Annotated in this window: 52 protein-coding genes (1 of these 52 running past the window's edge); 25 read left to right on the top strand and 27 right to left on the bottom strand. The window is 71.6% G+C overall.

Features of this window, described 5'->3' with window-relative positions; all coding sequences use genetic code 11:
• Positions 1–273, bottom strand: the 5' portion of a protein-coding gene (locus FHS29_RS27955; RefSeq protein WP_184695623.1) for a peptidase inhibitor family I36 protein. 81 nt of this gene lie to the left of the window's left edge; the window shows 273 of its 354 coding nt (coding positions 1–273); its start codon is at positions 271–273; the stop codon falls past the left edge of the window.
• Between the two features lie 285 nt (positions 274–558).
• On the opposite strand from FHS29_RS27955, the gene gap reads away from it, so the two are divergent.
• The 5 genes from gap (at position 559) to FHS29_RS27930 (ending at position 4305) form a co-directional block, all read left to right on the top strand.
• Entirely contained in the window at positions 559–1563 is a 1005-nt protein-coding gene (gene gap, locus FHS29_RS27950; RefSeq protein WP_184695621.1) for a type I glyceraldehyde-3-phosphate dehydrogenase, read from the top strand.
• 28 nt (positions 1564–1591) lie between these two features.
• Complete coding sequence (locus tag FHS29_RS27945) at positions 1592–2812, top strand: phosphoglycerate kinase (RefSeq protein ID WP_184695619.1); 1221 nt, start codon at positions 1592–1594, stop codon at positions 2810–2812.
• Positions 2812–3600 carry a triose-phosphate isomerase gene (gene tpiA, locus FHS29_RS27940; RefSeq protein ID WP_184695617.1) on the top strand — a complete coding sequence of 263 codons (789 nt, stop codon included), beginning with the start codon at positions 2812–2814 and terminating at the stop codon, positions 3598–3600. Before FHS29_RS27945 ends, tpiA begins: the two co-directional genes overlap by 1 nt.
• Before the next feature lie 91 nt (positions 3601–3691).
• Positions 3692–3925 (top strand): preprotein translocase subunit SecG, encoded by a 234-nt coding sequence (gene secG, locus FHS29_RS27935; protein ID WP_184695615.1) that lies wholly within the window; start codon positions 3692–3694, stop codon positions 3923–3925.
• A gap of 35 nt (positions 3926–3960) precedes the next feature.
• Complete coding sequence (locus FHS29_RS27930) at positions 3961–4305, top strand: RNA polymerase-binding protein RbpA (RefSeq protein ID WP_033440747.1); 345 nt, start codon at positions 3961–3963, stop codon at positions 4303–4305.
• A gap of 205 nt (positions 4306–4510) precedes the next feature.
• Here FHS29_RS27930 and FHS29_RS37140 read toward each other — a convergent pair whose 3' ends face one another.
• Together FHS29_RS37140 and FHS29_RS27920 are read right to left on the bottom strand one after the other, a co-directional pair.
• Complete coding sequence (locus FHS29_RS37140; RefSeq protein WP_246440924.1) at positions 4511–4708, bottom strand: hypothetical protein; 198 nt, start codon at positions 4706–4708, stop codon at positions 4511–4513.
• Positions 4709–4916: 208 nt separating this feature from the next.
• On the bottom strand, positions 4917–5120 hold the full coding sequence (locus FHS29_RS27920; protein ID WP_184695614.1) for a hypothetical protein: 204 nt from the start codon (positions 5118–5120) through the stop codon (positions 4917–4919).
• A 496-nt stretch (positions 5121–5616) separates the two neighbouring features.
• Between FHS29_RS27920 and FHS29_RS27915 the strand changes: the two genes are divergently transcribed.
• Together FHS29_RS27915 and FHS29_RS27910 are read left to right on the top strand one after the other, a co-directional pair.
• A complete protein-coding gene (locus FHS29_RS27915) occupies positions 5617–6474 on the top strand; it encodes a hypothetical protein (RefSeq protein WP_184695613.1) in 858 nt (285 codons plus the stop codon).
• Positions 6471–8123: a serine/threonine-protein kinase gene (locus tag FHS29_RS27910; protein WP_312865134.1), complete on the top strand. Its 1653-nt coding sequence runs from the start codon at positions 6471–6473 to the stop codon at positions 8121–8123. Before FHS29_RS27915 ends, FHS29_RS27910 begins: the two co-directional genes overlap by 4 nt.
• Here the strand turns inward: FHS29_RS27910 and FHS29_RS27905 are convergent.
• From FHS29_RS27905 to tkt, 7 genes are all read right to left on the bottom strand, one after another.
• Positions 8089–9357, bottom strand: a complete 1269-nt coding sequence (locus tag FHS29_RS27905; protein ID WP_184695612.1) for a sensor histidine kinase — start codon at positions 9355–9357, stop codon at positions 8089–8091. The genes FHS29_RS27910 and FHS29_RS27905 overlap by 35 nt on opposite strands.
• Before the next feature lie 224 nt (positions 9358–9581).
• The gene (gene pgl / locus FHS29_RS27900; protein ID WP_184695611.1) at positions 9582–10361 is read right to left on the bottom strand and encodes a 6-phosphogluconolactonase; all 780 of its coding nucleotides are present in this window, start codon (positions 10359–10361) and stop codon (positions 9582–9584) included.
• Positions 10358–11713 (bottom strand): glucose-6-phosphate dehydrogenase assembly protein OpcA, encoded by a 1356-nt coding sequence (gene opcA / locus FHS29_RS27895; RefSeq protein ID WP_184695610.1) that lies wholly within the window; start codon positions 11711–11713, stop codon positions 10358–10360. The genes pgl and opcA overlap by 4 nt, the downstream gene beginning before the upstream one ends.
• Positions 11710–13251, bottom strand: a complete 1542-nt coding sequence (zwf, locus tag FHS29_RS27890; RefSeq protein WP_184695609.1) for a glucose-6-phosphate dehydrogenase — start codon at positions 13249–13251, stop codon at positions 11710–11712. The genes opcA and zwf overlap by 4 nt, the downstream gene beginning before the upstream one ends.
• 73 nt (positions 13252–13324) lie before the next feature.
• Positions 13325–14941, bottom strand: coding sequence for a glucose-6-phosphate isomerase (locus tag FHS29_RS27885; RefSeq protein ID WP_184695608.1), 1617 nt, complete (start codon positions 14939–14941; stop codon positions 13325–13327).
• A gap of 5 nt (positions 14942–14946) precedes the next feature.
• Entirely contained in the window at positions 14947–16059 is a 1113-nt protein-coding gene (gene tal, locus FHS29_RS27880) for a transaldolase (RefSeq protein ID WP_184695607.1), read from the bottom strand.
• 23 nt (positions 16060–16082) lie between these two features.
• A complete protein-coding gene (gene tkt, locus FHS29_RS27875) occupies positions 16083–18176 on the bottom strand; it encodes a transketolase (protein ID WP_184695606.1) in 2094 nt (697 codons plus the stop codon).
• 262 nt (positions 18177–18438) lie between these two features.
• Here tkt and FHS29_RS27870 point away from each other — a divergent pair, with 262 nt between their 5' ends.
• Complete coding sequence (locus tag FHS29_RS27870; protein WP_184695605.1) at positions 18439–19362, top strand: heme o synthase; 924 nt, start codon at positions 18439–18441, stop codon at positions 19360–19362.
• Between the two features lie 206 nt (positions 19363–19568).
• Here FHS29_RS27870 and FHS29_RS27865 read toward each other — a convergent pair whose 3' ends face one another.
• The 4 genes from FHS29_RS27865 to FHS29_RS27850 form a co-directional block, all read right to left on the bottom strand.
• Entirely contained in the window at positions 19569–20156 is a 588-nt protein-coding gene (locus FHS29_RS27865) for a sigma-70 family RNA polymerase sigma factor (RefSeq protein WP_184695604.1), read from the bottom strand.
• Positions 20157–20300: 144 nt separating this feature from the next.
• Entirely contained in the window at positions 20301–20954 is a 654-nt protein-coding gene (locus FHS29_RS27860) for an HD domain-containing protein (RefSeq protein WP_184695603.1), read from the bottom strand.
• Between the two features lie 48 nt (positions 20955–21002).
• Positions 21003–21665: a hypothetical protein gene (locus tag FHS29_RS27855; RefSeq protein WP_184695602.1), complete on the bottom strand. Its 663-nt coding sequence runs from the start codon at positions 21663–21665 to the stop codon at positions 21003–21005.
• A gap of 6 nt (positions 21666–21671) precedes the next feature.
• A complete protein-coding gene (locus tag FHS29_RS27850; RefSeq protein ID WP_184695601.1) occupies positions 21672–22679 on the bottom strand; it encodes a hypothetical protein in 1008 nt (335 codons plus the stop codon).
• A 225-nt stretch (positions 22680–22904) separates the two neighbouring features.
• Between FHS29_RS27850 and FHS29_RS27845 the strand changes: the two genes are divergently transcribed.
• Complete coding sequence (locus FHS29_RS27845) at positions 22905–23504, top strand: FKBP-type peptidyl-prolyl cis-trans isomerase (RefSeq protein ID WP_184695599.1); 600 nt, start codon at positions 22905–22907, stop codon at positions 23502–23504.
• Between the two features lie 90 nt (positions 23505–23594).
• Here FHS29_RS27845 and FHS29_RS27840 read toward each other — a convergent pair whose 3' ends face one another.
• Together FHS29_RS27840 and FHS29_RS27835 are read right to left on the bottom strand one after the other, a co-directional pair.
• Complete coding sequence (locus FHS29_RS27840; protein ID WP_184695597.1) at positions 23595–24566, bottom strand: quinone oxidoreductase family protein; 972 nt, start codon at positions 24564–24566, stop codon at positions 23595–23597.
• Between the two features lie 93 nt (positions 24567–24659).
• Positions 24660–26282 carry a DUF885 domain-containing protein gene (locus tag FHS29_RS27835; protein WP_312865133.1) on the bottom strand — a complete coding sequence of 541 codons (1623 nt, stop codon included), beginning with the start codon at positions 26280–26282 and terminating at the stop codon, positions 24660–24662.
• Positions 26283–26319: 37 nt separating this feature from the next.
• On the opposite strand from FHS29_RS27835, the gene FHS29_RS27830 reads away from it, so the two are divergent.
• Together FHS29_RS27830 and FHS29_RS27825 are read left to right on the top strand one after the other, a co-directional pair.
• Positions 26320–26607 carry a hypothetical protein gene (locus FHS29_RS27830; protein ID WP_184695593.1) on the top strand — a complete coding sequence of 96 codons (288 nt, stop codon included), beginning with the start codon at positions 26320–26322 and terminating at the stop codon, positions 26605–26607.
• 128 nt (positions 26608–26735) lie between these two features.
• Positions 26736–27596, top strand: coding sequence for a DcsG N-terminal domain-containing protein (locus tag FHS29_RS27825; protein WP_184695591.1), 861 nt, complete (start codon positions 26736–26738; stop codon positions 27594–27596).
• Between the two features lie 76 nt (positions 27597–27672).
• Here FHS29_RS27825 and FHS29_RS27820 read toward each other — a convergent pair whose 3' ends face one another.
• Positions 27673–29250 (bottom strand): monocarboxylic acid transporter, encoded by a 1578-nt coding sequence (locus FHS29_RS27820; RefSeq protein ID WP_184695589.1) that lies wholly within the window; start codon positions 29248–29250, stop codon positions 27673–27675.
• Positions 29247–29654, bottom strand: coding sequence for a DUF485 domain-containing protein (locus FHS29_RS27815; protein ID WP_184695587.1), 408 nt, complete (start codon positions 29652–29654; stop codon positions 29247–29249). Before FHS29_RS27815 ends, FHS29_RS27820 begins: the two co-directional genes overlap by 4 nt.
• A gap of 340 nt (positions 29655–29994) precedes the next feature.
• Here FHS29_RS27815 and FHS29_RS27810 point away from each other — a divergent pair, with 340 nt between their 5' ends.
• The 4 genes from FHS29_RS27810 to FHS29_RS27795 are packed head-to-tail and all read left to right on the top strand — an operon-like array spanning position 29995 to position 34192.
• Positions 29995–32715, top strand: coding sequence for a nitrate- and nitrite sensing domain-containing protein (locus FHS29_RS27810; RefSeq protein ID WP_184695585.1), 2721 nt, complete (start codon positions 29995–29997; stop codon positions 32713–32715).
• Positions 32712–33155 carry a roadblock/LC7 domain-containing protein gene (locus FHS29_RS27805; RefSeq protein ID WP_184695583.1) on the top strand — a complete coding sequence of 148 codons (444 nt, stop codon included), beginning with the start codon at positions 32712–32714 and terminating at the stop codon, positions 33153–33155. The genes FHS29_RS27810 and FHS29_RS27805 overlap by 4 nt, the downstream gene beginning before the upstream one ends.
• 7 nt (positions 33156–33162) lie before the next feature.
• Positions 33163–33681 carry a DUF742 domain-containing protein gene (locus tag FHS29_RS27800; protein ID WP_184695581.1) on the top strand — a complete coding sequence of 173 codons (519 nt, stop codon included), beginning with the start codon at positions 33163–33165 and terminating at the stop codon, positions 33679–33681.
• A 46-nt stretch (positions 33682–33727) separates the two neighbouring features.
• Positions 33728–34192: a GbsR/MarR family transcriptional regulator gene (locus FHS29_RS27795; RefSeq protein ID WP_184695579.1), complete on the top strand. Its 465-nt coding sequence runs from the start codon at positions 33728–33730 to the stop codon at positions 34190–34192.
• On the opposite strand, the gene FHS29_RS27790 is transcribed toward FHS29_RS27795, so the two are convergent.
• From FHS29_RS27790 to FHS29_RS27780, 3 genes are read right to left on the bottom strand one after another with little or no spacing between them, the layout of a single operon-like run.
• Positions 34129–35070: a COX15/CtaA family protein gene (locus tag FHS29_RS27790; protein ID WP_184695577.1), complete on the bottom strand. Its 942-nt coding sequence runs from the start codon at positions 35068–35070 to the stop codon at positions 34129–34131. The genes FHS29_RS27795 and FHS29_RS27790 overlap by 64 nt on opposite strands.
• 45 nt (positions 35071–35115) lie before the next feature.
• The gene (locus FHS29_RS27785) at positions 35116–35835 is read right to left on the bottom strand and encodes an ABC transporter permease (protein WP_184696136.1); all 720 of its coding nucleotides are present in this window, start codon (positions 35833–35835) and stop codon (positions 35116–35118) included.
• Positions 35836–35891: 56 nt separating this feature from the next.
• Positions 35892–36824 (bottom strand): ABC transporter ATP-binding protein, encoded by a 933-nt coding sequence (locus tag FHS29_RS27780; protein ID WP_312865132.1) that lies wholly within the window; start codon positions 36822–36824, stop codon positions 35892–35894.
• 137 nt (positions 36825–36961) lie between these two features.
• On the opposite strand from FHS29_RS27780, the gene FHS29_RS27775 reads away from it, so the two are divergent.
• Positions 36962–37582, top strand: coding sequence for a DUF998 domain-containing protein (locus FHS29_RS27775; protein ID WP_184695575.1), 621 nt, complete (start codon positions 36962–36964; stop codon positions 37580–37582).
• The gene (locus tag FHS29_RS27770; RefSeq protein ID WP_184695573.1) at positions 37579–39600 is read left to right on the top strand and encodes a glycosyltransferase; all 2022 of its coding nucleotides are present in this window, start codon (positions 37579–37581) and stop codon (positions 39598–39600) included. The genes FHS29_RS27775 and FHS29_RS27770 overlap by 4 nt, the downstream gene beginning before the upstream one ends.
• 91 nt (positions 39601–39691) lie before the next feature.
• Here FHS29_RS27770 and FHS29_RS27765 read toward each other — a convergent pair whose 3' ends face one another.
• Positions 39692–43354, bottom strand: a complete 3663-nt coding sequence (locus tag FHS29_RS27765) for a patatin-like protein (RefSeq protein ID WP_184695571.1) — start codon at positions 43352–43354, stop codon at positions 39692–39694.
• Between the two features lie 372 nt (positions 43355–43726).
• On the bottom strand, positions 43727–45310 hold the full coding sequence (mptB, locus tag FHS29_RS27760; protein ID WP_312865131.1) for a polyprenol phosphomannose-dependent alpha 1,6 mannosyltransferase MptB: 1584 nt from the start codon (positions 45308–45310) through the stop codon (positions 43727–43729).
• A gap of 93 nt (positions 45311–45403) precedes the next feature.
• Between mptB and FHS29_RS27755 the strand changes: the two genes are divergently transcribed.
• From FHS29_RS27755 to FHS29_RS27720, 8 genes are all read left to right on the top strand, one after another.
• Entirely contained in the window at positions 45404–46132 is a 729-nt protein-coding gene (locus FHS29_RS27755) for a helix-turn-helix transcriptional regulator (RefSeq protein WP_312865130.1), read from the top strand.
• Entirely contained in the window at positions 46129–47574 is a 1446-nt protein-coding gene (gene sufB / locus FHS29_RS27750) for a Fe-S cluster assembly protein SufB (RefSeq protein ID WP_184695568.1), read from the top strand. Before FHS29_RS27755 ends, sufB begins: the two co-directional genes overlap by 4 nt.
• A 1-nt stretch (position 47575) precedes the next feature.
• On the top strand, positions 47576–48766 hold the full coding sequence (gene sufD / locus FHS29_RS27745; RefSeq protein WP_184695566.1) for a Fe-S cluster assembly protein SufD: 1191 nt from the start codon (positions 47576–47578) through the stop codon (positions 48764–48766).
• A 91-nt stretch (positions 48767–48857) separates the two neighbouring features.
• A complete protein-coding gene (locus tag FHS29_RS27740) occupies positions 48858–49178 on the top strand; it encodes a non-heme iron oxygenase ferredoxin subunit (RefSeq protein WP_184695564.1) in 321 nt (106 codons plus the stop codon).
• 33 nt (positions 49179–49211) lie between these two features.
• Positions 49212–49985, top strand: a complete 774-nt coding sequence (sufC, locus tag FHS29_RS27735; protein ID WP_184695562.1) for a Fe-S cluster assembly ATPase SufC — start codon at positions 49212–49214, stop codon at positions 49983–49985.
• Positions 49986–50039: 54 nt separating this feature from the next.
• Entirely contained in the window at positions 50040–51317 is a 1278-nt protein-coding gene (locus tag FHS29_RS27730) for a cysteine desulfurase (RefSeq protein ID WP_184695560.1), read from the top strand.
• On the top strand, positions 51318–51761 hold the full coding sequence (sufU, locus tag FHS29_RS27725) for a Fe-S cluster assembly sulfur transfer protein SufU (RefSeq protein WP_184695558.1): 444 nt from the start codon (positions 51318–51320) through the stop codon (positions 51759–51761).
• Positions 51762–51871: 110 nt separating this feature from the next.
• On the top strand, positions 51872–52225 hold the full coding sequence (locus FHS29_RS27720; protein ID WP_184696129.1) for a metal-sulfur cluster assembly factor: 354 nt from the start codon (positions 51872–51874) through the stop codon (positions 52223–52225).
• A 244-nt stretch (positions 52226–52469) separates the two neighbouring features.
• On the opposite strand, the gene FHS29_RS27715 is transcribed toward FHS29_RS27720, so the two are convergent.
• From FHS29_RS27715 to FHS29_RS27700, 4 genes are all read right to left on the bottom strand, one after another.
• Positions 52470–53588 (bottom strand): carboxylate-amine ligase, encoded by a 1119-nt coding sequence (locus tag FHS29_RS27715; protein WP_184695556.1) that lies wholly within the window; start codon positions 53586–53588, stop codon positions 52470–52472.
• Positions 53589–53679: 91 nt separating this feature from the next.
• Positions 53680–55383 carry a GGDEF domain-containing protein gene (locus tag FHS29_RS27710; RefSeq protein WP_184695553.1) on the bottom strand — a complete coding sequence of 568 codons (1704 nt, stop codon included), beginning with the start codon at positions 55381–55383 and terminating at the stop codon, positions 53680–53682.
• A 40-nt stretch (positions 55384–55423) separates the two neighbouring features.
• Positions 55424–56506, bottom strand: coding sequence for a lycopene cyclase family protein (locus FHS29_RS27705; RefSeq protein WP_184695551.1), 1083 nt, complete (start codon positions 56504–56506; stop codon positions 55424–55426).
• Positions 56506–57477, bottom strand: coding sequence for an MASE1 domain-containing protein (locus tag FHS29_RS27700; RefSeq protein WP_312865129.1), 972 nt, complete (start codon positions 57475–57477; stop codon positions 56506–56508). Before FHS29_RS27700 ends, FHS29_RS27705 begins: the two co-directional genes overlap by 1 nt.
• Positions 57478–57671: the final 194 nt, after the last annotated feature.

The raw sequence follows: 57671 nt of genomic DNA, 5'->3' as shown, positions 1-57671 counted from the left end.
GTTCACGTAGTCGTGCTCGAGGTACAGGCAGAACGCGCTCGCGTTGCGGTTCCACAGGCTGTCCGCGCGGTTGTCCATGCTCTGGCCGGCCAGGTTCGGCGAGCCGATCTTGAACCAGGCCATCGCGCCCTGGCCGTTGGGCAGGTCGAACAGGCAGATGTTGCCCGCCGGGCAGCGGTCGTAGCCGGTGGCGGCCTGGGCCGTGCCGGTGCCGAAGCCGACGGCTGCCACGACTACCGCCGCGGCCACGAGCGCATTCTTGACGGTGGACATCGGAGTCCCCCCACTTCTCGATGACGGGTTGTCAGGTCGAAATGACGCTATGCGGTCGGCTGGGTACTGTCGTCGTACCGGCAGCCGACTCCGGGGTGGACTTCCGCGTTACCCGCAGTGGCGGTTACTGAACGGTAACGCTGGATTTTCTTGTTCGATAAAGAGATCCTGGTGATCCACGTGACCAGGGGCGCAGCGCGGAGGCTAGGCTGGTTCGCGGCTGCTGTGACAGTCAATCCGCACGCCCACTGGCGCATCGCCAGTCGAGTATCGAGGAGACTCACCGTGACGGTTCGCGTAGGTGTCAATGGTTTCGGCCGCATCGGTCGCAACTTCTGGCGCGCCGTTCAGGCCAGCGGGCACGACATCGAGATCGTCGCCTTCAACGACCTCGGTGACGTCAAGACGATGGCCCACCTGCTGAAGTACGACAGCATCCTCGGCCGTCTCCCGCACGACGTGAAGGTCAACGACGAGGGCATCGAGGTCGACGGCAAGACCATCAAGGCGCTGGCCGAGCGCGACCCGGGCAAGCTGCCCTGGAAGGACCTCGGCGTGGACGTCGTGGTCGAGTCGACCGGCTTCTTCACCGACGCCGCCGCCGCCCGCAAGCACGTCGACGAGGGCGGCGCCAAGAAGGTCATCATCTCCGCGCCGGCCAAGGGTGAGGACCTCACCGTCGTGCTGGGCGCGAACCACGAGCAGTACGACGGCTCGCAGACCGTCATCTCCAACGCCTCGTGCACCACGAACTGCCTGGCTCCGCTGGCCAAGGTGCTGCACGACGCGTTCACCATCGAGCGCGGCCTGATGACGACGATCCACGCCTACACCCAGGACCAGAACCTCCAGGACGCGCCGCACAAGGACCTGCGCCGCGCCCGTGCCGCCGCGCTGAACATCGTGCCCACCAGCACCGGTGCCGCGAAGGCGATCGGCCTGGTCCTGCCCGAGCTGAAGGGCAAGCTCGACGGCTACGCCCTGCGCGTGCCCGTGCCCACCGGCTCGGCCACCGACCTGACCGTGACCGTCGGCCGCGAGACCACCGTGGAAGAGGTCAACGCCGCCTACCGGGCCGCCGCCGAGGGCGCGCTCAAGGGCTACCTCCGCTACAACGAGGACCCGATCGTGTCCTCGGACATCGTCACCGACCCGGCGTCCTGCATCTACGACGCGCCGCTGACCAAGGTCATCGGCAATCAGGTCAAGGTCATCGGCTGGTACGACAACGAGTGGGGCTACTCCAACCGCCTCGCCGACCTGGTCAACCTGGTCGCCGGCAAGCTCTGACCCCAGGCCACCGAGCGGAAGACCGGTTGTGAAGACTCTCAGCGACCTCCTCGCCGAGGGTGTGTCGGGTCGGCGCGTCCTGGTGCGCGCCGACCTGAACGTCCCCCTCGACAACGGCAAGATCACCGACGACGGCCGTGTGCGCGCGTCGGTGCCCACCCTCAAGGCGCTGGTCGACGCGGGCGCCCGCGTCCTCGTCGCCGCGCACCTGGGCCGCCCCAAGGGCGGACCCGACCCGCAGCTCTCCCTCGCCCCGGTCGCCGTGCGGCTGGGCGAGCTGCTCGGCCGGAAGGTCGGGATCGGCACCGAGGCGGACGGCGACGGCACCGTCGTGCTGCTCGAGAACATCCGCTTCGACCCCCGTGAGACCAGCAAGGACGACGCCGAGCGGGAAGCCCTGGCGGACGAGCTGGCGGCGAAGGCGGACGCGTTCGTCTCCGACGGCTTCGGCGTCGTGCACCGCAAGCAGGCGTCGGTCTACGACGTGGCGAAGAAGCTCCCGGCCTACGCGGGCGGTCTGGTGCTGGCCGAGGTGGAGGTGCTGCGCAAGCTCGCCTCCGGCGGCGCCGGGGACCAGATCGCCGCCGACCTCCGTCCCTACGTGGTCGTGCTGGGCGGCGCGAAGGTGTCCGACAAGCTCGGCGTCATCGCCAACCTGCTCACCAAGGTCGACCGCCTGCTCATCGGCGGCGGCATGGCCTACACCTTCCTCAAGGCCCAGGGCCACGAGGTCGGCAGGTCGCTGCTCCAGGAGGACCAGCTGGAGAAGGTGGCCGGGTTCCTCAAGGACGCCGAGACCCGCGGCGTCGAACTGGTGCTGCCGGTCGACGTGCTGGCCGCGGCCGACTTCGCCGCCGACGCCGAACACGACGTGGTCGACGCGACCGCCATCCCGGCGGACCGCCAGGGCCTGGACATCGGCCCGAAGTCGCGCGACCTGTTCGCCGCCAAGCTCGCCGACGCGCGGACCGTCTTCTGGAACGGCCCCATGGGCGTGTTCGAGTTCGAGGCGTTCGCGGGCGGCACCCGCGCGGTCGCCGAGGCGCTGATCGGGAGCGACGCGTTCACCGTCGTCGGCGGGGGGGACTCCGCCGCCGCCGTGCGCGCGCTCGGCCTGCCCGAGGACGGCTTCTCGCACATCTCCACCGGCGGCGGGGCCTCCCTGGAGTTCCTGGAGGGCAAGGACCTGCCCGGCGTCTCCGTGCTGGAACAGGCCGGGTCGCACACCTCCACCGAAGGCGGTGCCTGATGGCCGCGCGCCAGCCCCTCATCGCCGGCAACTGGAAGATGAACCTCAACCACCTCGAGGCCATCGCCCTGGTGCAGAAGATCGCGTTCTCCCTGCCGGAGAAGTACTTCGCCAAGGTCGAGGTGGCGGTGCTGCCGCCGTTCATCGACATCCGGTCCATCCAGACCCTGGTCGACGGCGACAAGCTGCTGCTCAAGTACGGCGCGCAGGACCTGTCCCCGCACGACTCGGGCGCGTACACCGGTGACGTGTCCGGCCCGATGCTGGCCAAGCTCGGCTGCTCCTACGTGACCGTGGGCCACTCCGAGCGGCGCGAGTACCACCACGAGGACGACGCGCTGGTCAACAAGAAGGTCAAGGCCGCGCTCAAGCACGGCATCACCCCGATCTTCTGCCTCGGCGAGCGGTTGGAGGTGCGCGAGGCGGGCGACCACGTCGAGCACTGCACGAACCAGCTCGTGGCGGGCCTCAAGGGCGTCACCGCCGAGCAGGCCAAGGGCGTCGTCGTCGCCTACGAACCGGTGTGGGCCATCGGCACCGGCAAGGTGGCCTCGTCGTCCGACGCGCAGGAGGTGTGCGCGGCGCTGCGGGCGAAGCTGGCCGAGCTGTACGACGAGGACGTGGCTTCGGCCGTTCGGGTGCTCTACGGCGGGTCGGTGAAGTCCGGCAACATCGGCGAGCTGGTCGGGCAGAAGGACGTCGACGGCGCCCTGGTGGGCGGTGCGAGCCTGGACGCCGACGAGTTCGCCAAGCTCTGTGCCCTGGCGGCCGGCGGACCTCTACCCTGAGGGTGCCGAACATCCCCGACCACTGCGGTGGTCCACGGTCGGCAGTCGACCGGGTACTCTGTGGCGTCACCTGCCTGACAGCGAGGAAGAAATGATCCTGTTCCTGCAGATCCTGTTGATCGTCTCCAGCGTGCTGCTGATCCTGCTCGTGTTGCTGCACCGAGGCCGTGGCGGTGGTCTGTCCTCGTTGTTCGGCGGCGGAATGCAGTCGAGCCTGTCCGGGTCGAGCGTGGTGGAGAAGAACCTGGACCGCCTGACGCTGTTCGTCGGCGCGATCTGGGTCATCGCCATCGTCGGCATCGGGCTGTTGCTCAAGGTCAACTGACAGAGGGAATCCACGTGGTGGGGGTGTGAGGGTCGATGGCTGGTGGTAACGCGATTCGCGGTACCCGCGTCGGCGCAGGCCCGATGGGTGAGTCGGAGCGCGGCGAGTCCGCGCCCCGTCGTCGGGTGTCGTACTGGTGCGCCAACGCGCACGAGTCGCGTCCGTCGTTCGCGGTCGAAGCGGAGATCCCGGAGAACTGGGACTGCCCCCGGTGCGGTCTGCCGGCGGGCAGGGACGAGCAGGCTCCCCCTGCTCCTCCGCGCAACGAGCCGTACAAGACGCACTTGGCGTACGTGAAGGAGCGCCGCTCCGACGCGGACGGCGAGGCGATCCTCGAAGAGGCGCTCATCAAACTGCGCAAGCAGCGCGAAGAGCCCTAGCTGCAAAGAACGCGCCCGACGGCCCCCTTGGCACCCGCCACGGGGGCCGTCGGCGTAACCGGACGCACCACCGGCAAGGCGCGCCCCCACCCAACCACCGCCCCACCCCCCGGAGGCCTGCCCAGCGGCGAGCGCCCGCTTTCACTCTCCTCGTGCTTCACTCTCCGCTTTCACCCCACGCAACCGCGCCCCCACCACCACAACCTCAGGCCACCCGCCGCCACGCACTGAACTGCCGACGCAGCAACATCGCCCCCACCAGCACGAAGAACACCAGCACCATCAACGTCGACGTAGTCCCACCCGTAGAACTGGTCAACGCGACCTCCACACTCCCCACCAGGATGATCCCGCAATCGGCCCGGACCACGTGCCGTCCGGGCTCGATCGTCGCGAATTCCACCCGAGTGCTGAACGTCCCCGATGAATCGGCCCGAGTCCGTCCCACATCCTCACCCAGCGAACTCAGCCGCACCTCGGACCCGGGCCGGCACCCCGTTCCGGTCGCCGTCAACGGATCCCCGGGCTGGATGTTGTCCTTGTCCAACATCAACGCCCCGTCCCCGCCGTCGAACGCCGGGGGAGTGCCAGGCGCCGCACTACCGGAACTCTCACCACCAGTGGTGGTGGTCGTCGAAGTCGGCGTGGTGGTCGTCGCGGTAGTAGTAGACCGTGAAGTCGTGGTGGTAACCGGCGGCGCCGTCGTAGTAACCACCGGCGGAGTCGTAGTGGTGGTGACAGGCGGCACCGTGGTCCTGGTCGTAGTGGGAGCCACCGTCACTGTGAAAGTCCCCCGCGCGATGCTCCCCCGACACACCGTCCGCAACACCACCGTGTGCCCACCGGCACCCGCCGAAGCGGGCACCGTGACCCCTACCGACCCGCTCCGACTCTGCGCGGGCGTAGCCAGGACGGTCCACGCGTTGTCCCACAGCACCTGCATCCGCTGGTAGCAGTCCGGATCCCAGGCGAACCCCGACCACCCCACCGTGAACCCGGACCCCGCCACCCCCGTGTTCGGCGTCAACGTGATGACCGGCGCCTGCTGCCCCAACGCCGGCACCTCCCGCCCGAGCCCTTCCCGCCCGAACCCCTCCCGCCCCGACACCGGAGCAGCCTCCGAGACCGAAGTGGACACAAGCGAGGTAACGCCATAGGCGATGGCACCGAGTAGAGCTAGTGTTCCTGCCGATCGCATGCCGACTCCCGGACTCGTCCGCGTCCCCTGAACTTCGAGGTGCCCCTGTGAGACGCATTATGAGCAGGGTCGGTTTACCGCCTCTTGCCGGTATCTCACTCGTAACCACACTCGTGACCTCACTCGCGCTCTCCCTGCCCCTCCAGTTCTTCGCGCCCACTCCCGCCATCGCCCAAGCCACCCCCGACACCGTCACCCTGAGCGCCACAGTGGATGGCACCCCCGTGGGCAACGACGACCTGGTCCTGGACCCGACCGGCTCGGCCCGCATCTCGGTGACCGTCCACAACAGAACCGACACCGTGCGCCACGTCAAGACCGTCCGCCTCTCCGGTACAGCCCTGGCGCTCACCTTCTTCTCCTACGACACAACGGTTCCCTTCGACGTCCCGGCCAAGGAGAGCGTCACCAAGGCCTTCGTCCTGGACCTGACCCAACTGGGCACGCAGGCAACCGGCCTGCTCCCCACCGACATCGAGGTCCTGGACGTCCAACGCGACGTCATCGCCACCATCAGCACCACGGGCGACGTCCGAGGCTCCGTCTGGTCCGTCTACGGCATCTTCGGCATCGCCGTCTTCGCCCTGACCGCCCTCGCCTGGATCGGCGCCCTCTGGGCCCTGGCCCGCCGCCGCCTCCCGGCCAACCGCTGGCAACGCGCCATGCAGTTCCTCCCCGCCGGCATCGGCACCGGCCTGGTGGCCGTCATCTCCCTCTCGGTCCTCCGCGTCATGGCACCCTCCCCGGCAGCCGAGATCCCGTTCATCCTCGGCGCCGCCGCCGCCGCTTTCGCACTCGGCTACCTAACCCCCCACCCCCACCAGGACCACCTCCACCGAGACCAGCACCCCCACCAAGACCAGCACCAAAACCGACACCCGCACCAAGACCAGCACCAGCACCAGCACCCACCCATCGACCCCGAAGCCACCCAACGCATCACCCGCCCCCTCCCCGGCGGTGCCGCGTGACCGAGGCAGCGTCCCCCGGCGTCATCGCCGCCCTGCCCCAGTACGACATCGGCCCCCGGATCGGCCACGGCGGCATGGGCGTCGTCTACGCCGGCGTGCACCGCCCACTGGGCCGCCCGGTGGCGGTCAAACGCCTCCCGCACGTCCTGGCCGAGGACGCCGCGATGAGCGCCAGGTTCGAGCGCGAGGCACGCCTGCTGGCCCGCCTGGACCACCCGCACATCGTCCCGGTCTACGACTACGTCCAGGACCACGGCGAACACCTGCTGGTGATGGAGAAACTGGACGGCGGCACGGTCTGGTCCAGGTTCTCCGAACGCGGCTGCACCCCGTCCGAGTCCTGCGCCATCGCCCTGGCCACCCTCTCCGGCCTGCACGCCGCGCACGGCGCGGGCGTCCTGCACCTGGACGTGAAGCCCAAGAACCTCCTGTTCACCGCCCAAGGCGCGCTGAAGGTGGCCGACTTCGGCATCTCCCAGGTCGTCAGCGAAGGCGCGACCCTGGTGACCCACGGCGGCCAGGTCCTGGGCACCCCCGCCTACCTCTCACCCGAGCAGGCGCTGGGCAACCCCCTGAGCCCCGCCGCCGACGTCTACGGCACCGCCACGGTCCTCTACGAACTCCTCAGCGGACGCCTGCCGTTCGACAGCGGCGGCGGCGCGCTGGCCATGATCCAGCGCCACGTCCACCAGCAACCCCGTCCCCTCACCGAAGCCGAAGTCCCCGCCCCGCTCGCCCGGGTCGTCATGCGAGGCGTGGCACGCGATCCGCACGCCCGCTACCGCAACGCGGAGACCTTCGCGATCGACCTGGCGGGTGCGGCGGCCGAGGTCTTCGGCCCCGACTGGCTGATGCGCGTCGGCCTGCCCGTCCACCTGGCACCGCAGGTGGCCTCCGCCAGCACCCGGCCGTCCACCCGGCCCTCGGTACCCCGCGAAACCCTGGACATCCCGGTCCGGGCCACCACGGTGGACGCCCTGTCGCCGCCGGCCGTCCTCGGCGGGCAACCCCTGGTCCCCGCCCGCGACCTGATCGAAAGACGCGGGCCCGCCCGCCGGCTCGTGCCTGCCGCCGCCCTCCTCGCGGCCGTCATGCTGGCCCTGCCCTTCACCGTGCCCGACCGCGACCTGCCCGTCCTGGAACGCGACCTCGGCAGACCCGTCGCCGTCGACGGCGTCACCGAGCCGGCCACCCTCCGGATCACCGCCGCCGGCATCACCCTCGCCGAGGCCACCGCCACCCCGCCGAACGCGTTCGAACTGCCCGGCGCGGCCCGCTGGATCATCGGCGGCGCGGCCTTGGCCACCGTCGAGTCCGGCGGCAAGACCACCGAGTACTCGCTGCGACCCACCACCAACCCCATGATCAGCGTCATGGGCGCGGGCAGCGCGGTACTCCTGCTGTTCACCCTCGCCTACCTGGAGTCCCTGCTCCGCTCGCTGCGCCGACGCCAGTCCGGTCCGGCAGCGGTGGTGGCAGCCGCCCCTCTCGGCTTCGGCCTCGGCGCAGCGGTCTGGTTCCTGCCGTCCGTGCTGCTGCGGCACGAACCGGCTCTGCTGCCCGCGGTGGTCTGCGGCGCGCTGGGGCTCGCCGCGGCCGTGTGCACCGCGGTGGCTACCCGTCGAGCTGCCGTGCCAGCGGGAAGGTGACGGCGACCCGGAACCCGCCGTCCTCGGCGGGCCCGGCTTCGAACGTGCCGTCCAGCAGGGCTGCCCGCTCCCGCAGGCCCACCAGCCCGTGCCCGCCGCTGGGCAGGGACGAGCACTCGTGCCGGGCCGGGGCGTCGTTGCGGATCTCCACCCGCAACTCGTCGGGGTCCGCCTGGACGTGCACCGCGGTGGTCGCCCCGCCGGCGTGCTTGCGCACGTTGGTCAACGCCTCCTGCACCGTCCGGTAGACGGCGCCCGAGATCGGCGCGGGCAGGTCGCCCACCGGTCCCTGGACGGTCAGGGACGCCGGGATCCCCGCGCCGGCCACCAGCTGCGGCAGCTCCTCGATCCGGGGCTGCGGCGAGTCGTCACCGCTGGTCGTGCGCAGCACGCTGACCAGCTGCCGCAACTCGTCCAACGTCCGGGTGCTCAACGACCGGATGGTGCCGGCGACCTGCTGGGCGTCCGGGTCCGCGACGGCGACCCGCAGTGCTCCCGCCTGCATGGCGATCAGGCTCACCTGGTGCGACACCACGTCGTGCATCTCACGGGCGAGGCGGGCGCGTTCGTCGGCACGCACGGCGTGGGCGTGCAGCAGTCGCTCCCGTTCGCGGCTGACGGCGAGCTCGGCTATCCGGGCGGACAGCTCCTCCCGGGCGTGCACGAGCAGGCCGATGGCGATCGGCATCCCGGCCACGATGCAGCCGTAGATGGCGTCGTGGATGTGGGTCGTCCAGGGCAGTGCGACGAAGTCCTCCGGCGGCCACAGGAAGAACCGGCTCAGCCACACCAACCCGGCGGCGATGTAGGTCTGCGTGGACAGCAGCCTCTGCCTGGCCAGCGTGCCCAGGGCGATCATCGCGGCGAGCTGCGCCATGCCCGCCAGGAACCCCGGCACGGTGAGCAGCACGACCAGGAACGGGAACCGCCGCCGGAACGCCACCGCGACCACCGCGATGATCGACAGCACGTAGTTGTAGGACTTGGCGTCCGGCGCGAACCAGAACCACACGTCGAACGCAGCGATCGCCACCGCGCCCACGTCGAGGAACACCTGCCGGTGCTTGGCCAGCCGGGCCCGCAGTCCGCGGGCAGCCCGGCGCACCCGCTCGGCCGGGACGCCATTGACCCCGCCGCTCGGCAGCGTTTCGACAGCGTTGCCGGCCAGGACTCGCCCTCCCGTGTCAGCCATCCGCTGGTCGTCACCGTACTGCGCTGTCAGCACGCTTGGCATGACCCGCTCCTCCGCCCGCGAAGTGCTCGCCTCGCCCCGCCTCACCCAACGAGACGCCTTGATTACCCGGATGGGACGCGGCGGGCACCACAAAGTTGCGAGCGCGAACGTTCCGGCCGGGCGGAACACCCCGGACCCGCCGGAATGACGTGACGTGGATCACTAGTCCGGAAACGGAAAATCGGGCGGTACCGACACGCGGCGCCGCCCGATCCACCGGGATGTCAGGCCAGCGGGGGAGTGAACAGCTCCGGGACCTTGGCCGCCGCAGTCGAGTCGAGCAGCCACAGCGTCCGGCGCTTGCCGAGGGCACCCGCCGCCGGCAGTTGGACCTCGCCCGCGCCGGTCAGCGCCATGGAGACCGCCGCCGCCTTGGCCGCGCCGGTGGTCATCAGCCACACCTCGCGGGCCTGCCGGATGGCCGGCAGGGTGAGGCTCACCCTGGTCGGCGGGGGCTTGGGGCAGTTGCGGACCGCCACCACCGTGCGTTCCCGCTCGTAGACGGCGGGGGAGCCGGGGAAGACGGACGCCGTGTGGCCCTCCTCGCCCACGCCGAGCAGGAGCACGTCGAACGACGGCACCGGGCCGTGGTCCTCCGGCCGGGCCGCCGACGCCAGCACGTCCGCGTAGGCGTCGGCCGCCGCGTCCGGGTCGTCGCCGAACCGGCCGTCGGACGGCTCCACCGGGTGCACCCGGTCCGGGTCCACCGGGACGTGGTCGAGCAGCGCCGACCGGGCCTGGGTCTCGTTGCGCTCCTCGTGCCCGCGCGGCAGGAAGCGCTCGTCGCCCCAGTACAGGTCCACCCGGGACCAGTCCACCGCGTCCCGGGCCGGTGTCATCCGCAGGTGCTCCAGCACCGCGTTGCCGGTCCGCCCGCCGGTCAGCACCAGCGACGCCGAGCCGCGCGCGGTCTGGGCGTCCACCAGCCTGGTCACCAGCCGGGCGGCCGTGGCGGCGGCCAGCAGGTCGCCGTCGCGGTGCACCACCACCTCGGGACGGCTCATGCCTTCGCCCTCGCCCTGGACCTGGCCACCTCGCCGTTGCCGGCCGCCTTGCCCTCGCCGGCCTTGCCCGCCGCCGAGGTGTCCGCCCTGCCCGCCGCCGAGGATCCCTTGACCTTGGCCGCCGACGAGGAGTTCTTGCCCTTGGCCGGGGAACCGGCCTTGCCCGCCGCCGGGGGAGCGGCCTTCGCCGCCGCCGGCGTGCCCGCCTTGCCGCCCGTCGCCGAGGCAGCCTTGCCACCCGCCTCCGACGCGGGTGCCTTGCCACCCGCCTCGGAGGAACCGGCCTTGCCGCCCGCCTGGGACGGGCCCGCCTTGCCGCCCGGACCCGAGGCGTCCGCCTTGCCCGCCACCGACGGGGCGGCTGTCGCGGCAGCCGACGGGGCGGCCTTGGCCGCGGCCGGCTTGCGGACCGCGGAAGCCTTCGTCGGGGTGCGACCGCGCACGACCTTGCCCAACGACTTCAGCGCCAACTCGTACACCTCGTCCGGGTCGAGCCGGCGCAGCTCCTCGGCCAGGCAGTCCCGCAGGTCCCGGCGCTGCAAGGCCACCCGGCGCTCCGGCTGACCGGGTTGGGACAGCGTGCCCACCTTGCCGTCCGGCCGCACCAGCTCCACCACACCGGACCGGCGGACCAGCCGCACGTCCACGATGCCCACGCCGCGCGCCGCCTTGGACCGCTTCACCGGCACCTTCAACGCGCCCGCCAGCCACGCGGCCAGCAGGTCGGTGGACGGCGAGTCGGCCTCGCCGCCGACCTCCGCGTCGGTGACCCTCTCGTACGGCGGCAGGTCGAACGCCGACGCGAGCATCGCCCGCCACAGCGTCAACCTGGTCCACGCCAGGTCGGTGTCGCCCGGCGTGTAGCCGGACTTGCGCTGGTCCAGCGCCTTGATCGGGTTCTTCTCGGCCGCCGCGTCGGTGATCCGGCGCTGCGCGAGCTGCCCGATCGGGTCCTGCGCGGGCACCGCCGGGGCCTCGTGCGGCCACCACGCCACGACCGGGGTGTCCGGCAGCAGCAGCGGCACGACGCACGACGCGCCTTCGTTGGCCAGTTCGCCGTACAGCCGCAGCACGATCACCTCGGACGCGCCCGCGTCGCCGCCGACCCGGATCTGGGCGTCCAGCCGGGGCGCGGCCTTGCGCGCGCCCCGGGCCACCACGATCACCCGGCAGGGGTGTTCGCGGCTGGCGGCGTTGGCCGCGTCCACGGCGACCTCGGTCTTCGCGCCGTCGTCGGTGACGATGACCAGCGTGAGCACCCGGCCGAGGGTGACCGCGCCGCCCTCCTCGCGCAGCTGCACGAGCTTGGTGTTGACCTGTGACGTGGTGGTCGAGGGCAGGTCGATGATCACGGACGCCTCCAGTGCCTACCGGTGCGGGCCAGCATCTCGTCCGCCGACGCCGGGCCCCAGGTCCCCGCCTTGTACTTCTCCGGCTCGCCGGAGCCCTCCCAGTGCCGCAGCACCGGGTCGAGGATCTCCCAGGACAGCTCGACCTCGTCGTTCTTCGGGAACAGCGACGGCTCGCCGAGCAGCACGTCCAGCAGCAGCCGCTCGTAGGCCTCGGGGGACGACTCGGTGAACGCGTGGCCGTAGCCGAAGTCCATCGTGACGTCCCGGACCTCCATGGTGTTGCCGGGCACCTTGGAGCCGAACCGGATGGTCACGCCCTCGTCCGGCTGCACCCGCACCACCAGGGCGTTCTGCCCCAGCTCCTCGGTGGCGGTGTCGTCGAACGGCAGGTGCGGCGCGCGCTTGAACACCACGGCCACCTCGGTGACCCGGCGGCCCAGCCGCTTGCCGGTGCGCAGGTAGAACGGCACGCCCGCCCAGCGCCGGGTGTTGATCTCGCAGGTGATGGCGGCGTAGGTCTCGGTCTTGGAGTCCTTGGCGAAGCCGCCCTCCTCCAGCAGGCCGGGCACCTTCTGCCCGCCCTGCCAGCCGCCCGTGTACTGGCCGCGCGCGGTGGTCTCGCCGAGCGGGCCGACCGGCTTGGTCGCGGACAGCACCTTGACCTTCTCCGCGCGCAGGTCGGACGGCCGGAACGAGACCGGCTCCTCCATCGCGGTCAGCGCGAGCAGCTGGAGCAGGTGGTTCTGGATCACGTCCCGCGCCGCGCCGATGCCATCGTAGTAGCCCGCGCGCCCGCCCAGGCCGATGTCCTCGGCCATGGTGATCTGCACGTGGTCGACGTAGTTGGCGTTCCAGATGGGTTCGTAGAGCTGGTTGGCGAAGCGCAGCGCCAGGATGTTCTGCACCGTCTCCTTGCCGAGGTAGTGGTCGATGCGGAACACCGACTCCTCGGGGAAGACGTCGTTGACGATCTTGTTGAGCTGCCGGGCGCTGGCCAGGTCGTGCCCGAACGGCTTCTCGATGACGACCCGCCGCCACTGGCCGGGGTTGTCGGTGGGCGGCGTGGCCAGGCCGGCGCGCTTGAGCTGGTTGACCACCGTGGTGAACGCGCTGGGCGGCACCGACAGGTAGAACGCGTGGTTGCCGCCGGTGCCGCGTTCGCGGTCCAGGTCGGAGATGGTGGTGGCCAGCGTGTCGAACGCGGTGTCGTCGTCGAAGGTGCCCTGGACGAACCGGATGCCCTCGGCGAGCTGGTCCCAGACCTCCTGCCGGAACGGCGTGCGGGCGTGCTGCTTGACCGCCTCGTGCACGACCTGCATGAAGTCCTGGTCGGCCCAGTCGCGCCGGGCGAAGCCGACGAGCGCGAAGCCCGGCGGCAGCAGACCCCGGTTGGCCAGGTCGTAGATGGCGGGCATGAGCTTCTTGCGCGACAGGTCGCCGGTCACGCCGAAGATCACCAGGCCGCACGGCCCGGCGATGCGCGGCAGCCGCTTGTCGCGCGCGTCCCGCAACGGGTTGCGCTTGGTCGGTGCCGTCATCGCCCCTCCTCGCCGTGCCCGCCGGACGGCCGACGGCGCCGTGCCGCGTCGGACGGTGATCTCGTGGACCCGGTCACGAACCGTCCTCCTGGATGGCCTCGACGAGCTGCGCGAGCCCGGCGACGCGGTCGGTCAGGTGCAGCCGCAGCACCGGTCGCCCGCGCTCGGCCAGCACCTGGCCGTCGCCCAGCGCCTGCGCCAGTTGCAGCGTGCCCAGGTCGTACGGGCGGCCCGGCACGTCCAACGACGCCTCGGACGCCCCGGTGAGCTGGAGGTACACGCCGTTCTGGTGGCCGCCCTTGTGGTACTGGCCGGTGGAGTGCAGGAAGCGCGGGCCCCAGCCGAACGTGGTCTGGAGGTGCGAGCGCTGCGCCAGCTCCGGCCGGACCAGCGCGAACGACGCGTCGTCCAGCCGGTCCAGGTAGGCCTGCACGGACAGGTAGCCGTGCGAGGGCGCGGCCGCGACCAGCGCCTTGAGCGCGTCGGCGACCGTCTTCACGTTCCCGGACAGCCAGCCCTCGCTCGGGTACACCTCGATCGGACCGTCCACGAACGCCGGTGTCGCCGCGGACGCGGTCGGGGCGTCCAGGAGCGACCGGGCGGCCTTCTTCGCGGCCTCCACGTCGGGCTGGTCGAACGGGTTGATGTCCAGCACGCGGCCCACCAGCGCGGTCGCGTACTCCCACACCAGGAACTGCGCGCCGAGCCTGCCCTCCACGGCGAGCGACGACGAGCCGGTGGCCGGTCCGATCGCCACGGTCGTGGCGTCCGAGCGGGCGTCCACGAACCCGGGCGCACCGGGGCCCTCGACCACGACCGGCAGCAGGCCGGTGCCGTTCTTGCCGGTGGACTCGGCGATCAGCTGCTCGGCCCAGTCGCCGAGACCGGCGATGCCCGAGCCGGTGTCGGCGAGCACGATCTTCTCCGCGCCGTGCGCGTGCGCCACCGCGAAGATCGCCGCCAGCACCACGGCCGGGTTGTCCGGCGAGTCGACCGACACCAGGGGAGCGGCCGCGGCGGCGTCGTCCAGCAGGCCGGCGACGTCCGCGCCCGCCAGCCCGGACGGCACCAGGCCGAACGCGGTCAGCGCCGAGTACCGGCCGCCCACGTGCGGGTCGGCCAGGAACACCTTGCGGTAGCCCGCCTCGCGGGACGCGGCCTCCAGCGGCGAGCCGGGGTCGGTCACCACCACGATCCGGGACGCCGCGTCGATGCCCGCGGCGGCGAACGCGGCCTCGAAGATCCGGCGGTGGCTGTCGGTCTCCACGGTGCCGCCCGACTTGGACGACACCACCAGCACGGTCCGCCGGAGGTCGCCCGCCAGCGCGTCGGCCACCTGTCCGGGGTCGGTGGTGTCCAGCACCACCACCGGCACCCCCGCGGTGCCGGTGATCACCTCGGGCGCGAGCGACGAGCCGCCCATGCCCGCGAGCACCACCCGGTCCACGCCCTCGGCGAGCAGTTCCGCGCGCAGCGCCTCGATCTCGGCGACCAGCGGGCGGGACGTCTCGTGCAGCGCGGTCCAGGCGAGTCGGATGGACGCCTCGGACTCCGCGTCGGGACCCCACAGCGTGGCGTCGCCTGCGGTGAGCTTGCTCGCCACCCGGTCCGCGACCAGGTCGCCCACGACGGTGGCGACCTGGTCCTCGTTCGGCGAGCGGACGATCTCCACGGAGACCACCTCGGTCATGTGTTTCAGTCCTTAGCCTGGTTCAGTTGTCCGGTCACCGTGTCCAGCAGTTCCGCCCAGGACTTCTCGAACTTGTCGACGCCCTCGGTCTCCAGCACGATGAACACGTCGTCGAGGTCGATGCCGATTTCGGTCAGCCCGTCGAAGACCTGCTGCGCCTGGGCGGCCCGCCCGGTCACGGTGTCACCGGTGATCCTGCCGTGGTCGGCGACCGCGTGCAGCGTCTTCTCCGGCATCGTGTTGACCGTGTCGGCCACCACCAGCTCGTCGACGTACCGGGTGTCGGAGTAGGCCGGGTCCTTCACGCCGGTCGACGCCCACAGCGGGCGCTGGGCGCGGGCGCCCTCGGCGGCCAGCGCGTCCCAGCGCTCGCCCCGGAACGTCTCCTGGAACGCCGCGTACGCCAGCCGGGCGTTCGCGATCGCGGCCCGGCCGCGCAGCTCCTTGGCGCGCGGGGTGTCCAGCGCGTCCAGCCGCTTGTCGATCTCGGTGTCCACCCGGGACACGAAGAACGACGCCACGGAGTGGATGCCGCGCAGGTCGTGGCCGTTCGCCTTGGCCTGCTCCAGGCCGGCGAGGAACGCCTCCATCACGTGCCGGTAGCGCTCGACGGAGAAGATCAGCGTCACGTTCACGCTGATGCCCTCGGCCAGCACCTTGGTGACCGCGGGCAGGCCCTCGACCGTGGCCGGGATCTTCACCAGCAGGTTCGGCCGGTCCACCGCCTTGGCCAGGTCCAGCGCCTCGGCGATGGTGGCCTCGGTGTCGTTGGCCAGGCGCGGGTCGACCTCGATCGACACCCGGCCGTCCACGCCGCCGGTGGACTCGTAGAGCGAGCGGAACAGGTCGCACGCGTGGCGCACGTCGGACGTGGTGATCTCGCGGACCGCCGCGTCGGTGTCCGCGCCGCGCGCGACCAGTTGGCGGACCTGCTCGTCGTAGGACTCGCCCTTGGCCAGGGCGGCGGCGAAGATCGTCGGGTTCGTGGTCACGCCGACCACGTGGTGGTCGGCGATCAGGCCGGCGAGGTTGCCGGAGTTGAGCCGCTCGCGGGACAGGTCGTCCAGCCAGATCGACACCCCGGCTTCACTCAGCGCGGCCAGTGGGTTGGCACTCATGGTGGTCATCTCCCCTTGCGGTTCTAGCGGACCTTGGCCAGCGACCGGCGGGCCGCCGCGACGACGTCCTCGGTGGTGAAGCCGAACTCGCGGAACAGCGTCTGGTAGTCGGCCGAGGCGCCGAAGTGCTCGATGGACACGATCTCGCCGGCGTCGCCGACGAACCGGTACCACGGCTGGGCGATGCCCGCCTCCACCACGACCCGGGCCTTCACCGACGACGGCAGCACCGACTCGCGGTAGGCCTCGTCCTGCGCGTCGAACCACTCGACGCTGGGCATCGACACCACCCGGGTGGCCACGCCCTCGGCCTCGAACACCTTCCGGGCCTCGGCCGCGACCTGGAGCTCGGAGCCGGTGGCGATCAGGATCAGCTCGGGCTCGCCGTCGCCGGACAGCACGTAGCCGCCCTTCTTGACGCCCTCGGTGGCCTTCTCCCTGGTGCCCTCCAGCACCGGCAGGTTCTGCCGGCTGAGCGCGAGGCCGACCGGGCCCTCGGTCTGCTCGATGGTGGCGCGCCAGGCGGCGGCGGTCTCGTTCGCGTCGCCGGGGCGGACCACGGACAGGCCGGGGATGGCGCGCAGCGCGGCCAGGTGCTCGATCGGCTGGTGCGTCGGGCCGTCCTCGCCCAGGCCGATGGAGTCGTGCGTCCACACGTAGGTGACCGGCGACTTCATCAGCGCGGCCAGCCGCACGGCCGGGCGCATGTAGTCGGAGAACACCAGGAACGTGCCGCCGTACGGGCGGGTCGGGCCGTGCAGCGCGATGCCGTTGAGGATCGAGCCCATCGCGTGCTCGCGGACGCCGAAGTGCAGCGTGCGGCCGTACGGGTTGGCCTGCCACATCTTGGTGGAGATCGCCTCGGGGCCGAACGAGTCGGAGCCCTTCATCGTGGTCAGGTTGCTCTCCGCGAGGTCCGCCGAGCCGCCCCACAACTCCGGCAGCACGGACGCCAGCGCGGTCAGCGTCTCGCCGGACGCCTTGCGGGTCGGCACGCCCTTCGCGTCCGGCTCCCACGACGGCAGCACGTCCGTCCAGCCCTGCGGCAGCTCGCGCGCCACCAGCCGGTCGAACAGCGCCTTGCGCTCCCCGTTCGCCGACGCCCACGCGTCGAACGACTCCTGCCACTCGGCCTTGGCCGCCTCGCCGCGCTTGACGACCTCGCGCGCGTGCGCGAGCACCTCGTCGGCGACCTCGAAGGTCTGCTCCGGGTCGAACCCGAGGATCCTCTTGACCTCGGCGACCTCGTCGGCGCCCAGCGCCGCGCCGTGCGCCGCACCGGTGTTCTGCTTGTTCGGCGCGGGGAAGCCGATGATCGTGCGGAGCAGGATGAACGAGGGGCGCCGGGTCTCCGCCTTGGCCTTCTCCAGCGCGTCCAGGATGCCCGCGACGTTCTCGCCGCCCTCCACGACCTGAACGTGCCAGCCGTAGGCCTCGTAGCGCTTCGCGGTGTCCTCGGACAGCGCGATCGTGGTGTCGTCCTCGATGGAGATCTTGTTGTCGTCGTAGATCACCGTGAGGTTGCCGAGCTTCTGCGTGCCCGCGAGCGAGGACGCCTCGGACGTCACGCCCTCCTCGATGTCGCCGTCGGAGGCGATCACGAAGATGTGGTGGTCGAACGGGCTGTCACCCAGGGGGGTGTCCGGGTCGAACAGGCCGCGCTCGCGGCGCGCGCCCATCGCCATGCCCACGGCGGAGGCCAGCCCCTGGCCCAGCGGGCCGGTGGTGATCTCCACGCCGGGGGTGTGCCGGTGCTCGGGGTGGCCGGGGGTGCGGGAGCCCCAGGTGCGCAACGCCTTGAGGTCGTCCAGCTCGACGCCGAAGCCGGACAGGTAGAGCTGGATGTAGAGGGTGAGGCTGGAGTGCCCGGCGCTGAGCACGAACCGGTCGCGACCCACCCAGTCGGGGTCGGCGGGGTCGTGCCGCATGACGCGCTGGAACAGCGTGTAGGCGAGCGGTGCGAGGCTCATCGCGGTGCCGGGGTGGCCGTTGCCGACCTTCTGCACGGCATCGGCGGCCAGGACGCGGGCCGTGTCTACGGCGCGCCGGTCGAGCTCCGTCCAGTCGTCGGGCAGATGGGCCTCGGTCAGCCGGGTGATGTCATCGGTGACGGACACGGACTTCCAGCTCCAGTCTCACGTAGGCGGCGGTGTTCGACGGGGGTTTCTCAATCGATCCCGTCAGGCCCGATCCGCGGTTTTCCCTCGTCCGCCGGCCAGCCTAGTCGGCTGGTCCGACCCTCGTGCTGCCAACGCTCCGTGGATGTGCGCACAGGGGATGCGAACAGGTCTGCGGTCCCGTTCAGACGTACCCGAACGGGCTGCGTTTCCAACACGCGGTTACGATCTGCGCATCCCCCCGTCCCGACCGAGGAGTGCGATGAGTGCCGTCAGCGAGCTTCCGGCGCGGTCGCCCCGACAGGTCGTCGGCGCGTACGTCGCACTGACCAAGCCCCGTGTCATCGAACTGCTGCTGATCACCACGATCCCGGCGATGCTGCTGGCCGCCCGCGGCCTCCCGCCGCTGTGGCTGATCGCGTGCACCCTGGCGGGTGGAACGCTGGCGGCGGGCTCGGCGAACGCGCTGAACTGCTACGTCGACGCGGACATCGACTCGGTGATGAAGCGGACCGGTGCGCGGCCGTTGGCCCGCAACGCCATCCCGCCGCGCAACGCGCTGATCTTCGGCGTGGTCCTGGGTGTCGTCTCGTTCCTGTTCCTGTGGATGACGACGAACCTGATCTCGGCGGTGTTCGCGGTCGCCACCATCCTGTTCTACATCTTCGTCTACACCCTGGTCCTCAAGCGCCGCACGTCGCAGAACATCATCTGGGGCGGCATGGCCGGCTGCATGCCGGTCATCATCGGCTGGTCCTCGGTGACCGGGACAGTGGCGTGGCCGGCCCTGGTGATGTTCGGCGTGATCTTCTTCTGGACCCCGCCGCACACCTGGGCGCTGGCGATGAAGTTCAAGGAGGACTACGCGCGGGCGGGCGTGCCGATGCTGCCGGTGGTGGCGACGGCGCAGCAGGTGACGCGGCAGATCGTCATCTACTCCTGGGTCACCGTCGTGTGCACCCTCCTGCTGGCCCCGGTGACGTCGTGGATCTACGTGGCCGTGGCGGCTTTGTCGGGCGTGTGGTTCGCGGTGTTCGCACACCGGCTGCACGGTGTCGTGCGCCGTGGCGGTTCGACGAACACGATGAAGTTCTTCCACATGTCGAACCTGTACCTGATGCTGGTGTTCTGCGGCCTCGCGGTCGACGCGGTCGTCGGGCTGCCGGTCCTCGGCTGGCCCTTCTAGGCCCCGATCTCCCGGCCACCGGCACCGCGGTGACCGGGATCGTGTCCGGTGCGCTCCTGTTCCTGCCGGGTCGCTGCTCGTGCCGGGTCGCTATCCGCTGGGGCCGCTTCTGCTGGTTGCTTCTGTCGTCGGGTCACTGCTGCTGTCGGGCTGCTTCTCCGGGCGGGCTTCGGTCACGGCGCCGGGCTCGCCCCGGCGTCCGGCGGTCAGTGCGAGACCAACTGCTCGGCCAGCACCTTCCGCAGCCGCGTCAACGCCCGGTGCTGAGCCACCCGCACCGCCCCCGGAGTCGACTCGACCGCCTCGGCGGTCTCCTCCGCCGACAACCCCACCACCACGCGCAGCAGCAGGATCTCCCGCTGCTTGGGCGCCAGCACGTCCAACAGCCGAGACATCTCCTCGGAGAGCTCCCCGCGCAGCAACAGCAGCTCCGGTCCGGCCTCGGTCACCGGCCCGTCCGGCACGTCGGCCACCGGGTCGACCCGGTTCCGGGCGCCGTAGCGGTGGGCGTCGGCGACCTTGTGCGCCGCGATCCCGTACACGAAGGCCAGGAACGGCCGGCCCTGGTCCTGGTAGCGGGGCAGCGCCTTCAGCACCGCCAGGCAGACCTCCTGCGCCACGTCGTCCGCCGACACCACGGATCCGCCCAGCCGCGCCCGGCAGTACCGCAGCACCGCCGGGCGGACGGCCCGGAGCAGGAGTTCCACCGCGTCCCGGCTGCCGGCCACCGCCGCGGCCACCACCTCGGGCCCGACCGTCTCCCTTAACGGAACCGTCCTGTCGTCTGCGAACACCACCGCGCACCTCCAGCCCCCGCCGCGGCGCCCACCGCGACTTCAACCGGGTGACGTGCACTGTGCGTGATTATTACGCGAGCATTCGGATTAATTTGGTGTGACTTTCGGACCAACTTCGGCCGGATGAGGTTTGAGGTTCGCTCAGGACACCTCGGCCAGTAGTCGATCCACGGTCGGATCGTTCAACGATTCTACGATGCACTGCCACAGCTCCAGATTCGCGGTGGCCCACCGCGAGTACGTCGCGGCCGCTTCCGAGTCGTAGAAGTAGTAGCCGTCGTCCTGCTTGGCCTGCTGCTCGCCGACGATCTTGTGCGCCAGCTCGCGCAGCGTGATCCCGTTCTCCTCCAGGTACTTCGGCGCGAGCACGACCGGCGTCACCGGCAGGGCCTTGAACAGGGTGTCCGCGTCGGACAGCGCCTGCGCCTCCAGCGAGATGTGCCGGTGCCGGGTGCGCATCTCGGCTTCCTCCACCACGGCGTCGACCCGGGACGCCACGTCGTCCGGCACGCCCGCGCCGGCCAGGATGGACAGCCGCAGCTGCCGCCCGTCGACCGGCAGCGAGTTCCGGCGGACCATGTAGTTCACGTCGTGGACCAGGGCGGCGACCTCGACCAGGGCCACGTCCGCGCCGTTGCGCCGGGCGAAGCCGACCGCCTTGTCCCGCACGAAGCTGACGTGGTGCCAGCCGTGGAACTGGAGCTTCGCCGCCAGGGTGCGGCACAGCCGCCCCACCTCGTGCTCCACCGCGCGGACCGCCCGCGCGCTGACCGTCGGTGCCGAGACCGTGCTCATTGGACCCTCCCGTGCCGGGTGGGCCGATGGTAGGGCGTGCCCGAGAGATCAGGTGCCGGAACGCTGGAGCGTCCTCGCCAGCTCCTCCAGCCTGGACTCCACCGGCACGTGCCGGTGGCTGGTCCGGGTGTCCGGGTCGAACGACAGGCTCCACGGGTTCACCGCGCGGCTCTTGACCAGGAACGTCAGCGTGTCGTCCGTCGCCTTCGGAATGCGGTGGAACTCGTGCGCCAGCATCGTCCCGGAATCGCCCCGGTGCGCCTGGGTGCTGCGCAGCAGGGTGGTGTCCCGGATGGACCGGCCGTCCTCCGCGAGCCGCACGGTGAAGCGTTCGTGCAGGTAGGAGCCTGTCAACAGGATCGTGCAGAAGTGGTAGCGGTGGTTGTGGATCGAGTCGGCGTAACCCCGCCGCCAGTCCCGCTGCGGTTTGTACTCGTGCAGCCAGAAGGTGAACGGCTCGGCCGGCTCGTCCCGCAGGCACCACGCGAAGTGCGTGGTCGTCTCCCGCGATCTGGCGATCACCCGCATCTCCTCCTGCGGGGTGAGGGCGCCCAGGTAGGCGCGCAGTCCTTCCTGGAGCCCGGGCCGCCCCGCCCAGTCGTGGAACCGTCCGGCGACATGTCCCCAGTGGTCGACGACAGGGCGGTCGGCCACGGAGATGGCGGTGGCCAGCTCCGTGACCGCGGAGTGCCCGGCGTACTCGGTCGACACGGCTTATCAGCTCCCCAACTGAGCGGACGCGGAGAATTCCCGGCGGAACCGGTGGAATTTGTCCTCGAGCGTGCGGAAACCTTCTTGGGACAGCGCCGAACCGGTGATCCGCTCGAACAGCACCAGGAAGTCGCCGCGTGTGGTGCGCGGTGTGATGACGGCGTGCAGCCCTGCCTTGGAATTGCTGATGCGCAAGAACTCCGCGCGTTCCATCCCGTAGACGAACGAGCCCTCGGAGAACCGGAGCGTGCGCGGGTACAGCCGCACGACGCCCGCGCTGGTGTTGCTGTACAGCGTGAGCCAGGCGCTGTCGTCGAACAGCTCCAGCCGGTCCAGCGGCGGGTCGGACACGATCGTCAGGTCGATCCGCGAGCACCGGCTGCGCGCCAGGAACAGCCCGACCAGGCCGATCGAGATCTGCTCGCGCAACCGGTCCACGATGGTGTCGTAGTCGCCGTCCGCGCCCTCGTGCCGCAGCAGGTAGCGGGCCCGCCCGCTGATCGCGTCCTCGTCCCGGGGGTCCGCCAGCACGGCCCTGAGCTCGCACTCCGACTGCGACAGCAGCAGCCGGCAGGCCGCGTACCGGCCCGCGAAGCCGCGGAACCCGTACAGCCGGGTGCGCTCCAGGTCCTGCATCATCAGCTGGTTGAACGCCGGGTCGGGTCGGGCGGTGGGCTCGAACACGTGGCTGGGGAAGAACTCGCGGTCCAGCGCCCGGTACTCGGCGGTGAGGTCGCGCAGCGCCTTGCGGCTCTCCTCCACCACCGGCGTGATCAGCGCCCGCTGCGCCGCCGAACTGGTGATCAGGGTCTGCCCGAAACCGACCACGGCGGAGATCATGGTGCCGGTGGCGATCGCCGTGACGAAGTTGCGCGGCAGGCCCTGGCCCATGGTGCCCGAAATGGCCAGACCGGCTGCGGACGTCACGACGAGGATCAGCAGGAGCAACCCGGTCCTGGTCCAGAACAATTCCTGCAACAGGTTGCCGCGTTCGCCCCCGGGCTCCGCGGACACAGTGGTGTCACCTCCTCGGCGGGCACCCGAAAGGCCGAATGCCATCGGTATCCGATCAAGTGCGCGGAGTTACTGTACGCTCGGGTGCCGAACTGCGGAAGCGGTAATTAGTGGCACATTTGCGGATTAATTCCGAGATCGACAGCAGCGCACCGTGATCGGCGTTGCGCCTGCCGGTGGGCCTGGCGGTACGGCGTCCGGGGACGCCCCATAAGCTTCGCCACCATGCGTACTGTCGGCCGTACGGCCCTGGCCCTCGTGTCCCTGTTGTCCGCCGGACTGGCGCTGACCGCGTGCACCGCGAGCGACCGGCCGTCCACCATGACCAACACCCCGTCGCCGACGGCGTCCGTGGCGAGCGGGCAGCCCAGCGAGCAGCAGGCCACCGAGCAGCTGCCCGAGCCGAGCGGCCCGCCCTGCGAGGCGACCCAGTACCAGGTGACCGGCGAGCCGGGCGCGAAGCCGACCATCACCGTGCCCACCGGGTGCACGCCGCAGGACGGCCTGCTGGTCAAGGACCTCACCGAGGGCACCGGCGCGGACATCAAGGCGGGCTCGACCGCCGAGCTGCACTACGTGCTGGCGACGTTCCGCGACCGCAAGACCCGGGAGGCGTCCTGGGACCGGGGCAAGCCGCTGGAGGTGGCCAACATCGGGCAGGCCAGGGTCATCCAGGGCTGGAACGAGGGCCTCATCGGCCTGAAGGAAGGCGGGCGGCGGCTGCTCGTCGTGCCGTCCGACAAGGGCTACCCGGACGGCCAGGGCGCCATCCAGCCCGGCGAGACGCTGGTCTTCGTGATCGACGCCGTCAAGGTGCAGGGCTGAGCCTTCCCCGTTGACCGACAAGGGGCCCCGGCACGCACCGGGGCCCCTGCGCACGTCACGGCGAGCACGACGAGCAGGTCACGGGCAGCGTCACGGGATGAGCAGCAGCTTGCCCGTGGTCCGCCGCCCCTCCAGGTCCTCGTGCGCCTTGCGGGCGTCCGCCAACGGGTAGCGCCCGCCGACCCGCACGTTCAGCGACCCGTCCACGACCGCCCCGAACAACTCGCCCGCACGCCACTCCAACTCCTCGCGGGTGGCCGTGTACGCGCCCAGCGACGGCCGGGTCAGGTACACCGAACCCGCCTGGTTGAGCCGCTGCGGGTCCACCGGCGGCACCGCCCCGCTGGACGCGCCGAACAGCACCAGGTAGCCGCGCCGGCGCAGGCTCGCCAGACTGCCGTCGAACGTGGCCGCGCCCACCCCGTCGTACACCGCCGCGACACCCTCGCCGCCGGTCAGCTCCCGCACCCGCGGCGCGAAGTCGACCTGGTCGTACCGGATCACCTCGTCCGCGCCGGCCTCCCGCGCCAGCGACTCCTTCGCCTCGGTGGACACCGTGCCGATCACCCGCGCACCGCGTGCCTTGGCCAGCTGCACCAGCAGCAGCCCCACCCCGCCGGCCGCCGCGTGCACCAGCACCGCGTCGTCCTGCCGCACCGGGTAGGTGGACGCCACCAGGTAGTGCGCGGTCAGGCCCTGCAACAGCAGCGCCCCCGCCGTGTCGTCGTCCACGCCGTCCGGCACCGGCACCGCGTCCGAAGCCTTCACCAGCGCCTGCTCGGCGTAGCTGCCCAGCGACGCCGACCACGCCACCCGGTCGCCGACCGCGAACCCCGAGACGTCCGGACCCAGCGCGGCCACCCGTCCCGAGCCCTCCAGACCGATGCCGAACGGCAGCGGCAGCGGGTAGCGGCCCTCGCGGTGGTAGGTGTCGATGTAGTTCACGCCCGCCGCCGCCACGTCCACCAGCAGCTCACCCGCGCCCGGCGTCCGGGGCTCGACGTCGCCGAACTCCAGCACCTCGGGCCCGCCGGTCGCGCGCACCACCACAGCCTTGGGCATGTCCCAGTCCTCCGTACGTTCCGTCGGTTCCGCTTCAGGCCAACTCTCGCGCACCGCGCCCTGTTCCGCGTCCCACGGACCGGGAGCGCGGGATCAACGGCCGAGCGCGATCCGGCGCGCCAATCCCAGCGGCAGCGCACCGGACCCGGCGACCTTGTCGTGGAACTCCCGCTGCGTGCCGGTGAACTCGTCCCGGATCCGCTCGATCTCCAGCGCGCCGGTCAGGTACGAGGGGGCCTGGGTGGGCCACGCGCAGTACCGGGTCACCTCGCCCTGGGCCGTGCCCGGCGTCAGCGAGGCCTTGGTGGTCATGAACCGCTCGGCCTCGTCGGTGCTCATGTCGCCGCAGTGCAGCGCGGTGTCCACGATCATCCGGGCGGCGCGGAACAGCCGTGCCTCGACGTGCGCGAGCTCCTGCGCGCGCGCCTTCTCCGCGTCACCGACGGCCTCCGCGCTGAAGTAGCCGTGCTCGCGCAGCAACTTCTCCGCGTACAACGCCCACCCCTCGGAGAAGTAGGGCGTGCGGAACACCTTGCGCACCGGCCGGTTCTGCGCGGCCAGCCACGACAGGTGCCAGTGGTGGCCGGGGTAGGCCTCGTGCACGGCGATCGACGCGAGCTGGGCGCGCGAGTTCGTGCGCAGCCGCTGCCTCACCTCTTCGGGCGTGAAGTGGTCCGGCGGCGACGGCACGAAGAAGTGCCCGACCCGGTCGGAGGTCAGCGGCGGCGGCGACATGTACGACGCGACGGCCAGCACCGGCCGCTGGAACGTCGGGGAGGGCACCACCCGGCACTCCTCGCCCTCGGCCAGCGTCACCAGCCCGTGCTCGACCAGGAACGCGCGGGCGCGCCGCGTCTCCACCTCGTACTCCGCCCGCATGGCCTCCGGCGTCGGCGGGTGGTCCTCCTGGAGCCCGAGCATCACCGCGTGCCAGTCGTCCGAACCGGCCAGCGCCCGCATCTCCGCGTCCAGCTCGGCGTACGCGGCCTTGCCCCGTTCGTGCAGCTCGGCCGCCCCGTAGCCGAGCATCTCCTGCTCCCGCAGGAGCGTCGAGTAGAGCTCCTCGCCCATCCGCCAGTCACCGGTGGCCGTCCGGGCGAACCGCTCCAGGAAGTCCGCGAGCCGGTCGAACGCGGCGGCGGCCGGCTCGGCGGCGTCCGCCACCTTGGCCCGCAGACCGGGGTCGCCGACCTCGGCGGGCAGCGTCCTGGTCAGGAACGCGCGGCCGGTCTTCGCCTGGGCGGCGGCCCGTTCCACGATCTTCGGCGAGGCGAGCCCGGCGTCGAGGTTCGCCTCGCACGAGGCCAGCAGCGCGGGCACCTCGGCGAGCCGGGCGATCACGCCGTCCACCAGCTCGGGCTCGGGTCGCAGCCGGTTGAGGAACGCGGTGAACAGCGGGAAGAGGACGGCCGAGGTGTAGACGGACGGGTCGCGCCGCCACGCGGGCCAGCCGGACTTCGCCCGGTGGCCGCGCAGGACGGAGATCACCAGGTCCCGGTCGACGGACTCCTCCAGGTCGTCGGTCCGGACGGCGGTGAACCGCTCGAGCCAGCCGGCGGCCTCCCGGTCGTAGTCGGCGAACGCCTGCGCGCTGAAGTCGCCGAGGGTGTGGTCGTGCTTGAGCGAACCGAGCATCGCGGCTGTGCCGGGCGTGCGGTCGAACTGCCAGGAGAGGAATTCGTCGACCAGTCGGGTCAGTGTCGTGGTTTCGGTCACGTGCACGGAAGTTACCCGCAGGTTCTAGTCTGGCGGAGTGGCTGAGGAGAAGAAGATCGGCGCAGCGGTGAAAACGGCGACGGCGTTCGTGGCGACCCACGGCAAGCCCGCCCGGGCCGTGGTGGAGAACATCGGCAGGGCCGGCGCACGCGTGGTGCTGGTCGGCGACGACGGCGCGATGGGCGACGTGTTCCTGCCCGACGTGGCGACGGCGGAGGCCGTGGTAGCCGCGGTACCGGACCTGGAACCGCACGAGTGGGACCGCGAGACCACCGCCGCGGTGAAGATCGGCCCCGCTCACCGCCGCAAGATGGCAGGTCGCTGACCAGCGGCCACCCGACTCGTCGCGGACCCGGTCGAGGGCAGTGGCCGACCTCCGGGCGCTTTCCCGCCCGCGTCGCCGGAGGCGACCGGCACGGGGCGGGGTGGGCCGGGCGGGTTGTCTAGGCTGCGGTGGTGAAGGTTCTTCTCGCCACCTGTGCCTCCCTCCCCTCCGGTGACGGGGACGACGACGTCCTGATCGACGCCCTGGCCGAGGTCGGGGTGGCGGCGTCGTGGTCGGTGTGGGGGTCGGGGGAGTCCGCCGACCTGGTGATCCTGCGGTCCACCTGGGACTACCCGGAGCGGTTGGCGGAGTTCCGCGACTGGGCCGCGTCGGTGCCGGTGCTGGCCAACCCGGCGGTCGTCGTGCCGTGGAACACCGACAAGTCGTACCTGGTGGACCTGGCCGGTGCCGGGGTTCCGGTGGTGCCCACTTCCGTTGTCACGCCCGGCTTCGCCGACTGGCCCGACGGCGAGTTCGTGGTCAAGCCCGCGGTCGGCGCCGGGTCGCGAGGGGCGTTGCGGGTCGCGGCCGGGGACTTCGGGGCCGCTTCGGCACATCTCGACGCCCTCGGCGTGCCCGCGCTGGTGCAGCCGTACCAGGCCACCGTGGACGCCCTGGGGGAGACGGCGCTGGTGTTCCTCGGCGGCCAGTACTCGCACGCCTTCACGAAGGGGGCGATGCTGACGCCGGAGGCCGAGTACGACGAGTCCGGGCTGTTCATCGTGGAACGGTTGGCCGGGGCGTCGCCGTCCGGGGCCCAGCGGCGGGTCGCGGAGGACGCGCTCGACGCCGCCGCCGGTCTGCTCGGGTTGCGGCGCAACGACTTCCTCTACGCGCGGGTCGACCTGGTGTCCGGGGTCGACGGCGCTCCGCTGCTGCTGGAGCTGGAGCTGGTCGAGCCGTCCCTGGGTTTCCGGCAAACCGACGCGTCGGCCCCGCTGCGGTTCGCGTCGGCGGTCCGGGCGGCGCTGAGCGCCCGGGTGGCCTAGGGACCGCCCACCGAACGGGCGGCCGCCGGGGAATCCGAGTCCGGGCAGGTCCGGTTCCCCGGCCGGTCGCCCCGCCCTACCGGAGCCCGGAGCCGATCCCGGTCAACGAACGGACCTCCATCTCGGCCTGCTTCGCCGGATCCGCCGTCTCCTTGCTCAGCAGCGTGCCCAGCCACCCGCACAGGAACGAGAACGGGATCGACACCAGTCCCGGGTTGCCCAGCGGGAACCAGGCGAAGTCCACATCGGGCAGGATCGACGTCCTGGCCCCGGACACCGCGGGCGAGAAGGCGATCAGCACGACGCACGACCCCAACCCGCCGTAGATCGCCCACAGCGTCCCGTTGGTGTTGAAGCGCTTCCAGAACATCGAGTAGATGATCGTGGACAGGTTCGCCGACGCCGCCAGCGCGAACGCGAGCGCCACCAGGAACGCCACGTTCTGCCCGTTCGCCGCGATACCGCCCGCGATGGCCAGCAACCCCACCGCCACGGCGGTCAGCCGCGCGACCCGGACCTCCGACCGCGGATCGGCGGCCCCGCGCTTGATCACGTTCGCGTACACGTCGTGCGCGAACGACGCCGAAGCCGTCAACGTCAACCCGGCCACCACCGCCAGGATCGTCGCGAACGCCACCGCGCACACGATCCCCAGCAGCACCGCGCCGCCGACCCGGAACGCCAGCAGGGGCGCGGCCGAGTTCTCGCCGCCCGGCGCGTCCTGGATCGTCTCCGACCCGACCAGGGCCAGCGCACCGAAGCCGATCACCAGCGTGCACAGGTAGAACGTCGCCATCATCCAGGTCGCCCACACCACCGAGCGCCGCGCCTCGCGCGCGTTCGGCACGGTGTAGAACCGCATCAGCACGTGCGGCAGCGACGCGGTGCCCAGCACCAGGGCCAGCGCCAGCGAGATGAAGTCCAAGCGCGACAGCGCGGACTCGCCGTACCGCACGCCCGGCTCCAGCAGCTCCGGACCGAGCGGCGTGTTGCGGGTCGCCGTCTCCAGGATCGCGGACAGGCTGAAGCCGAACTTGCCCAGCAGGAACACCGTCATCAGGGTCACGCACAGGATCAGCAGCACGGCCTTGATGATCTGCACCCACGTGGTGCCCTTCATGCCGCCGACCAGCACGTACATCACCATGACGATGCCGACCACGGCGATCACGACCGCCTGGCCGCCCTTGGTGTGCACGTCCAGCAACAGCGCCATCAGCGCGCCCGCGCCCGCCATCTGCGCGATCATGTAGAACAGCGAGATCACCAGCGTGACGTTCGCCGCCGCCGCCCGCACCGGGCGCTGCCGCATCCGGAACGCCAGCACGTCGCCGAGGGTGAACCGGCCGGTGTTGCGCAGCCGCTCCGCGATGATCATCAGGCCCATCAGCCAGGACACCACCCAGCCGATGGAGTACAGGAAGCCGTCGTAGCCGTTGACCGCGATGCTGCCCGAGATGCCCAGGAACGACGCGGCGGACAGGAAGTCGCCGGACAGCGCGATCCCGTTCTGCGCGCCGGTGAAGCTGCTGCCCGCCGCGTAGTAGTCGGACGCGCTGGCGTTGCGCGAGCCCACCTTGTAGACCACGAAGAGGGTGATCAGCACGAAGACGGCGAACACGCCCAGGTTGATCGCGGTGTTGCCGCCGGTCACGCGCGTTCCTCCGCGGTGAGCGCCCGGACGGCGGCGACCTGCGGGTCCAGCCGGCGGCGGGCGTAGCGGGAGTACAGCAGGGTCAGCCCGATGGTGGTGACGAACTGCAGCAGCCCGAACACCATGCCGACGTTGATCATGCCGTACACCTTCGCGCCCATGAACTCCGGCAGGTACGCCGAGAGCGCCACGTAGCCGAGGTACCAGGCCAGGAACCCGAGGGTCGCGGGCAGCACGAACACCGCGGTGCGGCGGCGCAGCTCGCGGAAGTCGGCGCTGTCCCGGATCGCCGCGTAGTCCGGCCGGCCCGCCTCGTCGACCAGCAGGGGCGGTCCCGGCTCCTCGAAGGTCGCGAAGCCGCGGGCACGTCCGGGATCCGTCGGGGGCAGGATCGCCTTCGCCATCAATCCTCCACGGGGGATGCGCCTTCTCCACCGCAGGGGGAACGCGGCCGGGCGAGCGATCAGCCTAACCGCGCCGGGCCCCCAGTCAACGGTGGACTTCTCGCTCCCGCCGACCGCCGCCGATCCGTTCCGGCAGCTCATGTCCGTGCCGGACGGCGGTCGCGGAGCGATCATCACCGTGCGTGCCTGAGCCGAACGGATGAGCACATGCGCCGAGGTCGTTGTCGTGGCCCGGAACTGGACCTAGTATCGCGCCACAGCATCCGCCGCCCGCCGTGCATTCGCGCAGGTGTCGATGTGCTTGGTGGATCAACTACTCGACACTTCCGGGACTTGTCTGGTGACTGGCGACAACAGCGCGCGCTGGCCGTGGTGGGGTGCTGTCGCGGACTGGCGCAACTGGCGCCTTCCGGTCAAGCTCGCCGCCGTGCTCGCCGTGCCGGTGATCGTCGCGGTCGGCGCGGGCGTGGTGCAGATCCGCGGTTACGTCCGGGCGTCGGACGGCTACACCGCCATGCAGCGCATGGTCACCCTGCGCACCGGGCTCGATCCGCTGATCGCCGCGGTGCAGGCGGAACGGGCAGCCGCCGCCCGGCGCGCGGAGGACGCCGGCGTGAACCCGCGCCGGTTCGCGGAGCTGGTGCGGACCACCGACACCGCCGCCGCCGGCGTGCGGAACCTGATGGAGCGCACCACGTCCCTCGGCGCGGTCGCGCTCACCCGGTTCCAGGACGTCGACGTGCAGCTCGACGGCCTGCCGCAGCTGCGCGACCGGGTGCTGGCCGGCAGCGTCGACCTGACCAGCTCGATCGGCGGCTACACCGTGGTGCTGCGCGCCCTGCTGGACTTCGACCAGGCGATGGTCGGCGACTTCGGCGACCCGGCGCTGTCCGGCACCGCCACCGCCCTGCACAACATCGCCATGGCGGGGGAGCAGGTGTCCTGGCAGCACGCCACCGTGCTCGCCGCGATCAGCCGGGGATCGCTGCCGCTCGACGAGAAGACCATGCTGGAGCAGTCCTGGACGCGCCAGCAGGACAAGTTGGCCGACTTCTCCGCGGTGGCCACCCCGCAGCAGCAGGCCGACTACAGCGCCACCGTCGCGGGCGAGGCCGTGGAAGCCCGCAACAGCCTGCTGCTGCAGATCCGGATCGACCCGGACACCGTGCAGCGCGGCCAGGTGGACGCCGACACCTGGCACAGCGGCTCGGTGGGTACCGCCAAACAGCTCGAAACCGTGCTGCGGGGCCTGGAGAACCAGCTGAAGCAGACCTCCACCCGGCTCCAGGAGGAGACCAGCGACCGGGCGGGCCTGGCGTCGGTGGTGCTGCTCGCCTCGCTGTTCCTGGCGGCGGCGGTCGGCTTCTTCGTCGGCCGGAACCTGCTGCGCTCGCTGCGCGCCCTGCGGATCGCCGCCCTCGACGTGGCCCAGCACCGGCTGCCCACCCTGGTCGCCCAGCTGCGCGAGAACGCCGCACCGGACGTCACCGTCGAACCGGTGCCCGTGCACACCACGGACGAACTCGGCCAGCTGGCCCGCGCGTTCGACGCGGTGCACCGGCAGGCGGTCAGCTCGGCCACCGAGCAGGCGGAGCTGCGCACCGGTATGCGCAACGCGTTCATCAACCTGTCCCGCCGCAGCCAGGGCCTGGTGGAGCGGCAGCTTCGGCTGATGGAGGAGCTGGAACGGCAGGAGGAGAACCCCGAGCAGCTGGCGAGCCTGTTCAAGCTGGACAACCTGGCCACCCGGATGCGCCGCAACAACGAGAACCTGATGGTGCTCTCCGGCAGCGACATGGCCCGCCGCTTCACCCGGCCGGTGGCGCTGGCCGACGTGCTGCGCGCCGCCGGGTCCGAGATCGAGCAGTACCAGCGGGTCGTCGTCCAGGCCACCCCGGCGGTCGAGGTGGTCGGCTACGCGGCGGGCGACCTGGTCCGGCTGGTGGCCGAACTGATGGACAACGCCACCACGTTCTCGCCGCCGTCGGCCCGGGTCGTGGTCGGCGGCCGGGCCCGTCCCGGCGGCGGTGTGCTGGTCGACGTGCTCGACGTCGGCGTCGGCATGTCCGAGGAAGACCTGGCGGAGGCCAACCACAAGATCGCCCTGGCCGCCGCCGACGACTCGGCCGAGCTGCCGGTGTCCCGCCAGCTCGGCCTGTACGTGGTCGGCAGGCTCGCCGGCCGGCACGGCATCCAGGTCGCCCTGCGCGAACAGGGCGAGGGCATCCGCGCCGTCGTGGCGCTACCCGCCGAACTGGTGCGCGCGGTCAACGCCCCGGCCGGCCGGCCCACCCCGACCGGTGCGACTGCCGCCGCTCCGACTGCCGTCCGTCCCGCCCCCGTCACGGCGAAATCCGCCGTTGCCGCCGCGGCCACTGCTGCGAAGACCTCGGCCGGCGCCAAGCACGCCCGTCCCGTGCCCGCCCCGACCGCCGCCACACCCCGCGAGGACGACTGGGCGTCCTTCCGCGGTCGCACGGTCGAACCCGCCCCGACCGCCCCCTCGGCGTTCGGCGGGTTCGTCGCACCACCCGCACCGGCCTCCGCGACCGGCGCACCCCGCCCCACCGCCAACGGGGCGACCTCGGCCAACGGGGTCGCCGCCCGCGGAACCGTCCCCGACGGGACGACCTCCGGAACCGGCGCACCGACCTCCGCGAACGGTGCGCCGGCTCCCGCGCACGGATCGCCGACCCCGGCGACACCCCGACCCGGATCGACGTGGTTCACCGGCCCGCGGGTTCCCCCGGCACCAGGTTCACCCGTGTCCTCGGAACCCTCACGCCACCGAGCCGTTGAACAGGGGGACCCCGGGCACGTGCCGGTGCCCGGGCAAGGGCTTCAGGGGGAGGCTCCGGTGCAGGAGGACAACGCGGAACTGCCCAAGCGGCGGCCGCGCTCGAACCTGGTCGCCGAACGGCCGGGCGCACCCGACGCGGTGGCACCCGTCCGGCGGGATCCGAACGCGACACGCGGATTCCTGGCGAGCTACCAGACCGGCGTCCGGCAAGGTGTGAAGGACTCCGGTGAGAACCGAACGGGGCGGGAGAGCACAACATGAGCGGGCAGAGGTCACGGCAGGTGGACCGGTTCGGCTGGCTGGTGAGCAACTTCGCCGAACGGGTGCCCGGTGTCGCCCATGCCGTGGTGATCTCCGTGGACGGCTTGCTGCTCACCGCGTCCAACGGTCTGCCCGAGGACCGGGCGGAGCAGCTGTCCGCGATCGCGGCGGGGGTCGCCAGCCTCACCGAGTCGGCCGCGCGCTGCTTCGACGGCGGCGGCGTGCTGCGCTCGGTGATCGAGATGCAGTACGGCATCATGCTGCTGATGTCGATCAGGGACGGTTCCTGCCTGGCGGTGCTGGCCGCGCCGGACGCCGACGTCGGCCAGGTGGCCTACGAGATGACCGTGGTGGTGGAACAGGTGGGACAGCTGCTCACCCCCGAGCTGCGCGCGCAGCTGCACGGGGCGAAACGGATGATGGCCCGCCCGTCGGCGTGAGGTGGTCATGAGCCAGGACGACGAGCCCGTCGAGCAGACGTTCGCCGATCTGCTCAACGGTTTCAGCCTGGGCTCCGGGTCCGGCCGGCGCAGGGCGGAACGCCGCCCGGAGCCGGACCCGGAGGACCAGCCGACCCGTCCGCACCAGGCATTCCAGGACGAGGAGGCGGACTTCGGCTTCCCGCGCGAGGAGGCTGCGTCGATCGTGCGGGCCTACTCGTGGACGGGCGGCCGGACCACGTCGTCGCTCCAGCTGGAGGTCGAGACGCTCGTCTCGGCGGTCGGCCGGGACCAGCCGGGCGCCCTGGAGTCGGAGTACCACGAGGTCATCGGCCTGGTGGACCACCCGCGCTCGGTCGCGGAGGTCGCCGCCCTGCTCCGGCTGCCGCTGGGCGTGGCCAAGGTCCTGCTGGGCGACATGGCCGAACGCGGCCTGATCGACGTGCACGAGTCCGCGTCCGCCGACGGCGAACAACCCGATCTCGGCCTCATGGAGCGCGTGTTGGCCGGCCTCCGGCGCCTCTGACTGCCTACTATGGCTTCAGTGTCGACCGAAGCAGGGGGTGGGACGGGTGGGCGTCGGACGCGAGACCCGGCTGTCAGCGTGGATCGAGCGGTTCGCCGCGCACTTCGCCGAGGAGGGCATCCCGCTGATCGGCGGTCGCATCCTCGGCTACCTGCTGGTGTGCCTGCCGTCCGAGCGGACGGCCGCGGAGCTGTCCCAGGAGTTGGAGGCGTCCAGCGGCTCGATCTCCACGAACCTGAAGTTCCTGGTCAACGAGGGCCTGGTGACCAAGCGCACGCGGCGCGGCCGGCAGGCGGCGCAGTACCGGATCAACGAGAAGAAGTGGGCCGACCTCGTGCAGCGCAAGCTGGACGCCCTGATCAGCGTCCGCGAGCTGACCGAGTCGGGGATGCGCCTGCTGAGCGGTGACCCGGAGCGCGCGCTGCGCCTGCGGACCGTGGACGACCTCTACACGTGGCTGGCGACCGAGCTGCCGGCCGTCTGGGACCGCAGGCCCACCTCGTCCAGGTGAGGCCGGACGCGGGTGGCGGTCCACAGGTTGGCGGTCGCGATGACGACGACCCCGGCCCCCAGCACGTGGACCGACACCAGCACCTCGGGCACGCCGGTCCAGTACTGCACCATGCCGACCGCCCCCTGCGCGAGCACCGCCGCCACGAGGACCAGGTAGGCCCGCCGCGCGTGGCGACCGAGCACGAACCCCAGCGCCACCACCATGCCGAGGAACAGGAACAGCAGGTCGGCGTGGACCTGGGCCAGCACCGGCACCGGCAGTCCCAGCCGAGGGGTCGCCGAGTCGCCCGCGTGCGGTCCGGCGGCCGTGACGAACGTCCCGGCCAGCATCAGCAGCCCCAGCACCGCGGCCTGCACGACCTGCAGCCGCATGGCGTTCCGGGAGACCACCGGCACCGCCGGCAGGTCGCCCTCCCGCAACGAGGCGACGAGCAGCACGGCCGCCCACACCAGCACCATGGACACCAGCATGTGGATGCTGACCGTCCACCACAGCAGTCCGGTCAGCACCAGCGACCCGCCGATGACGGCCTGCAGCACCACGCCGCCGAACTGGATCAACGCCAGCTTGAGCACGCGGGCCCGTCGGGGCCGGTCGTACCACGCCGACAGCACGCAGAGCGCGGCGATGATGCCGACCACGCCGGTCAGCGTCCGGTTGCCGAACTCGACCCACTGGTGCAGCGGTGCGACCTCGGGGTGTTCGACCGGGACCAGGCTCCCGGCGACGCACTCGGGCCAGGTGGGGCATCCCAGGCCGGACCCGGTGACCCGCACCACGGACCCGGTGACCGCGATCCCCGCCTCGGCGATCACCACCGCGATGGCGAACGCGCGCTGGAGCCTGACGAGCGGACCGGTGAACCAGTTGGGCACGGCTACCGATGGTAAGTACCGCTTCCTGAGAGGACTCGGGCGGGTCTAGCCGAGCTTGGTGGTCCGCGAGGCGAGCGTGCCCGCCGCCACACCCCACGCGATCAACACCAGCACCGGCCGGACCCCCGGCGCGCTGCCGTCGACGAGGGCGCTCTGCAACCCCTCCGCCAGCGCGGCCGAGGGCAGCAGTTCGACCACCGTCACCAGCCAGGAGGGCAGGCCGTCCACGCCGAGCGCCACCCCGCCGACCAGCAGCAGCAGGAACCACGCGATGTTGGCCAGCGCCAACACGATCTCGGCCCGCAGCGCCCCGCCGAGGAGCACGCCCAACGCGCCGAACGACAACGTGCCCAGCACCAGCAGCACGACGGCCCACAGGGCACCCGCTGCCGTGGGCGGCTGCCAGCCCAGCAGCAGCGCGGTCACGCACAGGATCACCACCTGCACCGCGACCACGGCGAACCCGGCGGCGACGCGTCCCGCCACCAGCAGCCAGCGCGGCAACGCGGTGGCGGCCAGCCGCTTCAACACCCCGTACCGCCGGTCGAACCCCAACGCGATGGCCTGCCCGGTGAACGCGGACGAGATCACCGCCAGCGCGAGGATCCGCGCCACCGCCGACCCGACGCGGGGCTCCGGCATCGGCACCACCGACATCAGGCTCAACGCCACCAGCAGCGCGACCGGGATCAGCACGGTCAGCAGGACCTGCTCGCCGTTGCGCAGGGTCAGCACGGCTTCGGTGCGGGTCTGCGCCCACAGCATCCGTCCCAGCCGGCCCCGTCCGGGTGCCGGTGTGAACGTGCCGGGTGCGAAGCCGCTCACGACCGCAACTCCCGTCCCGTCAGATCGAGGAACACGTCCTCGAGACTGCGCCGTGCCACCGTCAGCTCCTCCGCCAGCACCCCCTGCTGGGCGCACCACGACGTCACCGTGGACACCACCTGGGGGTCGATCCGTCCCTGCACCAGGTACGTGCCGCGGGACGCCTCGCGCACGCGCAGCCCCTCCGGCAGGGCTCCGGTCAGCAACGACAGGTCCAACCCGGGTCGGGCGCGGAACCGCAGCTGCTGGTCGTCGGCGTGTGGCGAGGTCAGCTCCGCGGGCGTGCCGGCGGCGACGACCCGGCCGCCGTCCATGATCACCACGGCGTCGGCCAGCGCCTCGGCCTCGTCCATCAGGTGCGTGGTGAGCAGCACGCTCACCCCGTCCGACCGCAGCGCGCCGACCAGCTCCCACACCAGGCGCCGCGCCTGCGGGTCCATGCCGGCCGTCGGCTCGTCGAGGAACACCAGCTCTGGTCGCCCGACCAGCGCGCAGGCCAGCGACAGCCGTTGCTGCTGCCCGCCGGACAACCGCTTGTAGGGGGTGCGGCCCACCCCGGAGAGCCCCAGCACGTCCAACAGCCAAGCCGGGTCCAACGGCCGCGCCGCGCAGGCGGCCACCAGCCGCAGCATCTCGTCGGCCCGCACGCCGGGATACCCGCCGCCGCCCTGCGGCATCACGCCGACCCGGGCGCGCAGGTCCGGCGAACGCGGGTCCGATCCCAGCACCCGCACCGAACCGCCGTCGGCGCGCCGGAACCCCTCGCACACCTCGACGGTGGTCGTCTTGCCGGCCCCGTTGGGTCCGAGCAGGGCCAGCACGGAGCCTCGCTCGACGACCAGGTCGAGCCCGTCCACCGCGACCACGGAGCCGTATTTCTTGACCAGCCCCGACACTTCCACGGCGGGTTGTCGGGGACGCGAGCTCACGACGGCAGAGCCTAAGGTGTGCCTCCCCCGGGCCCGGTGGTGGGGTCAGCCCCACCCCTCCGGTCGGGGACACCTCAGGGTTGCCTAGGGGGCAATCCGGATAGTTTCCGACCCCGTTCGGCGGACAGGATTTCCCCGTGACGGAGATACGGGGGAAAAGACCGGCGGCGGTGCTGCCGCTGGCTGTTGCGGGCCTTGTCCTGTCGCTGTTCCCGATTGTTTACCTGCACGTGGCGTCGGTCGGCGAGCTTAGCCCGATCAGCCACACCATCAGCGATTACATCTTCGTCGCCAACGGCAGCGGGCTGCTGGCGGTCACCGCGCTGTCGCTCGCCGCGGCCTCCGTCGCGCTCCTCGCGGTCCTGGTCCGACGCGGTCTGCCCAGGCGGGGACCGGCCACCGTGCTGATGGGCCTGTGGGCCGCCGGCCTCACCGTGGCCGCCGTGTTCCCCACCGACCCGACCGGGACGCCCACCTCGTTCTCCGGCGCGGTGCACCGCTACGCGGGGGCCGTGATGTTCGCGAGCCTGCCGCTCGCGGGTTGGCTGATTTCCCGTCGGTTCATTTCCAGTACTTCGGTGCGTCGTTTTTCGGTCGCCGCGGGGATCACCTCGGTGGCATTCATGGTGAGCCACGTGACGCTCACCTACCAGGGGGCCGTGCTGCTCGGTCTTTTCGAACGCGTGCTGTTCGCCCTGCTCTACGGCCTGCTGTTCGCGCTGGCCGCCGCCGTCGCCCGACGGGAGGCCCGGTCGTGACCTGGCTCGCGATCCTGCTCGCCGTGGTGGGCGCCGCGTTCTTCGCGTTCGCGGCACGCCTCCAGCACGACGCCGTCAGCGCCACCGAGGGCACCTTGCACGTGCTCGACCTGCTGCGCCGCCCCCGCTGGCTGGCCGGTCTGGTGCTGCTCGTCGTCGGTGCCGGGGTGCACGCGGTGGCGCTGGGCATGGCGCCGCTGAGCGTCGTGCAGCCCGTCGGCGTCCTCGCGATCGGCATCACCGCCGTGCTCGACGGCCGCCGCCGCGAGCTGCCGGCCGTGGCGCTGACCACGTTCGCGGTCGGCGCGTTCGTGTTCCTCGCGGCGGGCAGCGCCACGGCCACCCCGGTCGGGCCGGACGCCGAGCTGAACGCCGGCCTGCTCGTGCTCGGCCTGATCGCCGCTCCCGGCCTGCTCGGCACCCTCGCGACCAAGCCGGCCCTGCGGGCGCTGGGCTTCGGCGCGGCGGGCGGTGTCGCCTACGGCTACGTCTCGGTGCTCATGCGCTCGGTGTCCCAGGACGTCCAGCAGGGCGCGGTCGACCTGACCACCGGGCTCTCGGCGGCGGGCATCGCCGTCGCCCTGCTCGTCGGCGGCTGGTTCATCCAGCACGCCTATGCCAGTGGGCCGCCGCACCTGGCGGTGGCCTGCCTCACCGTGGTCGACCCGCTCGTCGCCGTCGGCATCGGCGCGGGGCTGCTCGGCGAGGCCACCCGGACCACCGGGCCCGTCGCCCTGGCCGAACTGGCCTGCGCCGCCGTCGCGATCGGCGGCGTGGCGGTGCTGGCCCGCAAGCAAGACCTTCCTGCACCCACCAGATCGGAGAACACAGTGAACGACGGACGCGCCATGCGGATCGTGATCGCCGCGGAGACGTTCCCCCCGGACGTCAACGGCGCGGCCCGGTTCGCCCACCGGCTGGCCGCCGGCCTCGCCGGCCGTGACCACGACGTGCACGTGATCGCCGTCGACCCGGACGGCAAGGCCCGCACCGAGCACGTCGACGGCATCACCGTCCACCGGCTGCGGTCGCACCGGACGCCGTTCCACCGCACGTTCCGGGTGGGCCTGCCGTGGCAGGTGGGCAAGGACGTGCGGGCGCTGCTCACCGACCTGAAGCCGGACCTGGTGCACGTCCAGGCGCACTTCGTGGTCGGCCGGTACGTGCTGCGGCAGGCGGCGGAGATGGGCATCCCGACGGTGGCCACCAACCACTTCATGCCGGAGAACCTGTTCGGCCACGCGCACGTCCCGGCGTGGTTGCAGGGCGTTGCGTCCCGCTGGGCGTGGCGCGACCTGACGCGGGTGTTCGGCCTGGCCGACGTGGTCACCGCCCCGACCCCGCGCGCCGTGCGGCTGCTGCACGACAACGGGTTCCCGGCCCGCGCGATCCCGGTCTCGTGCGGCATCGACATCGACCGCTACCGCCTGCGCAGGCAGGTCCGCACCAATGACGCGCCGACCGTGCTGTTCGTGGGCCGGCTGGACGAGGAGAAGCGGGTCGACGAACTGCTCCGCGCGGTGGCCCTGGTGCCCCGGCTGCACGCCGACATCGTGGGCGACGGCTCGTGCCGCGCCGAGTGGGAGCTGCTGGCCCGCGACCTCGGCATCGGCGACCGCGTCCGCTTCCGGGGTTTCGTGGGCGAGGAGGAGCTGCTGGACGCCTACACCGGCGCGGACCTGTTCTGCATGCCCGGCATCGCCGAGTTGCAGAGCCTGGCCACCATGGAGGCGATGGCCGCCGGCAAGCCCGTCGTGGTCGCCGACGCCATGGCCCTGCCGCACCTGTGCAGGCCCGGCCGCAACGGCTGGCTGTTCACCCCCGGCGACGTGTCCGGCCTGGCGGACCGCCTGCACTCGGTCATCTCCGACCCGTCGGTCACCGCGCGGATGGGGGCGGCCAGCAGTGAGCTGATCGCGTCGCACGCCATCGAGTCCACCCTGGAGACCTTCGAGTCGCTGTACGCGCGGGCGATGGGCCTGCCCGTCGTCACCCGGCCCGCCGCACTGGCGGCCTGAGCCCGGACGGCCGCCTGTCGCGGGTCGACGCCTTCCGGTCGCTGCCGGCCGCCCGTCGTCCCCCCGGCACCGCCCGCCGGTCGTCGTCCCGCTAGTCGTCGTCCACCCCGGTGGCCTGCACCCGCGCGATCCGTCGCGCGACCCGCAGCCCACCGGGGCCCAGCACGGGCTTGCCGGCACCGTCCAAAGTGGTCAGGAACCGGAACAGCATGGCGTGGGCTTCCAACCGCTTGAGCAGACCACCGGCCACGTCACCGCCGAAGTCCACGAACGACGCCTGCTCCACCAGGTTGCGCGCGATGCGCCGCCGGGCCTTCAACGGCACCCACCACGTGGTCACCAGCAGCAGCACCAGCCCGAACGACAGCGCGGTCGCCAGCACCGCCTCCCAGCCCACGAACCGCAGCGTGAACACCTGCACCGCCGCCGCGACCACCAGCAGCACCGATCCGTACACGGCGGCCCACCCGGCGGTCGCGGCGGCCGGGGGTTCGGCGTGCTCGGTGCCCCACACGCCGTCGACCTGGCGCCAGCGCTGCAACGACCGCCCCAACCGCAGCGACACCACGACGCCGAACAGGATCGCCACACCCGTGCCGACCACCACCGAGGTCGCGTCCACGTCGTAGAGCCGGTACCGCACCACGGCCCAGATCCCGCCCACGATCAGCGCGACGACCAGCAGCCGCGACAACAACCGGGGCCGCAGCCGGATCTTCTTCAGCACCGCCAACGGAGTCCCGACCGGTGCGGGCAGGCTGCCGAGCACCAGCAGCCCCACCACCACGAGCACCACACCGCCCAAGGCGACCATCCCGGTCACCGCCGACTCCTCGGTGTCACCCGCCGCCATCGCGATCCGCGCGCGGTCGACCGCGACCGCCACCAACGGGATCACCGGTGCCAGCAGCACCAACCCGTGCAGCAGGGTGCCCGAGCGCAGTGCGGCGTAACCGAAAGCGGCCAGCAGCGTGCCACTGCCGAACGCCGCCGCCGGCCCCACCGCCCACGGCGGCAACAGGTCGAACAGCGCCAGCACCAGCAGCGCCCCGCCGAGCGCGAACCCCAGCAGCCCCAGGAACTGCGCGAGCTGCCCGCCGCGGGTCAACCCGGTGATCGTCCAGTACGGCAGCAGCGCCGCCCCGCGCAACGCCCGCGTCAACGGCTTCGCCGGGCCCAGCCCGGACTTCTCGCTGTCCGCCACGGTGATCGCCACCGCCGCGGCCGTCGCCGCGGTCCGGATCACCTGGTCGCTGGACGCCTCCTGGGACAGCGGCTCGCGCCCGATGCCGGCCCGGTCGAACGCGCTGAGCGCCTCCACCCCGATCTCGATCCGCTCGGCGTCGGTGCGCACCGGCAGCTTCGCCAGCAGCGCCGCCTGCTCCTCCAGGAACAGCTCGCCGCGCGACCGCCGGTCGGCGCCCTCGTTGCGGTCGGCCAGGATCGCCGCGCGCAGCGCGGGCAGCTCCTCGCAGATGATCCGCACGTGCAGGCCCCACGCGGCCAGCTCCGCCAACGCCTGGCAGGTCGGCGGGTGGTCGCCGTCCGGGTCGGCGTAGACCGCCGCGAGTTCGTCCACCGCCCGCTGCACGTACGGCGCGAGCTTCGCCGGCACCCCGTCGCCGAACAGCTTGTTCACCAGGTCGTTCACCCGGTTTTGGGCCCGTTCCTCCGGGGAGGAGCCGCCGTTCGGGGTGAGCCGGTCGATGCGCAGCAACCGCTTCGGGTCGAACACGACCTTGCACAGCATGGTCGCGCCGTCCAGCCGCCCCCAGATCCAGTCGTTCACCCGCCACGACCGCTTCAGGAACCCGGAGAACCGGCTCAGCGACGCCCCACCGGCCTTGTCGTCGGGCGTCACGCTGTAGTCGGCGAACGCGTTGCGCGTCTGCAGGCTGATCTGCACCAGGTCCACCGCCTGGTCGGTGCCGCCGCGCGAGTCGTCGGCCAGGCACGTCGCCGCGACCTCCAGCGCGAGCACCCGCGACAGCCACAGGTCGTTGCCCAGCAGCTCGGCCGCGGTCTCGCCCTCGGTGCGCGGCTCGGCCAGCAGCTTGCGCCACGATCGCAGCCCGGCCATCTTCACCCGGTCGTCGTCGAGTTGCTCCAGCACGTCCCGGGCGTCGCCGAGGATGCCGCTGATCCGCTCCACCTGGGTGCGCACCCGCTGCCCGACGCCGTCGGGCGACAGCATCCCGGCCGCGAACGCCTCCACCCGCTGCTCCCAGTACTCCTGGTTGAGGGCCTGCTGCCGGTTGGTCGTCCACTGGCTGTCCAGCTCGATCCGCAACGCCCGCAGCTCGGCCCGCAGCTGGTAGAGGTTGGTCCGGGCGTGGGCCAGCCGGCCGCCGTCGGCGAGGTTCTCCGGCACCACCCAGACCAGCCGCTTGAGCAGGTCCATCGCGGCGGACGCGAGGCGGTCGGCCATCGCGATGCCCCACGGCCAGCCCGCCTCGGGCAGCGCGGCCGGCTGGCACCGGGTCGGCACGTAGGGCAGGACGCCCCACTTGGCCAGGTGCGACCGCTGAGCCGCCTCGGCCGCCGCCCGGACCCGTTCGAAGGTCCACCCGGCCGCGTTCGCCCCCGGCACTTCGAACTGGCGCGTGGTGACGTCACGCGCCGCGTGCCGGATGCGCACGTCCTCGTAGTGGTCGTGCAGGGTCGCGGCCAGCGCGTACAGCTTCTCGGTCACCGAACCGCCCGCGGCGAGTCGGTCGAGCAGCGCACTGCGCCCACCGCGCCGCGAGGCCGCCAACCGGTTGTGCTCCTCGATCCGCTCCACGTACGTGCGACCGCTCTGGCTGGTCAGCGCGCCGAGCAGCTTCGCGCCGGTGCCGATGGTGCTGGGCAGCGCGCCGTCGGCCGGCGCGGTCGGCTCGGTCCTGGACTCGGGGGCGTGCGGGAACACCAGCAGCATCACCCGCCGCACCGGCCCCTCGGCGGGCATCCGGTCGATGGCCTCCAGCGCCTCCTTGGTCGGCGTGTTGACGAGCACACCGCCGTCCACGGCATACCGGGACCGGTTGTCCGTGCCGTTCGCCCAGGACGCGACCTCGGCCATGTTCGGCCGCTCGCCGTCGGCGGCTTCGGGGGTGACCGGCACGTAGGACGGCTCGAACGCGAACGGGAACGAGGCGGACGACCGCGCCGCCAACGCCATCCGGTCGACCAGGGTCGGCAACCGCTCGGCGGTGAAGTCGTCCCGGCCGGTCGGATCACGGCGGAACGAGAAGCTGCCCTGGTGGGAGGACTGGACCAGGGCCTGGCCGAGGTCGTCGTGGGTGACCGTCGGGACGCCCGCGAGCAGGGTGGTGGTGATCCGCAGGTCGACGGGCCGTTCGTGCGGGGCGGTGGGGGAGAAGTCGGTGGTCAGCCGGTCCAGCGCCTCCCGGAGCCGGGGCAGGAAGAACTCGTCGCCCTTGAGCAGGGACACCGGCGACCCCCGGAACGGCGTCCGCAGCAACTGCTCCATCCGCCCCTGCTCGGCCCACAGATCCCGCAACCGCTCCAACTTGGCGTTCGCGTTGACCTGCGACAGCGCCAGCGCCGCCCCGTTGATGCCACCCGCCGAGGTACCCGTGATGACATCGGCGCGGGCCGTGCTGCCGACCGCGCCGAGGATGTCGGCGTACGCACCGTCGCCCCTGGTCAGCCGGTCCAGCTCGAGCACCACCCCGCCCATCCACACGGCGAGGCTGACACCGCCGTTGAGCACGACGGCGAACCGGATCTGCTCCTGCGGCACCTCGGCCATCACACGCTCCTCCCCGGACGTGGTCCGGCGGATCCTCCCAGGTACCGGTAAGTCGCCCACCGGTAGCAACGGGTTACGCCCCGAACGGGTTACGTCCGCACGGGTCGTAGTGACGCCTGCGACCTCCCGGTCGAAGCCCCGGCATGGTGCGCCGCCACTGCGCGCACCCATGCCGGGTGCCGGCAGCGCCGAACCGCCCACGACGGCGGAACGGCCGGGCCTACCCTGATCCGGCCACGGCCGGACACCACGGCGAACGACCGCCGCCGCCCGGCCCGGACGCGTGTGCGGCCCCGTTCGAACCTGCGCCCAAGCCCCGCCCGGACACGCGTCGAGCACCAAACACGCGTCGAGCACCGGACAGGCCGGGAACTACGCGGCGTCGGGCAGGGGGTCGCGGCGGATCAGCGGCATGACCTGCCTGCGCGCCACGAACAGGCACAGGGAGAACGCCACCACGGCGGCCACGACGGCCTGCGGGACGATGTAGGCGCGACCGTCGAAAGCCGAGCCGGTGGGCGGCAGGATCACCGCGATGAACGCACTGGCGCTCATCGCGAAGAGCCGGAACCGCTTCGCCAGCACCGCCGTCGCCAGCGGCAGCGCCGCCCACAGCACGTACCAGGGCTGGAGCACCGGCCCCAGCACCAGCACCGCGCCCAGGCCCGCGCCCAGCCCGTTGACCGCCTTGATCCGCCCCTTGAACGCCTTCCACAGCAGGATCCCGGCGATCACCACCGACACCGCCTGCGTCACCAGCCGCATCAGGGCGATCATCGAATCGGTGTGGTTGCCCAGCCCGAGCAGCAGCCCGAGCCCCCCGCCCATGAACCCCATCGCGGTCGGCGGCGACATCCAGGACTTCACCGTCCCGGCCACGTTCAGCGTCTCGATCCACCCGAACCCGAGCCCGGTCCCCAGGCAGGTGGCCACCATCACCACCCCGGACACCGCGGCCAGCAGCACGGCCGCCTTCAGCAGGTCCAGGAACGACCCGCCCATCCGCCGGGCGATCATCACCCCGAGGAACCCCAGCGCCAGCGCGGCCGGGATCTTCACCGCCGCGCCGAACGTGATCATCGTCGCGCCCAGCGCGATCCACAGCAGCTCTTCGCGCGTCATCGGCGACCCGGTCGCGGTCGGCATCCTGCGCAGCGCCAACTCCAGCCCCACCAGCATCAGGCCGATCGCCAGCCCCTCGTTGTGCACGCCCACCACCAGGTGGAACAGCACCAGCGGGTTCGCCGCGCCCAACCACAGCGCGCTGACCGGCGGCACGCCGAACCGCCGGGCCAGCCGGGGCAGCGCCCACACGATCATCGCCAGCCCGACCAGCACCAGCATCCGGTGCAGGAAGACCCCCGGCAGGACGCTGTCCCCCGTCACCATCGAGATGACCCGCCCCATGGCCAGGAACAGCGGCCCGTAGGGTGCGGGCGTCTCGCGCCAGATGTTGGGCACGTTCGTGGTCAGCGGGTGGTCCACGCCCAGCGCCGACTGGGGGCCGAGCTCGTACGGGTCCTGCCCGTTGGCCGCGATCTGCGACTGCGCCAGGTAGCTGTACACGTCACGGCTGAACATGGGCAGGACGAACACCAGCGGGGTGATCCACATCAGCAGCGTGCGGTCCAGCTGGCTGCGCGACACCAGCCGCGGTCGCCCCGGCCGGGCGAAGCGCCCCAGCCAGAGCCAGGCCGACACCACCAGGAAGACCCCGGTCCACACGACGGCCATCGCCGCGCTCGGCATCCGGGCGAACAGCCCCAGCACCGGCGTGCCGGGCAACGGGCTGAACACCGGCGCCGCGCCCGCCCCGAGGGATCCCACGAACATCAGCAGCGCGCCCACCGTGCCCCAGCGGCGGATGATGTCCAGCTGCCGCCGTTCGGGGGCGTCGAGCGGCGCTGCCTCGGCTATCCCGTCCCGGTTCGCCATCACCAATCCGCCCACCGTCACGCCCGAAGGGTAGCGACCGGTCGCGCGCGTGAGTCGGGTCACCCGAACGGGCCGATCTTTGCGAGCGCCGCCGAAATAGGCAACACTAGTGTTGTGAAAAACGACGGGACCGACCACACCGCTGTGCCCGCCGGGCACGACGGGCGGACCCGGCACGCCGTCGCACGCCTGCTGCTGGAGCAGGGACCGGTCACCGCGGCCTCGGTCGCGGAGCAGCTCGGTCTCAGCCCCACGGCGGTCCGGCGGCACATAGACGCGCTGGTGGCCGACGGCGAGGCGATCAGCAGGGAGGCCCCGCGCCGGGGCCAGCGCGGCCGGGGTCGCCCGGCCAAGCTCTTCCTGCTGACCGAGCAGGGGCGGGCCCGCTTCGGGCACGCCTACGACGACCTCGCCGTGGCCGCGCTCCGGTTCCTCGCCGAACAGGGCGGGGAGGAGGCGGTACGGGCCTTCGCGGAGCGTCGCGTGTCGGCTTTCGTCGACCAGCACCGGGCCGCCATCCTGGCCCAGGCCGACTCCGCCGAGCGGGCCAAGGCCCTGGCGGTGGCGTTGACCCGGGAGGGCTACGCTGCTTCGGCGCGGCACGTGGGGGCAGGCGAGCAGCTGTGCCAGCACCTGTGCCCCGTCGCGCACGTCGCCGCCGAGTTCCCGCAGCTGTGCGAGACCGAGACGGCGGCGTTCGCCGACCTGCTCGGCACGCACGTACAGCGCCTGGCCACCATCGCCCGCGGCGATGCCGTGTGCACGACGCACATCCCGAACACACCCCGGATCACGGTCGGCCCAGCCGACGATCTGACTTCAGACGGAGGGGAGCCCGCATGACTGCCGCTGCCGAGCAGCGCACCACCACCGCCCCGCTCACCCAGGAAGAAACCCTGGCGAGCATCGGCAACTACGAGTTCGGCTGGTCCGACTCGGACGTGGCAGGCGCGAGCGCCCGTCGGGGCCTGAACGAGGACGTCGTTCGGGACATCTCGACGAAGAAGGGCGAGCCCGAGTGGATGCTCGAGTTCCGGCTCAAGGCGCTGCGGCTGTACGACCGCAAGCCCATGCCGACCTGGGGCTCCGACCTGTCGGGCATCGACTTCGACAACATCAAGTACTTCGTCCGGTCGACCGAGAAGCAGGCCGCGACCTGGGACGACCTGCCCGACGACATCAAGAACACCTACGACAAGCTGGGCATCCCGGAGGCGGAGAAGCAGCGCCTGGTCTCCGGTGTCGCCGCCCAGTACGAGTCCGAGGTCGTCTACCACAAGATCCGCGAGGACCTCGAGGAGCAGGGCGTCATCTTCCTGGACACCGACACGGCGCTCAAGGAGCACCCGGAGCTGTTCAAGGAGTACTTCGGCTCGGTCATCCCCTCGGGTGACAACAAGTTCTCCGCGCTGAACTCCGCGGTGTGGTCCGGCGGCTCGTTCATCTACGTGCCCAAGGGCGTCCACGTGGACATCCCGCTGCAGGCCTACTTCCGGATCAACACCGAGAACATGGGCCAGTTCGAGCGCACGCTGATCATCGTCGACGAGGGTGCCTACGTGCACTACGTCGAGGGCTGCACCGCCCCGATCTACTCCTCGGACTCGCTGCACTCGGCGGTCGTGGAGATCATCGTGAAGAAGGGCGGCCGCTGCCGCTACACGACCATCCAGAACTGGTCGAACAACGTCTACAACCTGGTCACCAAGCGCGCGAAGGCCGAAGCGGGCGCGACCATGGAGTGGATCGACGGCAACATCGGCTCCAAGGTCACCATGAAGTACCCGGCCGTGTTCCTGATGGGCGAGCACGCCAAGGGCGAGGTCCTCTCGATCGCGTTCGCGGGCGAGGGCCAGCACCAGGACGCCGGCGCGAAGATGGTGCACATGGCGCCGTACACGTCGTCGACCATCGTGTCGAAGTCGGTGGCGCGCGGCGGTGGCCGCACCTCCTACCGCGGCCTGGTCCAGGTCAACAAGCGGGCGCACCACTCGAAGTCCACGGTGAAGTGCGACGCGCTGCTGGTCGACACGATCAGCCGGTCGGACACGTACCCGTACGTGGACGTCCGCGAGGACGACGTGTCGATGGGCCACGAGGCGACCGTCTCGAAGGTGTCCGAGGACCAGCTGTTCTACCTGATGTCGCGGGGCCTGAACGAGGACGAGGCCATGGCGATGATCGTGCGCGGGTTCGTCGAGCCCATCGCGCGGGAACTCCCCATGGAGTACGCCCTCGAGCTGAACCGCCTGATCGAGCTGCAGATGGAAGGGGCCGTCGGCTGACATGGCCGTCACCACTCAAGACCAGCAACACGGCCTGACGGCCCACTCGCACGGCGGTGGCCAGGAGAAGGGCCACCGCCGGGTGGCCTCCCGCGCGGACCACTTCACGTCGTTCGACGTGAACGCGTTCGAGGTGCCCGGCGGCCGTGAGGAGATCTGGCGCTTCACGCCCATGAAGCGCCTGGCGAACCTGCACAACGGCGCCGCCGCGACCGCCTCGGTCACGGTCGAGGTCATGGCCGCCGACGGCGTCCGCGTGGAGACCGTGGCCAGGGGCGACGAGCGCCTGGGCGTCGCGGGCACGCCGGGCGACCGGATCGCGGCGCAGGCGTGGACCTCGTTCACCGAGGCCACCGTCGTGACGCTGCCGAAGGACACCAAGGTCGAGCCGACCACCGTCACGGTGACCGGCGCGGGCGAGGGCCAGGTCGCCTACGGGCACCTGCAGATCCGGGCCGAGCAGTTCGCCGAGGCCGTCGTGGTCCTGGACCACCGGGGCTCCGGCGTGTACGCGGACAACGTGGAGTTCGTGGTCGGCGACGGCGCGCACCTGACCGTGGTCGCCGTCCAGGACTGGGCCGACGACGCGGTGCACGTGTCGTCGCACCACGCCCGGCTGGGCCGCGACGCCACGTTCAAGCACACCGTCATCACCCTGGGCGGCGACCTGGTCCGGCTCACCCCGGTGGTCACCTACACCGGGCGCGGCGGCGACGCCGAGCTGCTGGGCCTGTACTTCGCCGACGCCGGGCAGCACTTGGAGCACCGCACGTTCGTGGACCACGCGGTGTCCAACTGCCGCAGCAACGTGGTCTACAAGGGCGCGTTGCAGGGCGAGGACGCGCACACCGTGTGGATCGGCGACGTGCTGATCCGGGCGGCGGCCGAGGGCACCGAGACGTTCGAGCTGAACCGCAACCTGGTGCTCACCGACGGCGCGCGCGCCGACTCGGTGCCCAACCTGGAGATCGAGACCGGCGAGATCGAGGGCGCGGGCCACGCCAGCGCCACCGGCCGGTTCGACGACGAGCAGCTGTTCTACCTCCAGGCGCGCGGCATCCCGGAGGAGCAGGCGCGCCGGCTGGTCGTGCGCGGCTTCTTCCACGAGATCCTGCTCAAGATCGCCGTGCCCGAGGTCCGCGAGCGCCTGGAAGCCGCGATCGAGGCGGAGCTGGAGGCGGTGGGAGCGTGACGTCGTCCCAGCGGAAGCACGGCGCGGAGCAGCCGGCGCGGGCGTCCCGGCGCGGGCGCCGCACGGACGGCCGTCCCGGCGGAGGCACGGCATGAACCGGGTGTGCTCGCTGGCCGACCTGGACGACCGCAAGCCGGTCGCGTACCAGGTCGGCGACGAGTACACCCCGGTGGTGCTCGTCCGCGACGGCGAGACCGTGCACGCGCTGCGCGACCTGTGCACGCACGCCGAGGTCGCGCTGTCCGAGGGCGAGGTGACCCGCAAGGGCATCGAGTGCTGGCTGCACGGGTCGTGCTTCGACCTGCGCACCGGCCGCCCCTCCTCCCCGCCCGCGACCGAACCGGTCGACGTCTTCGCCGTCGACATCCGGGACGGCGACATCTACGTCGACGTCACCGCCACCACGAACTGACTTCCCGCCCCACCAGGAGAACTGAGCACCGAAATGGCCACTCTGGAGATCAAGGACCTGCACGTCTCGGTCACCACCGACGAGGCGTCCAAGGAGATCCTCAAGGGCGTCGACCTGACCATCAAGGCCGGCGAGACGCACGCGATCATGGGTCCGAACGGCTCGGGCAAGTCCACCCTGTCCTACGCCGTCGCCGGTCACCCCAAGTACACCGTCACCTCCGGCAGCGTGCTGCTGGACGGCGAGGACGTGCTGGAGATGAGCGTGGACGAGCGCGCCCGCGCGGGTCTCTTCCTCGCCATGCAGTACCCGGTGGAGGTGCCCGGCGTCTCCATGACGAACTTCCTGCGCACCGCCGCCACCGCCGTCCGCGGCGAGGCCCCGAACCTGCGGCACTGGGTGAAGGAGGTCAAGGGCGCGATGGCCGACCTGGACATCGACCCCACCTTCGGCGAGCGCTCGGTCAACGAGGGCTTCTCCGGCGGTGAGAAGAAGCGCCACGAGATCCTCCAGCTGGGCCTGCTCAAGCCGAAGATCGCGATCCTGGACGAGACCGACTCCGGCCTGGACGTCGACGCGCTGCGCGTGGTGTCGGCGGGTGTGAACAAGTTCAAGGAGTCCGGTGAGGCGGGGGTCATGCTGATCACCCACTACACCCGGATCCTCAAGTACATCCAGCCCGACTTCGTGCACGTGTTCGCGAACGGCCGGATCGTCGAGTCCGGCGGCCGGGAGCTGGCCGACCAGCTCGAAGAACACGGTTACGTGAAGTACACCGGCAACCAGGAAGCCGCGAAGGTCGGCTGACGTCGTCCTGACAGTGGACTTCGTCCGAACAGTTCGAGAGGAGGCGTCGGAGCAGTGACCACCACCGCTACTCCGCTGGACGTCGCTACCGTGCGGGCCGACTTCCCGATCCTGGGACGCACCGTGCGGGAAGGCAAGCGGCTGGTCTACCTGGACTCCGGCGCCACCTCGCAACGTCCGAGGCAGGTCCTCGACGCCGAGCGCGCGTTCCTGGAGACCGCGAACGCCGCCGTGCACCGGGGCGCGCACCAGCTCGCCGAAGAGGCGACGGACGCGTACGAAGGGGCACGCGAGGCGATCGCGTCGTTCGTGGGCGTCGGTTCCGGCGAGGTCGTCTTCACCAAGAACGCGACCGAAGGCGTGAACCTGGTCGCCTACGCGATGGGCAACGCCGCCACGTCGGGGCCCGGGGCCGAGCGGTTCCGCATCGGCCCCGGCGACGAGATCGTGGTCACCGAGATGGAGCACCACGCGAACCTCGTGCCGTGGCAGCAGCTCGCCGCCCGCACGGGTGCGACGCTGCGCTGGTTCGGCGTGACCGACGAGGGCCGGCTGGACCTGTCCGACGTGGACGAACTGGTCAACGAGCGCACCCGGGTCGTCGCGTTCACCCACCAGTCCAACGTGCTGGGCACCGTCAACCCGGTGGCGTTCCTCGCGGAGAAGGCGCGCGCGGTCGGTGCGCTGACCGTGCTGGACGCCTGCCAGTCGGTGCCCCACTCGCCGGTCGACTTCCGCGCGCTGGGTGTCGACTTCGCGGTGTTCTCCGGGCACAAGATGCTCGGCCCGTCCGGCGTCGGCGTCCTCTACGGGCGTCGCGAGCTGCTGGAGGCGCTGCCCCCGTTCCTCACCGGCGGGTCGATGATCGAGATGGTGCAGATGGCGAGCTCCACGTTCGCCCCGCCGCCCCAGCGCTTCGAGGCCGGCGTGCCGATGACCTCCCAGGCGGTGGCGCTGGGCGCGGCCGTGGAGTACCTGAGCGCCATCGGCATGGACCGCGTCGCCGCGCACGAGCACCGGTTGACCGAAGCCGCCCTGCGCGGCCTGTCGGAGATCCCCGGCGTCCGCATCGTCGGTCCACTCGACACGGTGGACCGCGGCGGCGCGGTGTCGTTCGTCGTCGACGGCATCCACGCCCACGACGCGGGCCAGGTGCTGGACAGCCTCGGCATCGCGGTGCGCGTGGGCCACCACTGCGCGTGGCCGCTGCACCGCAGGCTCGGCGCGGCCGCCACTGTGCGCGCGAGCTTCTACCTGTACAACACCTTGGACGAGGTGCAGGCCCTGGTGGACGGCGTGCGCGAAGCCCAGAAGTTCTTCGGGGTGGCCTAGATGCAGCTTCAGCAGATGTACCAGGAGATCATCCTGGACCACTACAAGAACCCGCACGGCCGCGGCCTGCGCGACCCGTTCGACGCGGAGTCGCACCAGATCAACCCGACCTGCGGCGACGAGGTGACGCTGCGGGTGAAGCTCGACGGGGACACCGTGGCGGACGTGTCGTACGACGGCCAGGGGTGTTCGATCAGCCAGGCGTCCACGTCGGTGCTGACCGACCTGGTCGTGGGCAGGCCGTTGGGCGAGGCGTTCGTGAAGTTGGACGCCTTCGTGGAGCTGATGCAGGGCCGGGGCCAGGTCGAGCCCGACGAGGACGTCCTGGAAGACGGCATCGCGTTCGCAGGCGTGGCGAAGTACCCGGCACGCGTCAAGTGCGCCCTGCTGGGTTGGATGGCTTTCAAGGACGCGGTGGCCCGCAGCGAAGGAGCAGAGGCATGACCACCCCAGAGCACGCGGTCGCAGAACCCGTCGCACAACAGGCAGGACAGGTCGAGCAGGACGTGGCACAGGACACGGGCACCGAAGACGTGGTCCGCGGCGCGGCGGGCATGCCCGAACCGCCCGCACCCAAGGCGGACGTGGCGAACCTGGACGACGTCGAGGAAGCCATGCGCGACGTGGTGGACCCGGAACTCGGCATCAACGTGGTCGACCTGGGCCTGGTCTACGACATCCGCGTGGACGAGCAGAACGTCGCCGTGATCGACATGACGCTGACGTCGGCGGCCTGCCCCCTGACGGACGTCATCGAGGACCAGACGCGGTCGGCCCTGACCGGCGGTGCCGGCGGCGGGATCGTCGACGACTTCCGGATCAACTGGGTCTGGATGCCCCCGTGGGGTCCGGAGAAGATCACCGACGACGGCCGCGAACAACTGCGCGCCCTCGGTTTCACGGTCTGATCCACGTCCCGGGCCGCACCGCCCGGGTTCCGGGCCGAAGCTCCACAATCCGGGTTTCGCAGCCCGGCAGTCCCGCAGGACCATCACGCGCGGCCCCTCCGGAGTCCACCTCCAGAGGGACCGCACCACAGCGGTCGTCGGCCTCAAGCCGGCGACCGCTGTTCGTCGAACACCCGAAGCGACTCCTGCCCGACACCGGAGAGACCCGGTACCGAGCCCCGGATCCGCCACTCGGACCTGTCGCTCAGGTCTGGGCCACCAACAAGTCCACCACGTCGACCAACGACCCGCGCCGCACGAAAGCGCGCCGCTGCCGCGAAGCCCCGCAACCGTCCACCAGCAGCCGCGCGATCCCCTCGTCGACGAGCTGTTCGTCCCCACAGGCCCGCAACGCCGGGCGCGTCCAATCCACCAGCGACCGCACCAGATCCGCCGCCGGCACCAGCTGCCCGGTGTGCGGCTCGAAGCCCGCGCCCTCCACCCCGTCCCGCGCCGCACGCCACAAAGCGGTCCGCAGAGCCAGGTCCGACACCGGGAGCGCGGGGATCCCGGCCACCGCCGTGGCGGCGATGGCCCGCACCAGAGCGGCGATCAGCACCGCCTCGTCCACGGTCGCCGCCACGTCGCACACCCGCAGCTCGACCGTCGGGTGGTTGGCCGACAACCGGATGTCCCAGTAGATCATCCCCGCATCCATCGACGCGCCGGAAGCCCGCAACACCTGCGTCCCCAGCCGGTAGTCGTCGGCCGACGCGAACCAGGGCGGCGCGCCCGACGACGGCCACGGGCTCCACGACAGGTAGCGCCAGCTCGCGTACCCGGTGTCCCGACCCTCCGAGAACGGCGAGTTCGCGCTGATCGCCAACAGCACCGGCAGCCACCGCCGCAGGTGGTTGGAGATGAGCACCCCGGTCTCCTCGTCCGGGATGCCGATGTGCACGTGGCACCCGCAGATGGTCAGCGCGTCGACCAGCGATCCGTACTGGAGCGCGATGTCCCGGTACCGCTGGTCGTCGGTCAACGGCGGCGGGCGTACGGCGCCCAGCACGGGTGTGCCGGTGGCCACGATCCGCGCGTGGTGCTCCCGCGCCAGGTTTCCCAGGGCCCGCCGGGACAACACCAGCTGCTCCCGGACCTCGGCCATCGTCCGGCACACTGCGGTGGCGCTCTCCACCTGGAACCGGGTCATCTCGGCCTGGAGGTCCAGCACGCCGTCGGCGTCGCCGAGCACTTCGCCCGCCAACGGCACCAAGGCTCCGGTGATCGCGTCGACCAACAGGAACTCTTCTTCCACACCTATCGACAACGCCGTGTCGAACTCGGTTCGCTGACGCGGTAGAGCGGTGACTTCGACCTCGCTCACCAGGGACCTCCCTGCGCTGGGTAGTCACTCTGATGCTATGAGTGATCGGTATGAGCGCACAGGCATCGTTGCGGTGAACTTCGCGACGGCCTCAGCTCACCGCGAGGTGCGCTCCGCCGCGCAGTACGTCCACGTGGTCGCTGCCCGGACGTCCTAGTACCCAACTGTTGCCGCGCAACGACTTGGCGTGCTCCTTCAACGGAGCCAGCAGTCGCGACACCTCCCGGTACGAACCCACGGTGCCCGCCGCGCAGACGAGCGTCGCCAGCGACAGCGTCACCGCGTGCCCTTCCGCGTCGAACGCCGTGTCCAGCACGCCCGCCGCGTACGGCACGATCTCGTTCAGCCCCGCGACGACCAGGAAGTCGTCCCCGCCCACGTGCCCGACCTGCACGCCGGGGAACGACGTGGCGCCCTCCGACAGCTTCCGCCCGAGCGCCCGGATCAGGTCGTCACCCGCCGCGAACCCGACCGAGTCGTTGACCCGCTTGAACGCGTCGACGTCCAGCCACCCCACGGCGAAGATGTCGCCGTTGAGGATCCGCCGATCCACCTCGCGCGCGATGGAATCGCTGCCCGGCAAGCGGGTCAGCGGGCTCAACGCCGCCGCCTGCTCCACCTTCAGCTCCGCGATGCCGCGCACCACGTCCGCCACCCGGACCACGCCCACGCACCGGTCGTCACCGTCCACGACCACCAGGTCGTCGTTGGTCCGCTCGCGGTTGGCGTGCGCGACGATGTCCAGCATCTCCAGCGCGGACGACTCGGCGCCGATCACCCGAGGCTTGTCCGCCAGCCGCGCGGCCTCCCGCTTGGCGTGCAGGGCGTGCCCGAACGGCCCAGTCACGGCCAGCAGGAACCGGTTGCGGTCCACCGTCCAGGTCGGCCGGCCGTCCTCGTCCACCAGCACCACGCCGCTCACCGACGGCTGGGTGGCCAGCACGTCCCGGACCTCCTCGGAGGTCGCCGACTCGGGCAGCGTGGTCGCGGGGTGCAGGAAGTCGGTCACCTTCGGACCGGCCTTGCGGCGCAACGGCTTGGTCATCGTCTTGCCGGCCGCCTCGGGGTCGTTGACCTCGCTGAGCACGGTCGAGATGGTCACGTTCACCCTGGGTCGGCGCTGCGCGGGCGCCAGCAGGTTGCCCTGGGCGAGCCGCACGCCCAACCGGCGCAGCGCGGCCAGCTGCGCCTCGGTCTCCACGCCCTCCGCGACGATCTGCGTGTCCGTCGCCTCGCACAGGTGTTGCAGGGCTTGGACCAGCGCGGTCCGGGCGGGGTCGGCGGGCAGCTCCTGCACGACCTCGCGGTCCAGCTTGACCACGTCGGGTTGCACCTCGGCCAGCAGCGACAGCGGCGAGTCTCCCTCGCCCACGCCGTCCAGGCCGATCCGGAACCCGTCCGCGCGCAGCCGCTCCAGGTGCCGGACCAGCCGGTGGCGCGGGGCGCGCGAGTACGGCGTGCCCACCTCCACCACCAGGTTCGCGGTCGGACGGCCCGTGTCGCGCAGCGCCGCGTACAGCGGGGCCAGCTGCTCCGGCTTGTCCGCGAGGGTCATCGCGAGCAGGTTCACGTGCAGCGGGAGGGTGAAGTCGTGGTCGGCCGCGCTGCGGACCGCACGACAGGCGAGAGCCACATCGGTGTTCGCCAGGTACCCCGCACGGAAAGCCATGCGGAGCAGGTCCTGCACGCTGCCGTCGTGCGGGCGGGCCAGTGCCTCGACCGCGACGACCCCTCCGGTGTTGAGGTTGAACAGCGGCTGGAAGGCGAACCGAACGTCATCCAGCAAGGCGGGCACACGCTGATCGTGCCCGGTCGATCTTGAGAAGCCCAGAGCGTTAACCAGGTGTTCGTGTATCTGTGGCCGATTGCACCGAAAATGCCAATCGGGCGCGCATCCGCCACGGCGCGCGGCGGAACAGAGCGGACATCGCGTCGAGCGTGCCGCGCAGGTCGGAGCGGTCGCACAGATAGTTCCGTTGAAGATTCTCCGGCAATTGGAAAAATAGGTCGAAAAATTGCGGAACCTGGTCGGGCCGCATGGCCAGCAACGCGGACAGGCCGTGCCGGCGCAACGCGTGGACGGCCCGTGCTCCGGCCGGCCACACCACGTTGCGCACCGGCACGCCGTCCACGATCGCCCGTGCCACCGCCGGCGCCAGCCTCAGCGCGGTCGCCACGCTGTAGCCGGTCGCCGGGTGCACCAGTCCCGCCGCCGCACCGAACGCGTCCCACTCCGGCCCAGGGTCCATCGGGATCCGTACCCGCTCCTCGTCGTGGGGGAGTGGAATCCCTTGTGCGGCAAGGCGCGCGTGCAGGCGCACGCGCAGTTCGGCCAACGGCAGGCCGGGCTTGCGCGCCAACGAGGTCTCCTCCAGCAGCACCCGGTCGTCCGACACCGGGATGGCGTAGAGGAACGTCGGGTCCGGCGTCGCCGCGTCCGGCGGCTTGCGCCAGTCCATGACCAGAGCCTCGTCGTCCCCGACGAACGGTGCGGCTGCGGCCTTCGGCACCACCACGCCGACTGCGTGCTGGGCCACCTGCCCCCTTGCGCCCGCCGCGTTCACCACCAGGCCCGCGCGCAGCACGCGCCCGTCCCGCAGGACCACCTGCCTGTCGTCGCGCTCGACGACCGTGCCCTGCACCACGCGCACGTCGTCGGGCAACCGCCGGAGCCGTTCGTTGTCCAGCACGGCGTAGCCGCGCGCGATCCGGTGCTCCGTCGTCGTGAACACGCGTGACCTGCTGGTGGACACGGCGACCGGCGCGTCATCGGGCAACTCGTCCGCCCACGCCGCGTAGGTCGCGGGCCACGGCCGTTCCGGGTGCGGGTCGACCAACGCGGTGGCGAGGCCCCGCGCCGAACACGCCGACGCCAGCGCACGCCCCGCCGGACCACCGCCGACGATCAGCACGTCCATCAGCGGACATCCGGACGGCTCGGCGGCGCCTCGTCGCCCAGCAGCGGCCGGTACTGCTCCACCACCGCGGCCAACTGGGTGCACGTCTGCTCGATCGCCCTGCGCGCCTCGTTGCGCTCGGCGATCACCGCGCTCAACACCAACGTCGTCAACGCGACCGTGGTGTTGAACGCCTGCAACGTCACCATCCGGGGCAACAGGTCCATGGCGGCGAACGGCCCGATCCCGGCCGCCGCACCCCGGGCCGCGAGCGCCGTCGCGATCAACGCGCACGGAGCCGCGCCCAGGTGTTGGAAGCGCAATGCGCCCCACACCGCGAACGGGAACACCACGTACAGCAGCCGCAGCGGGCTGCTCGCCGCGATCAGCATCACTCCGGTCGTGCAGACCAGCAGTGCCGCCAGCTCCGCCGTGCGCGCCGACCGGAAGGGGAAGCGGGCCCCGCGCACCGCCAGCACCAGCGGCACCAGGATCAGGACGCCCATCGCGTCACCGGTCCACCACACCGACCAGGTGGACCAGAAGCCCGCGGAGTCGATCGTGCCGGCGAACAGCAGCGCACCCGTGCCGATGCTGGCGCTGACCGCCATCCCCGCGAACGCCCCCAGGAAGACCAGCGCGAGCGCGTCCCGCGTCCGGTCCATCTCCATCCGGAACCCGGAGTGCTTGAGCAGGAGGAAGGCGACCACCGGACCCAGCGTGTTGCCGACGCTGATGAGGAACGCCGAGCTGCTGTCGCCCAGCGTCGCGTTGACCACGAAGGCCGCGATGGCGATCCCCGGCCACAGCCGCACCCCGCCCAGCAGCAGGGCCAGCAGCGCGACGCCGGTCGGCGGCCACAGCGGTGTCACCTGGTCGTCGACCAATGCCTGGAGCAGTCCCAGGCGGGCGCCCCCGTAGTAGCAAGCGGCGACCACGAGGAGGTGGAGGCCGTACCTGCCCCACGGGCGGAGTCGAGGGGGGATCAGCACCGGGACAGCATCCTCCGCCCTGGCCCCGCGCACCACGTCTAGCTGCGGAGATGCCGCAACCAACCCCCCGATTTCACTATCCGGGGGCGCTCGTGTAAGTTTCTCCATGTCAGCGCGGAACGGGCCGGGAAAGCCGGAACGGAGCGCGGCGCACAAGCCCCGGAGCAGGTCACTCGGTTCGAGTGGTTTTCGAT

It is taken from the genome of Saccharothrix tamanrassetensis, assembly GCF_014203665.1.
GTDB classification, from domain to species: Bacteria; Actinomycetota; Actinomycetes; order Mycobacteriales; family Pseudonocardiaceae; genus Actinosynnema; species Actinosynnema tamanrassetense.
The sequence above is the reverse complement of the archived record's forward strand: the minus strand, read 5'-3'. Positions and strand labels throughout refer to the sequence as shown.

What these genes read in the sequence shown, in the direction of transcription:
- sufC (WP_184695562.1), top strand. Translation starts at nt 49,212, where the DNA reads ATGGCCACTCTGGAGATCAAGGACCTGCACGTCTCGGTCACCACCGAC.
- FHS29_RS27840 (WP_184695597.1), bottom strand. Translation starts at nt 24,566, where the DNA reads ATGCCCAAGGCTGTGGTGGTGCGCGCGACCGGCGGGCCCGAGGTGCTG.
- FHS29_RS27860 (WP_184695603.1), bottom strand. Translation starts at nt 20,954, where the DNA reads ATGAGCACGGTCTCGGCACCGACGGTCAGCGCGCGGGCGGTCCGCGCG.
- sufU (WP_184695558.1), top strand. Translation starts at nt 51,318, where the DNA reads ATGCAGCTTCAGCAGATGTACCAGGAGATCATCCTGGACCACTACAAG.
- FHS29_RS27800 (WP_184695581.1), top strand. Translation starts at nt 33,163, where the DNA reads ATGAGCCAGGACGACGAGCCCGTCGAGCAGACGTTCGCCGATCTGCTC.
- secG (WP_184695615.1), top strand. Translation starts at nt 3,692, where the DNA reads ATGATCCTGTTCCTGCAGATCCTGTTGATCGTCTCCAGCGTGCTGCTG.
- FHS29_RS27765 (WP_184695571.1), bottom strand. Translation starts at nt 43,354, where the DNA reads ATGGCCGAGGTGCCGCAGGAGCAGATCCGGTTCGCCGTCGTGCTCAAC.
- FHS29_RS27805 (WP_184695583.1), top strand. Translation starts at nt 32,712, where the DNA reads ATGAGCGGGCAGAGGTCACGGCAGGTGGACCGGTTCGGCTGGCTGGTG.
- FHS29_RS27705 (WP_184695551.1), bottom strand. Translation starts at nt 56,506, where the DNA reads ATGGACGTGCTGATCGTCGGCGGTGGTCCGGCGGGGCGTGCGCTGGCG.
- sufD (WP_184695566.1), top strand. Translation starts at nt 47,576, where the DNA reads ATGGCCGTCACCACTCAAGACCAGCAACACGGCCTGACGGCCCACTCG.
- FHS29_RS27785 (WP_184696136.1), bottom strand. Translation starts at nt 35,835, where the DNA reads ATGCTGTGGGCGCAGACCCGCACCGAAGCCGTGCTGACCCTGCGCAAC.
- FHS29_RS27740 (WP_184695564.1), top strand. Translation starts at nt 48,858, where the DNA reads ATGAACCGGGTGTGCTCGCTGGCCGACCTGGACGACCGCAAGCCGGTC.
- pgl (WP_184695611.1), bottom strand. Translation starts at nt 10,361, where the DNA reads ATGAGCCGTCCCGAGGTGGTGGTGCACCGCGACGGCGACCTGCTGGCC.
- FHS29_RS27815 (WP_184695587.1), bottom strand. Translation starts at nt 29,654, where the DNA reads ATGGCGAAGGCGATCCTGCCCCCGACGGATCCCGGACGTGCCCGCGGC.
- FHS29_RS27930 (WP_033440747.1), top strand. Translation starts at nt 3,961, where the DNA reads ATGGCTGGTGGTAACGCGATTCGCGGTACCCGCGTCGGCGCAGGCCCG.
- sufB (WP_184695568.1), top strand. Translation starts at nt 46,129, where the DNA reads ATGACTGCCGCTGCCGAGCAGCGCACCACCACCGCCCCGCTCACCCAG.
- tal (WP_184695607.1), bottom strand. Translation starts at nt 16,059, where the DNA reads ATGAGTGCCAACCCACTGGCCGCGCTGAGTGAAGCCGGGGTGTCGATC.
- FHS29_RS27870 (WP_184695605.1), top strand. Translation starts at nt 18,439, where the DNA reads ATGAGTGCCGTCAGCGAGCTTCCGGCGCGGTCGCCCCGACAGGTCGTC.
- FHS29_RS27720 (WP_184696129.1), top strand. Translation starts at nt 51,872, where the DNA reads ATGCCCGAACCGCCCGCACCCAAGGCGGACGTGGCGAACCTGGACGAC.
- FHS29_RS27905 (WP_184695612.1), bottom strand. Translation starts at nt 9,357, where the DNA reads ATGCCAAGCGTGCTGACAGCGCAGTACGGTGACGACCAGCGGATGGCT.
- zwf (WP_184695609.1), bottom strand. Translation starts at nt 13,251, where the DNA reads ATGACGGCACCGACCAAGCGCAACCCGTTGCGGGACGCGCGCGACAAG.
- FHS29_RS27845 (WP_184695599.1), top strand. Translation starts at nt 22,905, where the DNA reads ATGCGTACTGTCGGCCGTACGGCCCTGGCCCTCGTGTCCCTGTTGTCC.
- FHS29_RS27885 (WP_184695608.1), bottom strand. Translation starts at nt 14,941, where the DNA reads ATGACCGAGGTGGTCTCCGTGGAGATCGTCCGCTCGCCGAACGAGGAC.
- tpiA (WP_184695617.1), top strand. Translation starts at nt 2,812, where the DNA reads ATGGCCGCGCGCCAGCCCCTCATCGCCGGCAACTGGAAGATGAACCTC.